Origin of the sequence: Vibrio sp. 16 (genome assembly GCF_963681195.1) — a bacterium.
GTDB lineage: Bacteria > Pseudomonadota > Gammaproteobacteria > Enterobacterales > Vibrionaceae > Vibrio > Vibrio sinaloensis_D.
Window position 1 is genome coordinate 403699 of sequence record NZ_OY808998.1, and the last position, 57671, is coordinate 461369.

Here is a 57671-nt window from a genome sequence, read left to right on the forward strand (position 1 = left end):
GGTTTGTGACTAACTTCATTCTACGTGAGGGGCAGCGCGTTTCCATGATGCCTCGCCTGCAAATGTACACCGAAGAAAAATACGTTCTGATGCGCGTTAACCATCAAGCGATTCGAAACGTGAAACCAGGCCAAGTCGCAGAATTTGCTTCTTCTGTTTACCCAGGAAAGATCTTTTCCGCAGAGGTTGAAGGCATTGTCGAAGGCACAGGGGAAGCCCAAAGCAACTTGCTAGGTCTAGATCAATCGGTGCGAAAAACAACCGGACAAAACCTCCAAAACAAGCACCATTTCGTGAGGCTTAAAATCGAAGAACCAGAGGGGTACGATATCCCCGTCGGGTCCGTCGGGCTCGCATGGGTAAGTGGAGAAAAACCCATTGGGTTTATGACTTTTCTTGATGCCATACGTGGAATCATCATCCGGATGAAATCGCAGCTGTACTTCTTCTATTCCATTTAAGGATCACCAAAACCGCGCAGAAATGAGCGGTTTCTCATTCTTATTGTGTCCAAATGCGTTTTTCTACCGTATAAACAAGGAGATTTAACCAACTAACTCAGCGGGAGAAGTTCATGTCGACTAAGGAACGCAGCCTTCCTACTCATCGCATCTCTAGGTTCAGTAAATTTGCCTCATTGGCAACACGGGTGACCGGAAACGTGATTGCCGAAGGCACCAAGCAAATCGCTCAAGGCAATAAACCGAATATGCGCGATCTCCTGCTCACGCCAAAAAACATTCACCGCCTAACTCAACAATTGGCGCATCTTCGTGGCGCTGCGATGAAAATGGGCCAAATGCTATCAATGGATGCGGGTGATATTCTTGAGCCAGAGCTCGCTGAAATCTTGGCTAAATTGCGTTCCGACGCCGACCCAATGCCTTCAAAGCAGCTGAGCCAAACGCTCGCGGACGCGCTAGGGACAGAGTGGAAATCTCAGTTCCTCGCCTTCAATTTTAAGCCCATCGCGAGTGCGTCGATTGGTCAGGTCCACCAAGCGTACAGTGATGATGGCGACAACATTGCGATAAAAGTTCAGTACCCTGGCGTGCGTAAAAGCATCGACAGCGATGTAGACAACGTCGGAACCCTGCTAAAAATGGTTGGACTGATCCCCGACTCTGTGGATTACAACGGATTGCTGGAAGAAGCGAAGTGGCAACTTCATGATGAAGCAAACTATGTCAGAGAGGCGGAGTTTGCCCATCGCTATCGGGAAGCATTGAAAGACTCCCCCCATTTTGTTGTGCCGAAAGTATATTCGCTGATAAGCTCAGAATCTGTCCTTGCAATGGAATACCTTGAAGGCGAGCCCATTGAGACTCTAGTCAACGAGCCTGAAGCAGTGCGAGACCGCGCCATGACAAACTTGCTCGATCTTCTGTTTAAAGAGCTGTTCGAGTTCAAAATGGTTCAAACCGATCCCAATTTTGCCAACTATCTCTTCATGCGAGACACAGAGCAAATCGGGCTTCTGGATTTTGGCGCAACGCGTGAATATAGCGAGCGGTTCAGTTCCGGCTATCGGCAAGCGTTTCGTGCAGCCCTTAATCAAGATGAAACTGGGTTAAACAGCGCACTCGAGCAAATCGGCTTTTTTAGCCAAGGCATTTTGCCCGAGCAACGCAGTGCGATTCTCAACTTGGTCAACATGGCGTGTGAACCTATGTTGGTTGACGAGGCGTACGACTTTAAACGCAGTGACTTAGCCACGCGATTGCGGCAAGCTGGCTCGGTGTTGAGTATGGAGCAAGACTACTGGCACACCCCTCCCGCAGATGCTCTGTTCCTACATCGAAAAATCGGTGGTTTGTACCTTCTTGCTGCAAGGATTGGCGCGAAAGTCAACATTCATCGACTTGTCACGCCCTATCTAGACACTTAGCCACGTTAGGGGATTGTTTTTCTTCCACTTTAGAGTACCTTGATCATCAGTTTCTATTACATTGATATTCGAGGTACTCAGTGAGCCAATTGCAAGACCTCTCCGTACTGATCGAACAAATTGTTCAAGCGGAAGACGGTGAACAAGTTGCTATTTTAAATGACTCTATCGAAGACGGATTAGAACCCGGTGCAGTCGCCCTCATTCTTGAAGCTTTTCCCATCGACGAGCGTGTCCGTCTTTGGCGAAGCCTGCCTTTAGAACTGCATATTGAGGTCCTTACTGAAGCGCGTGCGGAAGTACGCTACTCGATCATTGAAGAGCTGTCGGAAATCGAGCTAAAGCTAACGCTTGCAAAGCTAGATAACCTCTCCTTAATCGAGTGGGCGGATTCTCTCCCAGAAGAGATCATCAACGAAGCCTTATCTCTAATTGAAAAAGATGAGCTTGAGCTCTACGACCAAGCCAATGAGTACGAAGATGATGAACTCGGTCGATGGGCAGAGCGAAAAGTCGTCACCCTACCGTTCAATATATCGGTTGAGAAAGCCAACATCTTGATGGAGCGATACAGCTACGACGCGCCGCAACAGATCTATTTAATCAACAAACGTAAGCAGTTCCGTGGGGTTGTCAATTATATTGATCTACTTCGCGCCGAGCCGACCGAGCGCCTTAAAAACATCGCCATAGAAAACGCGGTTACACTGGATGCGAAACTCTCGCTAGCAGAAACCATTGAAGCGCTGGAGCACTCGTCGGTTTCCGCCATGCCCGTCACAGATGAGACTCAAATGCTGGTCGGCGAAATTGATTGGCAGTTTGCGTTAAGTACCCAAAGAGAAATCTACGAATCTCGATTGATGGCGGGTACCGGTATGGACGAAGGCGATGACCTGTTTGCGCCAGTGATGAAAAGCTCACAAAAACGTGGCGTGTGGTTGGGGATTAACCTGATGACCGCGATTTTGGCTTCTGTGACCATTGGATTGTTTGAAGATGTGATTGCCCAAGTGGTCGCGCTGGCCGTTTTGATGCCGATTGTCGCGTCTATGGGTGGCATTGCGGGTAGCCAAACGCTGACTCTGATGATTCGTGCGATGGCGTTAAACCAAATTACGCCAGGTAACCGCTGGGCGCTGCTTAAAAATGAGATTGGAATTGGTTCGATAAACGGCTTGCTGTGGGCGCTAATTATTGGTGCGATGGCTGGGCTTTGGTTTCAATCGACGATACTCGGCGCCACTATCGCACTGGCGATAATCGTCAATATCATTACCGCAGCGCTATTTGGCGTGTTAATCCCTATTGCGTTGGATAAGCTGAAACTCGATCCTGCCCTCGCAGGCTCGGTGGTATTGACGACGGTTACGGATGTTGTGGGCTTTTTCGCCTTCTTAGGCACCGCAAGTTTGGTCATGCTGTAATCATATAGCTATTAAATATATCATTAGCAAATGTATGGTTAGTTGCATTTTGCATTTTCATATTGCAAAGGAAAACGAAAAAAACGCCTATTTTGGCTAAAAATAGCGCAATTAAGCGCTATAAAAGTTGGCACATATACTGCAATAGTATTCATGACCCTTTTTAAGCCGAGGGTCACCTAGCCAACTGACGTTGTTAGTGAACTCAATTGTTCACACTTATATCAGCCAATCTCACTTATTGAGGTTGGCTTTTTTTTATCTTCAACAATGGTAGGCAAAGAATTGTTACGTGGGGTATCTCGATGGGAAGAGCAGAAAAAAGAAAACCCCACTAAGCTTTCGCCTAGTGGGGTCTAATCTTACTCGCAGCAATCCGGCTACTAATAGGTGCTCCCTGCATCTATTCCTTGATAGCACGCTGAATCCTTCAGCACTTTCCTTATCATCGCCATCCTAGCGGTGTCCTTGGCAATCCAGCCCGTTAACTTTCCTAGTTAACTCACATCACTTAATCCTTAAGCGGTGTCCCTGTTCTATCATCCTGATAGCATTGCCTTAGTCCGTTAAGCGTCCATTGTCTTTCCTTGTGTAACCATCCTAGTTACTAGCGTCCAGCCAATGTCCTTCGCTTTCCTTGCCGACCATTCATCCTGAATAATCGAATCTTCGTCCTGAAGATGACCTATCCTTGGGTCTTTCCTGTTCCGTGTCTGCTCCCTGCTGACAACTTAAGATTAAGCAATCGGCCAAATTAAACAATCAAATATTGGAGAAAATCACCCTATCAAAACTGAACAAAAAGCAAACAAAAACATATAAAACAAATATTTAAAGATTGTTTTAGAGATTTTCTCAGGCTAGCTTCCGCTTTACGCTCACGCCTTTGTAAGAGATCTCGCACAAGAAAGCGGGCAATACGTCATGTGCTGAAGTTTGAGCACACTTAGCTATGTGTGATCCAGATCGTCTAATATTGTTGCAAACACCCGCCGCCGAGAGAATCAACACTCATTTTCTGGACTAAAGCGGAATAAATTAGGATATTATTAGCCGATCTCTATCACATTAATCTTTTTCTTATTCAACCTCGATTGGATAAGAGGTCATCTCCAGAGGACAAACTTAATGATATCGAAATGGGCACAACGCTTTTACCAAATGGCGGAACTTGTTGGCTCTTGGAGTAAAGACCCCTCAACACAAGTTGGCGCGGTCATTACTAAACAAAATCGTATTGTTTCCGTTGGCTTTAATGGCTATCCACATGGCATTTCAGACAGTGCAATGACAGACGATAGAGAGATGAAATACCTCAAGACTCTCCATGCAGAAGAAAACGCCATTCTATTCGCAAAGCGCGATTTGGACGGCTGCGAGATTTGGGTTACCCATTTTCCCTGCCCAAACTGTGCGGCTAAGATTATTCAAACAGGCATCTCTGCGGTCCACTGCCCTGAGCAAACCCCAGATTTCCTCTCTCGATGGGGAGACAAGATCAAGGTTAGTCAAGAGATGTTTTTGCAAGCTGGGGTTAAAGTAAACTGGTTACCTTTAAGTGATCTAGAAGGTGACGCTTAGTTTCTCAAAGATGTCAAAAAGCTGCTTTGATTTATAGGGCTTAGGAAGATAAGCGTCCATACCCGCATCAAAGCAGCTCTGAATCTCCTCAGGCAATACGCTGGCGGTGAGTGCGATAATTGGCACCGGCGCTTTTTGATTTTCCCGTTCCCAATTACGAATTTCTTTCGTGGCCGTTAATCCATCCATAATCGGCATCATGCAGTCCATTAACACCGCGCAATACTCTTGGCCACTTTTGACGAGATTTAATGCCTCTAAACCGTTACTGGCTATTGCAAACTCAATCCCTACCTTACTAAGAAAAAAACTGGCTATTTTCTGGTTCATTAAGTTGTCTTCAACAATCAGTACCCGCTTAACATCCCCGGTGTCTGGCATGGGCGGCGGGACCTGCCGAGCAATGCGAAATCGAGAGTCGTTTTGACATTGACTCAGTACATTTTCAAACCTTTTACCCAAAATCGGTAGTGTCACTTGCGCGACAAGTAGCCCTTCGAGATCGGGCTCAATGTACAAATGATGCTGAAGGCCGATAATGTCCGCAGACGTAAACTGCGCTCTTAACTTAGCTAAGTCTTGTCGGGACTTTGAATGACGCGCTAAACAATACACCACAAGGTCAAAATCATCAGATAGATCCGTCACTTGCTGACAGTTTTCACTCTGCGTGACACTGCTACACAAGCGCACACATTCTTTATATGCAAGCTGCTGGTGAGTGGCTTGGTTGGAAATGAACAGGACTTTAAGATCGTAACAAACCGGAGCCGGTGACCGCTGTGGTTTGACTAACGGCAGAATAACGGTAAATCGACTGCCCTCGCCAACGTTAGATTCAACCACCAGCTCACCGCGCATCAATTCAACCAATTGACGACAAATCGCAAGCCCAAGCCCCGTACCACCAAAACGACGAGTAATGGTGCCATCTTCTTGCGTAAACGGCTTGAAGATGTCACTTAGTTTATCTGCGGCAATGCCAACACCGGTATCCAATACCTCGATGTTTAAGCGGTGCTGCGTATCAACCGAGTGTCGAACCAAAACAGAACCATTCGCACTGAATTTGATCGCATTGCTCAGCAAATTCATCAGAATCTGTTTGACGCGAAATTCATCCATTTCCGCATACACAGGCACATCATCAGCAAACTCCACTTCTAACGTGACTTCCTGCTTGAGCGCCTGAGCGTTAACCATATTCATGGTGTCAAAAATGATCTCACGTAAATTTGCAGTGTGTGGTGACAGCACCAAATTACCCGATTCAATTTTAGAGAGGTCAAGAATGTCGTTGATCAACACCAACAAGGCATGAGACGACGCATCAATATCATTAAGGATCTCTTTCTGACTGCCGTTTAATTGGCTATCTGAAAGGATTTCTGTCATGCCGATAATGCCGTTCAGTGGAGTTCGGATCTCATGGGACATGTTGGCCAAAAACACACTTTTTGCCTGATTAGCCGCTTCTGCGTGTTCCTTGGCTTCAACGAGTTTGGTTTGATACGCTTTTTGCCGCGCAATGGTGTCATTCAACTCATGGGCGAAACGAGTAAATTCATCATTCCCATCGATAGGAATTTGATCTACATGTCCGCTGTCTCGCATATTGCTCATCACCGTTAAAATGCGGGTGAGTTTAGAATTGATCCGATATAAGGTACTGGCTCCCCACGCAAACAGGAGAAAGAAAACCACTAATCCAGCACTTGCGATCCCCCACATGATATATTGATTGGTCTCTATTTCATCAATGAGCTCTTGCTGAAGTTGCCTAGAATAGGTGATGAGTTGTTTTTCAAGAAGTTGGTTTCGTTTCTCTACGATCAGAACAGCCTGCTGCACCTCTTGCTGTGAAAAGCGATTGTAGAGAAGCTGCTCTTTGACAAACGCACCTTGCTGAAAGTCTGGGCTCGTAAAGCTTTGTAGCAGCCTTTGGAACTGTTGAGTATTCTCGCCAAGGCTAATGAACTTATCTAAATAATACTGTTGGCGCTCGCTGATGCGAAAGTACTCCGGCGCAAAGTCGGCGTAAGGCCAGCCTTCTGTTTCGACTTCCTTAACCAACCACGCCTCTCTCTCCATCCAGAAGTGAAGCCAACTGAGGTCACTGAGAATGATATCAAGCCGGTGTACCCGGCTATTAAAATGAGCACCTTCAGTAAAAAGAATGCTGGAATAGAGGTCGTATAAGATGTCATAAATCAGGCGACCAAGTTCCACGGTTTGCTGTGGACTTGCTTGATTTAACTCTGTAATCAACTGATGCAGTTCCACCACATAGCTTGACGACACCTCCCGTTCCGCCTTATTCGACAGTATCTTGTTTTGTTTGGCGAGTAAGAGATCTAAAGAGCTCTGTGCGAGTGCAATCGACGTTTGCCCATCTTGGCCACTCAACTGCTTAGACAAGGCTGCATAGCTATGATGTGAATACTCCATCAAGAGATTAATGGATGCATTTTTTTCACTGATGACCTGATAGCTTTCAAGTCGCTCTTGTATCTGATGAACCTGATTAGCACCGAGTAAAACAATCACAATGGTTGGAAGTAAGCACAGGATCAGCAGTCGACTTTTTATAGACATTCTTGTCAAAAGCATTTTGATTTCAATCCTTGAATCAAATGAGCAATCTAGAAATTCAATTGTAGAAGGTTATTCAATGGTATTCACACTATTGTGAGAATTTGCTGACGAGATAGCGCTAAGTTTTCAATGTATTGAATGAAAACAAGCAACGAAACGGTTAAAACTTAGAGTCGACGATACGATTGCGAGCATACGCAGCGTAATAAACCAATGAAACAAGCGCACTATTATCGACTAACCTGAGTAGACGAATCATACAATCGCAAATCTCGGACATGAAAAGGTGATCTCTGCCAGCCTTGACGCGAGCCACTGATGCAAGGACACAGTACCGCGAAAGTCTAACCCTCAATTTGGCCTGTTTTGTTTACATTTAGCGTTGATAAGACACTTAAGATCGCAGAATTAAATAAACACAAGATTAAGCGTTACACTATTTATGTGCTACTGGTATTTTTCTTCACGAAATAACTATCAAGATTTGAAATTGTCAATAAGCATAACCACTGAGAAATCTTCTGTTAATTCACCAAAACACCCGTAAAAACAGTAATATCGCCTGCCATTAATTTTGCTAGCAGAATAAGATGTTAAGCATTACAATCCTGCCGCATAAAAATTACAAAATTCAAACACTGCAACCATCTCTACTCGCTCCCCTACAAGCTAAAGTAGAGTCAGCCCCCAAAACGTGAAAGGTCCAAACGAAACATGAGTCCAGAGAAACATCTTTTAGAGTGGCAAACAAGCCAAACGATTGCGGAATCAATTTCTCCCCTACTTGGTCAGCTTTACCGTCAAAAAGGCGTAGAAGTGTTACTTTTCGGTAAAACACTCGTCAACGCAGCGACCATTGATATTATTAAATCGCACCGCCTCGCACGCCGTTACACCGGCACGCCTCTCACCCCAGAACAGACTCTTCCTCTAATCAAAGCCTTGTCAGAAATGGAGTTGTCTCCATGTCGTATTGATGTAGGGCAGCTGGCTCACCAATTCTGGCAAGGCCGCGACGACGCTCATGGTGTGAAAGACTTTTTACACACCTCTTTGATGGGTGCAATGGACGGCAAAACCGTCTCAGAACCTCGTGATGTTGTGCTGTATGGCTTTGGTCGTATTGGCCGTCTTCTTACTCGCCTGTTGGTAGAGAAAAGTGGCCCAGGTTACCCACTTAGATTGCGCGCTGTTGTAGTACGTGGTGGTAAAAAAGGTGACCTAGAGAAACGTGCAAGTCTACTGCGCCGCGACTCAGTCCACGGACAGTTCAACGGTAGTATTGTTGTTGATGAAGAACGCAAAGCGATCATCGCTAATGGCAACTACATTCAGTTCATCTACGCGAACAAACCAGAAGACGTTGATTACACAACTTTTGGTATTAAAAATGCGCTTGTTGTCGACAATACGGGTGTATGGCGTGATGCTGAAGGCTTAAGCCAGCACCTAGCTTGTAACGGTGCAGAGAAAGTCCTTCTTACCGCGCCAGGCAAAGGTGACATCAAGAACGTTGTATTTGGTGTGAACGACAAGGTGATCCAAGCAGAAGATACCATCGTTTCTGCGGCGAGCTGCACCACAAACGCGATTACCCCAATCTTAAAAGCAGTCAATGATAAGTACGGCGTGCTTTCTGGCCATATCGAAACGGTACACTCGTTTACCAACGACCAAAACCTGATTGATAACTTCCACTCAGGCGAACGTCGCGGACGCAGTGCTTCACTGAACATGGTTCTTACAGAGACAGGTGCTGCTAAAGCCGTCGCAAAAGCACTCCCAGAGTTGGCAGGTAAGCTGACAGGTAACGCGATTCGCGTCCCGACGCCAAACGTGTCGATGGCAATTGCTAACCTAAACCTAGACAAAGGCACTGACAAAGAAGAGCTCAACGCTTACTTGCGTGAAATGGCATTAACATCTGAGCTATCAGCGCAAATCGACTACACAGAGTCTACCGAGATCGTTTCAACTGACCTTGTAGGTTCACGCTTTGCAGGCGTTGTCGACGGTGCGGCGACCATCGCTCAAGACAACCGCTGCGTGCTTTACATTTGGTATGACAATGAATTTGGCTACAGCTGCCAAGTTGTTCATTGTATGGAGCAGATGATGGGCGTTCGCTACAAAACGTTCCCAACAAAATAATCTGCCTATAAATGGATATCGCCCCGTGCATTGCTCGGGGCAAAACTCCACAACACTATAACGTATAATAATCCCCCGTATTTGCCACCTTCGTTTAACGATGGTGGCTTTTTTGCGCCTTGTTCATGTTTCATTCATTTACGCCGTCTTATTCTGGTTATCTAATTAGAAGAGGTAACTAATATGAATAGAATTCTCACCAATGTGTTCGCCTTGTTTATCGGCATATTTACCATTCTGTTTGGTCTAATCTTAGCAATCCCATTGACGATTGCCGCCCTTATTACGGGCAAAAAATTAGAGAAGTCGTTAAAAGCGAACCACTTTAATTTTAGAGACGTAAAACAGGACAAAGAACGCGTGCTTGAAGGCGAGTATGAAGAAGTCACAAAGTAAACAAGAACAAACCGAATACACAACGCGAAAGATGTCTGCTTTCGCATTTTACCTTGCCGCAACAATGACCGCATTGATTGTCGGCTGCAGTTCACCAGTCGAAGATCCTGCCTATGAAAAGGCTGCTGCGTTGCCAGACTATAGCCAAGAAAGCTTTACCCAATACGTTGCCGAAACAAAGAGTTGGCTAGAGCAACATCGCCTGTTCATCACCGAAGATAAACAAGCCGAGCTAGCAAGTGTATTGCCCCACGAATATCGCCCCGCTCAACCAAACGGTCAAGGTGTGCTTTTGGTGCACGGGCTGGGTGACTCTCCGTACTCTTTTCACGATATAGCCACACACCTTGCCGAGCAAGGGTACTTGGTCCGAACAATACTCCTCCCTGGGCACGCCAGTAAAGTGGGAGATTTACAACTTCCAACCTTGCAAGACTGGCAGGGAGTCGTCAATCATCACATTAAATTACTCAAGCAAGAAACGGCTCAACTGTGGCTAGGTGGTTACTCTACAGGGGCGAACCTGGCGACTTCTGCTGCTCTATCCGATGAATCTATCCAAGGGCTGTTGCTCTTTTCTCCGGCTCTGGAACCGGGTTCAGGGGTGGTGAAATTTGCAGAACTTGCTAGCCACTTTATTACGTGGGCAGACCAAGACCCAGAGGATAACCCGCTACGTTACAACTCTCTGCCGATGAACGCGGCTGCCATTTATTACCAGACTTCCGCCATCGTCAGAGAACAACTGGAAGCAGCAAATTACTCTCGCCCCGTCTTCATGTTACTCAGTGAGGGCGACAAAGTGATCGATACCGAATACGCGGTCTCAACCTTTAGTGAAAAGATGCCAAACGCAGCAAACCATATTGTGTGGCAAGGCGAGCACGATCTCAGTGAGCCCCGCTCGACTCGGTTCAGTATGAGGATACCCGAACAGCGCATCTCCAATGGCTCTCACATGGGGTTGCTCTTTTCACCCACAAACCCAAATTATGGCGTTGGTGGTAGCAACTTGATTTGCAGTAACGGTCAACCAGAAGAGACATCGAACTCATGCACACAAGGAGAAGACATTTGGTTTTCTGCTTGGGGATACGTTGAACCCGGGAAAACCCATGCTCGACTCACCTATAACCCCTATTTCGAGCAGAGTATGGCGATAATGGACAAGGTAATGTCTGGCCAACGTCAATCTTAGCGCTTTTCAGCCCAGCAAGATGCTGGGCTTTGTTTTACGCCGCGACACTCGCTTATCTACCGATACCCACACAAAACCTCAATAAATCCAAGCTACACTCGAATATAGGTTGCACGTAAGTAACAGCTTTGTTATTTAAGAACGACAGCCAATAACAATAACACTGAAAGCACGAAGGATTGACAGATGAGTACCGGTCAACGAGATATTACGCTACGTTTTTTAGCCGAACCTGGTGATGTAAACTTTGGTGGCAAAGTCCATGGTGGCGCCGTCATGAAATGGATCGATTTGGCTGCCTACGCCAATGCAGCAGCGTGGAGTGGCAAATACTGCATTACTGCCTATGCAGGGGGAATCCGCTTTGTTCAACCTATCCATGTTGGCAACTTGGTCGAGGTCAGCGCGAAGGTCATTTATACCGGACGAAGCTCAATGCATATTGCGATTGATGTGCAAGCCAGTGACCCTAAAGAATTGAAAAACCGCCTCACGACACACTGTATCGTGATCATGGTAGCGGTCGATGAACATGGAAAACCAACCGATGTACCAGAGTGGGTTCCACACACTGAAGAAGACATTGAGTTAAGAGACTCCGCCATTCGCCTAATGAATATGCGTAAGCAGATCGGTGAAGAGATGGAAGCGCATGTTAAGTATTTAAAATAAGCATCTAACGCAAAAGTGGGGCCAAGCGCGCCACTTTTTGCACTTCATCAAGCCACTATTACCACGTCCTTTATTCCCCCAACCTCTCACTGTCACGTAATTCATGCTCAGCTAATTCTCATTTTGTTCACTTTTATAGGTTCATTGGCTTGTTTTATGTCAGCAGTTTGTAAGGCAATGAAACTGTCATTTTTCTTTCATCTAACTTTGATTAAATCCGCTAACTATCTTTAAGTCGGAAGGAACATTCGTGAGCTTAACTGACATTACACTCAGTGAGACGACATTAGTAAACCCAAAGGCGGTTGAGTATCAATGGGTACGCACCATGTACGTTGAAGGGTATGCAGAACAAGAGATCAATCACTACATTCGCACCTGCTTCGGAGGGGATGACACCTTTGCCGACCTGTTTAGAAAAGTGGCGTTATCACAAGAGAGTGTCTACGTTTTGCTGCGCTATCTGGGTTGCGCCCCTTCAAGCCGAGAATTTTAGTTCGTTTTCAACTATTGAGCCCAACTTACCAATGTAACAAAGTGCTTTGTTGCATATTCATTTGAACACTGCGTCGCATCCAAGCCCCAATTGCATATCTTTCCGTGTCTTAATTCTTATACTTGCAACTGTCGATTAGGCATAAAAAAACCCGGGACAAACCGGGTTTTGGTTACAAAAACTGTTAGAAGTAAACAGTAAGGAATCTCACTAACAGCCAGCTATGCGTAACGCCAGAATTGCACTCTTCTTAACTGATCGGCGGCCAAACCAAAATTGTTAAGTCGAGATACAAAATGGGCGACCTCGCGGTCGCCCTTATCGTTCTTATTAACCTTTCACACCGCCGGCGGTTAATCCTCCGACCAACCAACGCTGCGCAAGTAAGAATACGATGGTAATTGGTAGTGCAGACAATACTGCTGCCGCTGCAAAATCACCCCACAGATAGTTCTGAGGATATAGATACTGCTGCATACCAACCGCTAATGTATATGAGTTTACATCAGAAAGTAGTAGAGATGCTACTGGAACTTCACCAACCACCCCGATGAACGACAGAATAAACACCACTGCAAGAATAGGCACTGAAAGTGGTAGCAGTACTAATCTAAAGGCTTGCCAAGGCGTTGCGCCATCTAGAGCAGCTGCTTCTTCTAGCGAGTTATCAATCGTTTCAAAGTAACCTTTGATTGTCCATACGTGTAGAGCAATACCACCTAGGTATGAGAAGATCAGACCGCCATGCGTGTTCAAACCTAGGAATGGAATGTACTGTCCAAGCTTATCAAATAGCGCATAGAGTGCTACCAAAGCCAGTACCGCAGGGAACATCTGGAAGATCATCATCGCCTTTAAGATCGTGTCTTTGCCTTTAAAACGCATACGAGCAAACGCGTAAGCAGACGTAGTTGACAGTGCCACAATCAGGATAGATGTAATCCCCGCCACTTTCACTGAGTTCCATAGCCATAACAGAACTGGGAATGGCGGTGGTGTTACAGAGCCATCTGCATTGGTCACAGAGAAGCCAAGTGCCAATTTCCAGTGCTCCAGCGATGGATTGTCTGGAATTAGGCTACCTGTTGCGAAGTTACCTTCACGGAATGAGATAGCCACAATCATTAACAGTGGGAAAATAATCGCTGACAGGAATATCCAAAGCGCAGCGTGTGTTGCCCATACACGGTATTTAAGAGATTTACCTTGTACCATTGCCATTGTCGGTACTCCTTAATCCTGAGACAGCTTAGTGAAACGTAGGTTGAGTAGTGCGAGACCACCGACCAATAGGAAGATAAGTGTCGCGATAGCACTTGCTAGACCGAAGTCTTGACCGCCGCCACCTTCAAATGCGATGCGGTAGGTGTAGCTAACGAGTAGGTCTGTGTAACCCGCAGGCTCTGAAGTTCCGATCATGTTCGGACCACCTTGAGTCAATAGCTGGATTAACACGAAGTTGTTGAAGTTAAATGCAAAGCTGGCAATCAGTAGCGGGGTAAGCGGCTTGATCATCAGTGGCATGGTAATACGACGGAAGTTATCAACAAAGTTAGCACCGTCAATGGCTGACGCCTCATACAGATCATCAGGAATCGCTTTCAGCAGACCCATACACAGAATCATCATGTAAGGGAAACCAAGCCAAGTGTTCACGAAGACAATCATCACTTTCGCCATCAATGGGTCAGAGAACCAAGATGGGCTTAAACCAAACAGCGCTTCTAACACCATGTTGATCTCACCAAAGCTTTGGTTAAAGAGACCTTTAAAAATCAGAATCGAGATGAAAGCAGGGACCGCATATGGAAGGATAAGCAGTACGCGGTAAATCGCACGGCCTTTGATTTCTTCCCACTGAACAACGCTCGCTAGGACCAAACCAATGATAACGGTAAGACCAACCGTCAGCGCAGAGAACACAACCGTCCAAATAAAGATGCTGACAAATGGTTCTTTGATGCCATCATCTTTCCAGACACGCTCAAAGTTTTTCGCGCCGATACCGACGACAAAACCTGGAGATACCGTTGAGCCTGTGAACTGGCCATTTTCATCAACCGGTTGATAGAAACCCACTTCCATATTTGGACGCAGTGTTTCACCCGTACGATTACTGTATAGCGATTCGCCATCATCTTGCAGCGTATACAAAGGAACAACCGCCGCAAACTTACGTAGACCGCTCATACGAATGTCTTCACCTGATGGCAGGTGCAAATCGACTTCGCCTAAGCTGGTTTTGTTCTTGATGATGGTTTTGATCTTTTCTTTTTCACCGCTCACAGACTCGACTGGAGCCAAATCCATATCGGCACTTGGTGCAGCAATATTAAATTCGTCAGTCGCTAACAGTTGATCACCTTTTTTTACCGCGATACGGTGACCGTTGTCTGTCTTGTAGAGGGTGAAAGGATAGCTGTCACCACTTTGGAACGTTCTATCGAGCAATACGGATTGTGCGCGGTCGAAGGAAAGCTGGTTTTTGGCACTGTAGTTGGTGAAGGCGAGGTTGACCGTGTACGCAAGAGGAAACAGGATAAACAGGATCATCCCTGCAATACCTGGATAGATGTAACGGTGCGCGTAAGTCTTTTTACTACCAAAGATATACAACGCCAGTGCGGTTAGAATGAGAGTAAGCAGCGCGAAGGCTGTCTCACCACGAGAATACATTAAGACAGTGGCGTAGCCATTAACGATACCGACAGAAGCCAGAATTGCCCATTTAATAAAGACGTTTTTACTTGATGGCAAGCTCGTTGTTGTAGATGTCATCGCATCTGTACCTTGAACTGACTGCATAAGAGAACCTGCTAGCGATAATAAAACTGAGAAAGGAGGAGAGGTTACCCTCTCCTCAAAAGGGTATTACTGAAATTATTTAGTCATTTGCTTTTCTGCATCTGCAAGGGCTGCATCTACAGTTTGACGACCGTCAACAACGTTAACGATAGCGTTCTTCGCTGCGCCCCAGAACGCACTCATTTGAGGGATGTTTGGCATGATTTCGCCGTTCATCGCGTTATCCATAGTAGCGGCAATGCGCTTGTCTGCATCTAGCTCACGTTGGAAAGAGTTAAGCGCTACCGCACCTAGTGGTTTGTCGTCGTTCACTTTACGCAGACCGTCGTTAGTCAGTAGGTAGTTCTCGATAAACTCAACCGCTAGGTCTTTGTTTGGAGAAGCAGTGCTGATACCCGCAGTCAGTACGCCAACAAATGGTTTAGAAGAGTGACCGTTGAACTTAGGCAGTGTCGTTACACCGTAGTTGATGCCTGACTTCTCGATGTTGCCCCACGCCCAAGGACCGTTAATGGTCATCGCGGTTGTGCCTTGGTTGAATGCTGACTCAGAAACAGAGTAGTCCATATCAGAAGAGATCACGCCTTTCTCAACCAAGCCTTTAACGAAGTTCATTGCGTCTTTCACGCCATCTTTCGCAATGCCCGCATCTTTAACGTTGTAACCCTCTGCGCCATATTTAAACGCGTAACCGCCATCAGCAGCCATCAGTGGCCACGTGAAGTACGGTTCTTTTAGGTTCCACATGATCGCAGACTTGCCTTCTTTCTTAAGTTTCGCGTCTAACGCTTCCACTTCTTCCCAGCTCTTAGGTGGGTTTGGCACTAGGTCTTTGTTGTAAATTAGAGACAGTGACTCTACCGCTACAGGGTAGCCGATCAGCTTGCCATCATATTTCACGGCATCCCATGCAAAATCAACGATGCCTTCTTTGATCTCTTTTGATGGTTTGATTTCAGCAAGAAGACCAGATTCTGCGTAACCACCAAAACGGTCGTGCGCCCAGAACACAATATCAGGACCGTCGCCTGTTGCTGCAGTTTGAGGGAACTTGTCTTGTAGACCATCTGGGTGAGCAACGGTCACTTTAATGCCAGTGTCTTCTTCGAACTGTTTACCTACTTCAGCAAGTCCGTTGTAACCTTTATCGCCATTAATCCAAATGGTTAATTGACCTTCTTCGATAGCAGCGTTTGCACCAAATGAGCCAAGAGCAACTAATGTTCCTAGTGCCACTGTGCTTAGGGCGTTTTTCATGTTCATATCCTTTTTAATTTTTGTGTTGTAGGGGTCAACCGAGAGGCTTCACCGTATTTCGACATATATTTTCAGCCAAACTGACTAACAGCTCATCCTCCTACTCCCTACGCCCTCAGTATTATGGACTATTTTCGTGATCCCCATCGTTTGAGGTTGGAGAGCAAAATCACAAAAACGACTCTTTATGTGACCAATTTCAATGTTACGACGAGAAATTATTTGAACTGGATCTAACTGCGCCTTTCTCCCCCTCCTACCCCTCCTCCTTATCTACTACCCCCATAAAAATTTCAGTCGGGAGGATGTACCCAGCGCTGAATCAACGCAGACTACAGACATCCAAGAGTGGATAGTAAGAGCCCTTAACAGTCAGTTCTTTTACAAGAGCGCGCTGATTTGCAACGCCGCAGGGGTTTGCTGTGATAACGTAAGCATTCGTAGGGTTGTAATCGCAAGATTTCACAAAAACGGGGGAGATGCTTATGCTATACGGGGGAAGCAAACTCTACATTGGCTTTGGTGGGTGATGAGAGAAATCCATCACCCAAATTTTCTTACTAACTGAAAGAATCCATTCCTTACCAAATTCCTACTGTTATTGCTCGCACGATAATTCATATAATGATGAGCAGTACAAAATAAAAATATTGATCGAGGGCGAGCTAGATGGCGAGTGTCACGTTAAAAAATGTATGTAAAGCTTACGGTGACGTACTAATTTCAAAGAATGTTGATTTGGAGATCAAAGAAGGCGAGTTTGTTGTCTTCGTTGGCCCATCGGGCTGTGGTAAATCAACACTACTGCGCTGCATTGCTGGTCTAGAAGACATCACTTCGGGTGATCTTTACATTGGCGACCAACACATGAACGATGTTGAGCCGTCAAAACGCGGCGTGGGCATGGTATTCCAATCATACGCACTGTATCCACACTTAAACCTTTACGACAACATGTCGTTTGGCCTAAAGCTTGCGAAGGCAGACAAAACAGAGATCGACAAACGTGTCGAGCATGCCGCTGAAATCCTGCAATTAAGCCACCTACTAGAGCGTCAACCTAAAGCCCTTTCTGGTGGTCAACGTCAACGCGTTGCGATCGGCCGTACCTTGGTGTCACAGCCTAATGTTTTCCTACTGGATGAGCCTCTCTCTAACCTAGACGCCGCGCTACGTGTTCAAATGCGCTCTGAAATCACCAAACTGCAGCGTAAACTGGGCTGCACCATGATTTACGTAACACACGACCAAGTGGAAGCGATGACCATGGCTGACAAGATCGTGGTTCTCGACGCGGGTTTTGTTTCTCAGGTGGGTAAGCCTCTTGAGCTATACCACTACCCACAAAACCGTTTTGTTGCTGGCTTTATTGGCTCTCCGAAAATGAACTTCATGAGCGTGTTCATTGAAGCGGTAGAAAAAGATCGCGTAATGGTTCAGCTAGCCAACGGTACGACCTTCTGGATTCCAGTTGATGGCACGACGGTGACCGCTGGTGAGCGTATGTCTCTTGGTGTTCGTCCAGAGCACTTGCTGCCTGCCAATCAAGGTGACGCAACCATTGAAGGTGAAGTGAATATCGTTGAAAAACTGGGCAATGAAACTCAGGCGTACCTACACATTGACGCCGCTGATGCAGATATGATCTATCGTCAACCAGACACACTGGATGTCGAGCCTGGTGATAAGCTATCGGTAGGTATTCCTGCACACCGCTGCCACTTATTCCACAGTGATGGCAAAGCATGCCGACGCCTACACCAAGAAGCTGGCGTGGATTTACCTGCTTAATCCAGACGAGTGAAATGACAACCCGAGCCTGACTGCTCGGGTTTTTTATACTCATTTAACACACGCTGTCATCTAAAACTCTATTCAAGTCACATCACGAGAAAAATAAGCAACAAGGCTCTTATGAAGATTCTACACTTACAGTGATTTTATCTGCATGAGAACTTACTTTGATCAAACAAGGCAACTACGTTAACAGGCCCTTACCGTGGGTTATCTGCGCGTCAGTGTTTCTGAACGTGCTATTTATCGTATACCTTGTGGTTCAAACCAACGCGATTAATCGCCTAGAATCGGTCGCTCTGGAACAATCACCGATTAGTGTTGAAATGACACAAAAGCTGACCGATATAGAGCGAGCCATCGGTTATGTGGGCTTCATCCACCATTTTAAAAACTATGTTATTCGACGAGATGAACGTTATTACCAACTGGCTCTGGCAAGCTACGCCGATGCTGTTAAAAAGGTCATCGAGTTCGAAGCCCTCACTACCAACAACGAATTGATTGTCGAACTAGAAATAATAAAACGTACTCTAGATGAATATCGACAAAACCTATTGGTCGCGAAATCACAACCCGCTGAAATGAGCGTCGAAGTCTTAGACCAAATCGTAAAAGTAGATGACGCCCCAGCGAGCGAAGCTCTGCGGACGTTACAATCCTCACTACTGCCTAAGTTTGAGTACATCCATGATCAAACAACACTTGAATTGAAAAACCTCAGTCATCTCACTCTGCTGTTTAACTTGATCGTTGCGCCTATCATCATTGTTGTTGGCTACTTTGTGCTCAGCGTGATACGAAAAGTCCATAAACTGGGCTGCCAGCTCACATCTATTCTCGACATGTCACCCGATGGCATCCTCTACATCTCTGAGCAGGGCTCTATTCTCCAAGCCAATAAAAAAGCATGTGCGTTGCTAGAGTACAGTGAAACAGAGCTAAAAAAACTCCCTTTGGAACAACTCGTTACCTCGGAGTATCAGGCCTTTTGTTCCCATTACCGAGAACATGTATTTAACAGTGACAAGCCCTATGCCGAATACAAACCACGTCGAGTTAAAGCACTCACTCAATCCCAGCGAGAAATTGAGCTGGAGATCGCCATAGCCTCTCAGCGTGTTGGTGATGAAAATCGTAGCGTATGCATCATTCGTGACATGACCTCTCACGACGAGCTCAAACTCAAAGCAGAAAAAGACAACTTAACTCAACTGTTAAACCGTTGGATGCTTGATGAGTTGTTGCAAAAAGAGCTGGACCGATGCAAAAGAAGCGATCATCCCCTCTCGTTGCTCCTGGTCGATATAGACAACTTTAAGAAAATTAACGACAAACTCGGTCATGACGTGGGTGACGTTATTTTGAGAGAAACGGCTAGATTCCTTCAGCAAAGCACCCGTTCATACGACCATATCGGTCGCTGGGGAGGTGACGAGTTTATTTTGGTGTGCCCCAATCTCAGTGTGAAAGACGCAGAAACCTACGCACATCGACTATTAAAGCAATATCGTAAACTCAAAGAAATATCTTCTCACAATATCTCCTTAAGTATTGGTATTGCGACTATGTCGTCAGAGGCTATCAATCAACAAACGCTCTTTAAAAAGGCCGATGTTGCGCTGTACCACGCCAAAAATGGGGGCAAAAACCGTTTTGCGCATAGCGACAAACTGCCCGCTCGCAATGCGCAAAAAACTCGATATAGCCGAGCGTAACTAACGCTTCACACAACTTTCGCGAAGGCCAAAAGAAAAGAGAGCAGCGATGCTCTCTTTCAATACTGTTATTTGATTGGCGTATAGCCATATTCTCCGATCAGCGCTTTTGCTTCGCTGCCAGTTAGGTAACGAATAAAGGCCAATGAATCCTTATCCACTTTTTCGGTTTTATACAGCACAAGGAAAGGACGAGACAACTCATAGCGCCCCGTTGCGATGTTTTTCTGGTTAGCCTCAACCCCCTCAAATTGAATCGCCTTGATTGAGCGATCAACCGAGCCAGTCGAAATAAAACCTATCGCTTGCTTGTTATGATTCACGATGGTTTTCACCATGCTGTTGCTGTTGACCACCAAGTTGTCTGGATTAATATCCGACACTAAACGCCCGTTGATGACTTTCGTTAGACCTAAAAGACTTTCAAAACTGTAACGTGAGCCTGACGATGCCTCGCGGGTAACAACGGCTATTTTTTGATCATGGCCACCGACTTGCTTCCAGTTGGTAATTTTTCCCTTGTAGATGTCATACAACTGCTCACGAGTCACATTTTGAACTGGGTTCGATTGGTTCACCACAACGGCTAACCCATCAAAAGCTATTGGTGTCACCGTCAGTGATTCATCTTGCTCGCTCTCTGTTAAGTAACGTGAGCTCATCCCGATGTCGGCGACGCCTTTCTTAATTAACGTGATACCAGCGGTTGAGCCAACACCTTGAACGGCAATGTAGCTGTCAGAATGAACCTGATTAAACTTTTCGGCTAGAACGTCCATAACACGAGCAACAGACGTAGACCCAGATACGTTGACTTCTTTAGCCGTCACAGAGGGGACTACAAGCGAGAAAGACACCAGTGCAGCAAGCACAACACGAACCATAATTTTCTCCCATTAAAACTTGGTAAGCTTCCAAACAGGCTGTCATCTTATTGCGGTTACATGACATTTTTGTGAAAAGCTATGCAGACAGCAAAATTCCGGTTACATAGTATAGAGAGTGCATCTGAACACTAACAAACTTGGTGGTGCTTTAACGGTAAACGTCAATCAGGTGCTAAACCAACTAAGGGAGCCACAATGAGCGTAGTGAGTTTGCTACAAAGGCAAGTGGAGAGTCGAGCGCAGCTCATTTGCCAACAACGTAACCAAAGCTTGCCTGCAGAGCTTGGTAAGGCGAGCTATGAAACGATCGAAAACGGCGTTGTGTTCATCAAACAACATTTTCTACTCGACTCAAGCCACTGTGATTACATGTTGCCTGTCGCAAAGGTCGCATGGTCGGAAGGAAAAAGCAGTTGGGAGCTTTACTTACCGGACCAATCAACCTTAGAAAGCTGGTTGCCCTATCCGTTTCTTGCTCAAAGTAGTGATCTGACAGCAATCATGCGAGAAATCGATAAAGACCCAAAATCGATGTTTTGGGAAGATTAAAAAAGGGTGCGACCAGCGCACCCTTTTTGCCTTTCGAATCGGTTATTCAGCGTCTGAAGTGACTTCCTCAACCGTTTTAACCTCTTCAAATACCTGAGTCGGCTTAGCAACAATGCTGCGGCTTTCTTGGTTTACGTCAGAAAGAACCACTTCCAGAACGTCACCCAAACGGTAAATCACTTCTTTATCGATGGCGATCGTACCCTCGTCAGCATTGCATTCTAAACGCTCTTTATTCGCCAGAATCAGAGAGCCAGGAATAAAGGCGGCAGCGCCATTCTCCACCAAACGAACGCGCATTCCTGCTCGGTTGATGTCAAAAATCTCACCGTGGAACTTCGTCTCTTTTGCTGGCTCATCGGCAAGCGTACGAGCGTACAACCAATCACCTACATTGCGTTCAGCAATCTTGTGATGCTTGCGATGAAGCGCTAGCTCCTCACCGACCGTTTCATCGGCTGTTTGCACTGGCTCTTTACCCAGGATATGGGCTTTAAGCATACGGTGGTTGATCATATCGCCGTATTTACGGATAGGCGACGTCCACGTTGCGTATAGCTCAAGTCCCATTGCGTAATGCGGCAGCGGCTTGTTGCCAATTTCACTGTACGCTTGTGACTTACGGATACGATTATCAAGGTACGAGGTTTCTTGCTCAGCTAACCAGCGACGTAGCGCAGCAAAACCTTCAAGAGTCGCAACAGACTCAGCGGTAAATGGCAATTCACCATCAGGGTTAACCAGTTTAACTACGTCTTCAATCTTTTCTGGCTTGAAGCCTGCGTGAGTGTTAAATACGCCAGAATCAAACGTCGCTTGAAGCGTTTTACCTGCACAGATGTTCGCGGTGATCATTGCTTCTTCTACAAGTCGATTGGCACTACGACGCATATCTGCGTGAATCGCCACAACATCGTTATCTTCACTCAACTCGAAGCGGTAGTCTGGGCGTTCTGGGAACACAACCGCGTTCTTTTCACGCCAATCCGCGCGCGCAAGTGAAAACTCATACAAGTCGCGAACCACTTGAGCTATCTCATCACTTGGTTGCCAAGCTTCAGACGCGCCATTCTCGATCCAATCAGAAACGTGGTCGTACACGAGACGAGCATGAGATTTAATGTTTGCCGCGAAGAAGGCAATGTCATCGCCAATCACACCCTCTTTGCTCACCGTCACGCGGCAACACAATGCAGGACGCTGCTGGTTTTCGATCAAAGAACACAACTCGTCAGCTAGATCACGAGGCAGCATTGGAATGTTGCGGCCAGGAAGATAGATGGTAAAGCCACGTTCACGAGCCACTTTGTCCATTTCGCTGTCTGGCGTGATGTATGCCGTTGGATCGGCAATCGCAATCGTCAGCTCAAAGTCACCTGCTTCGGTCTTTTTGGCGTAGAGCGCATCATCCATATCTTTGGTTGATTCACCATCGATGGTGACAAACGGGATATGGGTCATGTCGAGACGTTCAAGATCCTCGTCATCTATGATTTCCCAATTATCGATACCTGCTGGCTCGCTGTTTGGTAAATCGTTTTGCGCCAATGTCACCCACCAAGGCGCGATCTTGTCATCAGCATCAGTGATCTTCTCGGTAATCTCGACGAAAAAGCCGTTGTCACCTTTCAGAGGATGGCGAACAAGCTGCGCAACAACCCAGTCACCTTCTTTTAGATCGTCACTCTTAATGCCTTTGCGCGTCTTCGCTTTCAGTGACAACTTCTTTAGTTGAGGATGATCAGGAGCAACATTTAGCTTGCCCTTAAACAGCTTTACACGACCAATGAAGCGGTTGAGTCCTTGTTCCAATAACTCTTCTGGCTCAGCTTGTTCACGCTCTTTTTCGGTGCGAATGATCGCCTTAACCTTATCGCCATGCATACACTTTTTCATGTACGGAGGTGGGATGAAGTAGCTTGTCTTGCTATCCACTTCTAAAAAGCCGAAGCCTTTTTCCGTTGCTTTGATGGTGCCTTCTTTTTTTGGAAGGTTTTCTTGAATCTGCTGCTTCAATTGAGCCAGTAACGGGTTATCTTGGAACATCTCTACATTTCTTACTGAAAAAATTGCCCACACTATATCACTGGCACTATAGCCAAGCCACCTTGAGCTGATAACTAATCATTCAATTGTCAGTATCGAAAACCATTTTTGGCTAAGGTTTCAGCGCCGCAGCGCACATCTTAGCCAAGATTCTCTCCGCTGAGAAAAATTTGTGATGTAATTCAATTTTTTCTGGCTTTTTTTATGCTTTTAGGGAATAATCCGCCCCCTTATATCAATGCCCCTCTTGATGTACGACAACTTTGTGCATCCATTTATTAGCGGCATCGATGTGTTTTATGTCCCTAGTGGCTTGATGCGATTTACGACTTGTCCGCATCTGAATGGAATCAGCTCTTATCTGGATTGGTATTGGAATTGGTAGAGCTCGTGGGACCTTTTGTTGACATAAAAATAGTAGGATCCCAATGACAGATTCTGTAATTCAGTTTAGCGATCTAGCGCTTAACGACTCTATCCTTTCAGCTCTTGATGGTATGGGTTTTGTTTCACCAACTCCAATTCAGGCTGCTGCTATCCCGCACCTGTTGGCTGGTAAAGACGCGCTAGGTAAAGCTCAAACTGGTACTGGTAAAACGGCTGCTTTCTCTCTACCTCTTCTTAACAAACTAGACCTTGGTCAACGTAAGCCTCAAGCTATCGTTCTTGCACCAACTCGCGAGCTTGCAATTCAGGTTGCTGCGGAAGTTAAGAACCTAGGTAAGAACATTGCTGGCCTTAAAGTGCTAGAGATCTACGGTGGTGCATCTATCGTTGATCAAATGCGTGCTCTTAAAAACGGTGCTCACATCGTTGTAGGTACGCCAGGTCGTGTTCAAGACCTTATCAACCGTGACCGTCTACACTTAGACGAAGTACACACGTTCGTTCTAGACGAAGCTGATGAAATGCTAAACATGGGCTTTGTTGATGACGTAACTGAAATCATGGAGCACGCTCCTGAATCAGCGCAACGCGTTCTATTCTCTGCGACTATGCCTCCAATGCTTAAGAGCATTGTTGAGCGCTTCCTACGTGACCCAGAAACCATCGACGTTGCGGGTAAAAACCACACGGTAGACAAAGTAGAGCAGCAATTCTGGGTTGTTAAAGGCGTAGAAAAAGACGAAGCAATGTCTCGTCTTCTAGAAACAGAAGAGACTGACGCGTCAATCGTATTCGTACGTACTCGTCAAGATACTGAGCGTCTGGCTGACTGGCTATGTGCACGTGGCTTCAAAGCGTCTGCACTACACGGTGACATTCCTCAGTCTCTACGTGAGCGTACTGTTGATCACATCAAACAAGGTGTTATCGACATCCTAGTTGCAACTGACGTTGTAGCTCGTGGTCTTGATGTTCCACGTATCACGCACGTATTCAACTACGACATCCCATTCGATGTTGAATCTTACATCCACCGTATCGGTCGTACTGGCCGTGCTGGACGTAAAGGTAAAGCGATCCTTTTAGTTCGTACTAACCAGCTTCGTATGCTTCGCACTATCGAGCGTGTTACTAAGTCATCAATGGAAGAGATTCAACTTCCTCACCGTGACAAAGTTGCAGAATCTCGTCTAGCGAAGCTGGGCGCTGAGCTAGAAACTGAAAAAGAACACAAGGCACTAGAGAAGTTCTCTGAGTTGGTTGAAAAACTGCAAGAATCTCTAGAGCTAGATGCAGCGACACTAGCAGCCATCCTGCTTAAGCGTCAGCAAGGTAAGCGCCCACTGTTCTACATTGGTGAAGATCCAATGATTGAAGCGATTGAGCGTGATAAGCAACGTCGTAAAGAGCGTCGTGAAGGCGGTCGTGATGGTCGTCGTGAAGGTGGCCGCAGCTTCGACAACCAAGATTGGGATACTTACCAATTCCAAGTTGGTCGTGAGCAAGGCGTACAAGTTAAAGACATCGTTGGTGCACTAGCAAACGAACTTGGCCTAACAAAAGGCTCTATCGGTGCGATCAAACTAGCACAAGGCGAAACTTACGTTCAGCTACCAAAAGCAATGTCTTCAGATACAGCGGGCAAACTGCGTAAGCTACGTATCCGTCAGAAGCAAGTTGACGCGGTTGTGTGTGACTTCAACGATTTCCGTGAGCCTCGTCGTGGCGGTGGCCGTGATGGCGGTCGTGGTCGTCGCGATGGTGGCGGCTACCGTGGTAACCGTGACGGCAACCGTGAAGGTGGCTACCGTGGTAACCGTGAAGGCGGCCGTGATGGTGGTGGCTACCGCGGCAACCGTGATGGCAACCGCGAAGGTGGTCGTCGTGATGGCGAGCGTCGTTTTGACCGTAACCGTGGTGGCGACCATCGTGGTAACTACCGTGGCGAACGTGGCCATGGTCGTGACCGTCGCAGCGAAGGTTAATCAACCTCTGAACATGAAAAAAGGGTACGCATTGCGTACCCTTTTTGTTTATGTTGACTCGCCGCTTAGTCATAAAGCGGCAAGTAGCAGTAGTCTTAGTTACTCTTTCCGAAAATATACTTGTCCATCATCGCGACCATACGGCCAATCTCTGGTTTCGTGATAGTGTCATTCGCTCCCAAAGCCAGTGCTTTCGCTCTGTTGTCCTCACTCATTAAAGACGAGAACATCACAATCGGCATACTTGCGTACGCTTCGCTGTCACGTAAACGCTTCACAAGGTGCATGCCATCCATTCTTGGCATTTCAACGTCCGTCACGACACCATCGATCAGCTCACTAACAGGCAAGTTTTCCTCTTTCGCCACTTCAATAAGATTCATCAACTTATCGTGCGCTTCCCCACCATCTTTACAAGCGATAATGTTGTAGCCTGCTGACGTGAGTGTGTCTTGAATCATCGAGCGAATAAACGCCGAATCGTCTACCACCATAACGGTTTTTGCGTTTCGCTTGGTCACCATACGCTGGTTTAAGTCGACACTCTTGTCCAACTTCACATCGTACTTTTCCATGCTGAGTTCAGGGTTGATGTCGGCAATGATCTTCTCAAAGTCTAAGATCATGATCAGGTTGCCATCTTTACGAACCACTGCCACCACGCAATCTTGCTCCCCCGCTTCTAAGAATTGGCTTGGTGACTCTACGTCATTCCAAGAGATACGGTGGATGCGACTGATTGAATCGATCAGGAAACCATTGGTCATATTGTTGAAGTCTGTGACGATTACAAACTTGCGACTCAGATCCTTATCGGTAGGCACCCCCAACCAACCCGCTAAGTCGACGAGCGGAGTAAGAATATCACGCGACGAAAACACCCCGACCATATGTGGCTGAGCATTGGGGTAATCGGTGGTTTCCGGTACTTGAATTACCTCACGGACTTTCGCAACGTTAATACCGTAATAACAGGTCTTCTTGCTGCCATCAGGCATCTGCTTGACCAGATGAAACTCGATAATTTCTAACTCGTTAGTACCACTTTCCGTGAGTATCGTACTACTTGATACACTCATATTTTCTTTTTGCCTACGCTAAACTTTCGGGGTATACACCTTTGTAACTGCTATTAAGTCATTTGTAAATTTCATTTGCAACGGTTACCCATTGTTGTGATTGACTCAACACCGAATTACTCTAATCAATCGCTTGCCAATGACTTGGAGGCGTCAACCCCCACTTTGCCATCGCCGCCTTCGAATAGATTGCGTTTCCCTGATTTCCGATTTGAATCGGTATACTGCGAGCCGATTCGCCATTTACTATTTTATTCACCAATTGCCCTGCCGTCACGCCCTGACTTTTACCAAACAGCACCACGCCACCCGCCGCTTTGTCGCTCGCGACAGCAAAATCCCAAAAGCCAAATACTGGTATCGTAGAGTTCTGGTTCGTCCAGACGATGATCTCGTCTGCAGGTACGTTTTCACCCGCGCTATCAACCAGAGTTTGATAGAGGCCGACAATCACCACAGAGACCCCATCATCGGGCGCACTTAAAATGGACTCCTGCCACTCATTTTGTGTCCTTGCGCTGACAATCTCGACATCCACGCCGAGGTTAGAGTGAATCAAGGAATACTGGCGCTCGATGTGCTGCCGAGCAATGTGTGACGTCACCCCTGAGTCAAACATGATTCGTACATTCATTTGCTCAACGGGTATGAGCCGCTTTAGTTCACCAATCGTTTTAACAAACAATGGTCGCTCCAATACACCTGTAATTTGTGCTTGCCCTCGATAATTCTTTAATACCTCTCGAGGGTTAGAGTTGATACCTAAAAATACTACCGAGATCGGCTCATCATAGAGTTTTGGCCACAAATACTTTAGCGCATTGTCATCACCCAAAATCACGATATCCGGTTTGTACTCAATGTATTTGACAAAAGCGAGCTCCGCCATTTTTTCATATTCAGTTGGCGGCACTCTTTTGGTATCCATTTGAAACGAGTCAAACTCAATACCCGCTTGCAACGTTTGCTTAATGCCCTCGACATAGCTTTTATCCCAAGCGAACCCAGAATGGTAACTTTCAATCAGCAGTACCTTATTCGCAAGCGCTGGGAAGGACAACAAAAAGAGTAGACATAACCATGGTCGCATAAGCGATCTCCACTGAATACTTCATTTCAGTTTAGTCAGCATACGCGTATTTACCTAACCAAAACGCGCGTTGATTAAAAAGACCTAGCTATACTGGTACTTATAGTCCTTTTGCAGCAGATCATTATGAGCCGAACCAAACAGTTTGAAGAGAGTATAGATAACCCATTTTACAGTCGAATTGGTCGACGTATTATTCTCATTATGATTCTGCTCAGTGGTGCCATCACGTTGCTAACGACGCTGGTGCAACTCTCATGGGAGTATTCAGAGCAATTTGATTCTATCGATCAACGTCAGCTTGAAGTGCGTGACATTCATGCTCCCCTTCTCGCTTCGTCACTTTGGTCGTTTGACCTTGTTGGGTTGCAACAACGCCTTGATGGCTTGGTGAACTTGCCGCGAGTCGCTTACTTGAAAGTCGTCGCGGATGGATACGTGTTTGAGGCGGGCACAAGCATACAAGAGAATTCAATACAGTCGCAGTACCCTTTATTCCATAAAAACCCTGACTCTTCAGTTCTTGAGCGAATTGGGCAAGTCTACGTCGAGTCCGATGCCAACGAGGTCTACGACTACCTAATTCGCGAGTTTATCTACACACTTTTACTCAATATGTTCAGAACACTCGTCGTCTGCGCCATCTTGCTGATCGTCTTTCATCGCAGCATCAACCAAAGAATCTTTGCCATAGCGCAGTACCTTCGCACCTACAATCCGCGTCATCCAGCAGAGCCACTTGAACTGCCCGCTTCATTTTGGGTATCTAGTCATGGTGATGAGTTGAGTTGGCTAGGCGAAGAAACCAATAAAATCACCACCAATGTATCACTCCTCTACCAAAACATTCGCCAAGAGCAAATTAGGCTCAATGATTTTGCGATGGTCTCTTCCGATTGGCTGTGGGAAACCGACGAGACAGGGCGAATGATCTATTGCTCTGAGCAAATGCAAGTGGCACTCCAAATCGACATTGAACAAAAGCCTACTATCACAAACATAGAAGCATTGAAAACGTGTCATGAACTGCATCGCCACCTGCTCAGGCATTCTGATTTTTCTAAATGCGAACAACAAATTACCCTCAATTGCATCACCCACTACTTCATGTTTCAAGGACGAGCAAACTTTGATGGCGATAAGTTTCTGGGCTTTCGGGTGTCGACCATCAACATTACGGACCTCAAGTTAGCCCAACTCAATTTGCAAGAGTTAAATCGAAACCTTGAATATACCGTTGCCGAACGTACGGTCGATTTGAAGCAAAGCATGGAGCAGTTGCACCGAGCACAAGACCAACTCGTTGAAAGAGAGAAACTTGCCGCGCTTGGTGGTTTAGTCGCGGGCGTCGCACACGAAGTCAACACACCACTCGGGATTGCCGTGACCGCAACGTCGGTCATTCGAGATGCCGCCAACGAACTCAATACCGCATTCAGCAACCAAACTCTCACCAGCACCCAATTTGAGCAAGTCATGACGCGCCTAACCGATGGCGGCTCCATGCTTGAAACCAATTTAGACCGAGCGGCGAAACTGATTCGCGACTTCAAACAAACCGCAGTGGATCAAGTCTCCGAAAGCCGTAGCCAGTTCCGTATTCACCATGTACTAGACGCTCTGATCGCTAGCTTGCACCCAGAAACGCGTAAAGTTCCCGTGGACCCAATTCTAAGTGGTGACCAGCAACTACAAATGAACAGCCTTCCCGGCGTGTTGACGCAGGTGATTTCAAACCTCATCCTCAACAGCGTCAACCATGCGTTTGAGCAGCAAGAGGCCGCTCAAATTGACATCCACTATTACCAACAGGGCGATGACATCATCTTTGAATACAAAGATAACGGGTGCGGTGTAGACAAGTCACTGCATCAAAAAATATTTGAACCATTCTACACCAGTAAGCGGGGAACCGGTGGTTCAGGGCTAGGCTTGAACTTAGTCTTCAACCTTATTTCGCAAAAACTTAAAGGTGAACTTAGTTTCGATTCTGAAGTGGGCAAAGGGGTTCAAATGATCATTACTCTGCCCAAAGATTTACCTTACGAACCCGACGAAAATGAATGAACCTCGCCTACCCAGGACACAGAGCCCGCGATATTAATCGGGCAGAGAATTGCGTATATCGATGAAGTCTTGCCAATTGTCCAGCATCAACTCAACGAGTTTAGGTTCGAAATGGAGGCCACTCTGGGAAATGATTTCCTCACGGATTTTTTCTTCACTCCAAGGCTCTTTGTAACTGCGCTTTGATCCCAAAGCGTCAACCACATCCGCTAATGCAGCAATTCGACCACTTACAGGAATCGCCTCACCCGCAAGACCATTTGGGTAGCCGCTGCCATCCCATTTTTCGTGATGATGACCCGCGATTTCTTTGGCTACGGCAATCAATCGACGCTTCGATTTACTCAATATATCGACCCCATAATCGACATGCTTTTTCATCACTTCCCACTCTTCAGGCGTGAGTTTACCGGGTTTGTGTAAAATCGAATCCGGGACGGCGACTTTACCCACATCATGTAAAGGTGCGGCGAGTTTAAGCATCGTCACCTGATCGTCATCGAGGCCATACAACTGGCCGAGTCGCTCACAGATAAGAGCAACCCTTTGAACATGCGCGCCCGTTTCTTTACTACGCGCTTCTACTGCGTTGGCCAAATTGTACACTAGCTCTTTTGATGTTTCTTTGATGTCAAGAAGTAGGCTGAGGTTTTCAAAGGTTAGGCCAATGTTGTGCATGTAGATCTCCAATAACTGGACATCTAACTCGTCGAGGTTTCGGTTGTAGTTCACATAGAGAATGCTGTCGACACCTTGATGATCATTGGCATACAAAACAAAGGCATCACCAAAGTTTTTAGAGCGTCGTTCATCTAGCGCTTCTTTGCATCGGTCAGCGACCTCCTGAGGCAACTTTTCGAACATACATTCGCTGTAACAGTCCACGTAGTCGCCCGAGGCAGCTAGCGTCATGGAACGTGATTCTTCGCCGTGAGCACGGGGCTTCACCACGCAATAAAATGCAGATTCTTCGAGCTGCAGTAAGGACGTTAACTGCTCTAAAACAGAACTGGCATACGCTTGAAGCGTAGTGGTATTTTGCACTTTAGCGGATGATTCAATCACTTTGCGTAAGCCATTTTTTTGCGCCTCAATGAGTTTGAGGTCGCGATAGGCGCGCAACATAGAATACAGGACGGTTTTTAGTTTTTGGGTTGTCAGTTCGGTTTTTTCTTTGTAGTCGTCAATTTCATATTCGCGAATGACGGTATCTTCCGGAGCTTGCCCTGCTTGCCCAGTGCGAAGCACTAATCGAATGACTCGATTTTGTAGCTCATCTCGAATGTAACGGACCAGCTCTAGCCCTGCATGCTCCGTCTCCATAACAACATCGACCAGAGCAAGAGCTAGATCCGTTTCCTCACGGCATATCTGTTGCGCTTGGTGACCAGAATAGGCAGAGATCAACTCCAGTTGCTTGCCATCAAACTCAAAACAGGAAAGTGCTAAACGCGTGACCTGATGCATTTGTTCATCATCATCCACCAGCAGCACTTTCCATTTTTCTCGCTCCGATTGTGACTGAGCTGATTTTTGCTCACTCGGCGCGGCTTTTTCTCGGTGATCGACAAACAGATCCATTGCGTTACCCACTTATCCTTCATACTAAGTTAGGTTTAGCACATGCTCATAGAAGTTGCTCACTCTTTATAACCAATATGTTAACTCACATTGCAACGTGACCTATGGCAAGAATCCAACCACAATCACGAGGATTGTTTTGGTGCAGAGACCGATTGCCGCTCCACTAAACTCGGCTCAAGTTGTACGACCTGAGGATCCAAATAGCTGTTGTTTAAACGCTGCAATAACGCCTCAACCGCCGCTTTGCCGAGACGGTATTTGGGTTGATGAATGGTCGTGAGTGCTGGAGTCATAAATTTCGAGATTTGAATATCATCATACCCAATGATCGACAAGTCCTCTGGGATTCGAATGCCTTTCTCGTGGGCGGCATTGATCACGCCCATCGCCATCATGTCATTCGACACGAATATCGCGCTAGGCAGTTCCCCTTTGGCAAACATTTGGTTGAATGCCTCATAGCCACCTTCACATTCAAAGTCAGATTCCACAATCCAGTTGGGGTTAAAATCCAACTCAGCTTCATTTAGCGCGCGTTTGTATCCTTCATAACGCATTTGAGCCTGATGTTTGATTAGAGGTCCCGTAATACAACCAATCGATTTGTGTCCGACATCAATCAGGTGTTTCGCCGCAATGTAGCCGCCGCGGAGGGAGTTATCTTGAATTTTATCGCTGGTAAACAACATCGGCCCCCAGTCCATGACCACCACAGGGATATCTGAGTACTTCTCGAACACATCAATGCGCTCCCCTTCTAATGAGGAACACATCAAAATCAGCCCATCGACCCGCTTTTGCAGTAGCGTGTTGATCGATTCACGCATACGCGCATTGTCACCTTCGGTATTACACAGTATTAGGTTGTAGCCTTGTTGATAGCAGCTTCGCTCTACCCCTTTTACGACTTCACCAAAAAACGGATTGGTTGAGGTGGTCACCAACATGCCAATGGTTTTCGTTCGGTTGACTTTCAGGCTTCGAGCCAGTGCCGAGGGAGTATAGTTGAGCTCAGTCGCCGCCTTGTTGACGCGTTCTGAGATTTCTTCACTGACGAATCGCGATTTGTTGATTACATGACTCACCGTAGACGTAGAAACACCAGCAAGTTTGGCAATATCTTTCATTGTAGCCATGTAATCCTCTCCGTCGATTGGCTTGGGCAATTGCCCCTAATTAATTGCGCTCAGCGAGAAAAGCATCGACTTCGCCACGTGTTGGAATTGAAGTCTGAGCGCCAAATCTTGTTACAGAGATTGCGGCCGCCGCATGAGCAAACTTGATGGCTGATTCTAGAGGTAAATCTTCCAATAGACCAGTGACCAATGCCCCATTAAACGTATCGCCAGCAGCCGTGGTATCGGTAGCCTCTACTTTAAAGCCCGGAATCAACTTACCGCGACCATTTTGGCTCAACCACACGCCTTTCGCACCAAGAGTAATCATCACGAGCTCGATGCCCTTACCGTGAAGTGCATTCGCCGCCTCTTGCGCGGTTTCGTTATCGTTAACCGTGATACCTGTTAGCACCTCCGCTTCGGTTTCATTTGGGGTGATCACATCGACGCAAGCCAGCAGTTCATCAGACAACTCACGAGCCGGAGCAGGATTCAAGATCACGTTGGTCTTCGCTTCTTTGGCTACTCGCGCCGCCTTTTCAATGCCGCACATTGGCGTTTCAAGTTGCATCAGTAAGTACTTAGCTTGGCGAATTCGCTCCAAATCAGGTTCAATCGATTCTGCTGTCAGCTTGGCATTCGCCTCCGCGGAAATACAAATACTGTTTTCACCACTGTCCGCAACTTGGATCATTGCGATCCCCGTTGGGCAATTGGGCTGCATTTTGACGCCATTAATATTGATGTTGTCCATTTTGAAGTTTTCGCGAATGTTGATGCCGAACGCATCATCACCCACGCAAGCGATAAACCCAGTGTCAGCATTCAATCGCGCTGCCGCGACCGCTTGATTCGCCCCTTTACCGCCTGGAATCACTTGATAGTTGCGGCCGTGAAGCGTCTCGCCAGGACGTGGAAAAGAAGGCACTTGAAGAACATGGTCAACGTTAACACTACCTAAAACCACTAACTTATTCATACGGTTTTCCTCGACTCGAATGAGCCCTTATCTATTTGAACAGGAATAATAAGTTTGTACTCTCGCAAGAACACAAACTTAAGTGCCCTCCTCTCCCCTACGACAGATAAAAGAGAAGAGGAAGGCGAACAGATTACTTAGCGATCACTTTAAGTGGTACTGGAATGTAAGCGTCTACAGAGCCACCTTTAAGCACTTTGTCTGCCGTTTCAATACCCAGTGAACCAATCAGATCTGGCTGCTGAGCAACTGTAGCTGCCAATTTGCCACGGTTGACCGCTGCGATGCCGTCATCGGTGCCGTCAAAGCCTACGATCATTACATCTTTGCCTGACGCCTGTACCGCACGAAGTGCCCCTAACGCCATCTCATCATTCTGCGCAAATACCGCTTGCACGTCTGGGTTGGCTGCAAGCAAGTTTTCCATTACGTTTAGACCTTTAGTACGGTCAAAATCCGCAGGCTGGCTAGCAAGCAGTTCCATCTCACTGCCTTTTACGGCGTTCATGAAGCCTTCACCACGCTCACGTGCGGCAGACGTCCCTGCAATACCTTCGAGCTGAATCACTTTCGCTTTTTCACCTACTTTTTCCATGATGTAGTGACCCGCCATTTCACCACCTACCACGTTGTCAGAGGCAATGTGGCTGACAACCTCACCACGACTTGCGCCACGGTCTAGCGTCAATACTGGAATGTTTGAGCGGTTAGCCATACGAATCGCATTCGATACTGCATCTGAATCTGTCGGGTTGATCAGAATCGCTTTTACGCCGCGAATAGTAAGATCTTCCACGTTAGAAAGTTCTTTGCTCGGGTCATTTTGCGAATCAAGCACGATCAGGTCATATCCCAACTCTTTCGCCTTTGCTTCTGCGCCATCTTTCATCGTAACGAAGAAAGGGTTGTTTAGCGTAGACAGTACGATCGCCATGGTATCTTGCGCCTGCGCTGAAACAGAAACGGTGGAAGAAAGAAGTGCAGCAGAGATAAGCGTTGCTAATTTTTTCATTGTGTTAGTCCTTGTGTAGGGTGGTGGTTCGGAGTCCTTTCCTCCGAACCTGTTATGAATACGTCTGTTGTGTTACTTGTTTTTGTTGTCAACCAATACCGCAAGAAGGATGACTACTGCTTTTGCGATCATTTGGTAATAAGAGGAAACGTCCAGTAGGTTTAACGCGTTGTTGAGGAAACCGATGATGAGCGCACCAATGAGCGTACCCATGATGCGACCTTTACCGCCCATCAAGCTTGTGCCACCAAGTACTACCGCCGCGATAGCATCCAACTCATACCCCATACCAGCGGTCGGCTGAGCAGAAGAAAGACGAGAGGTAATGATGATGCCAGCCAGCGCTGCAAGCAGACCGCAGATGGCGTACACGCCGATTTTTACTCGGTCAACATTGATGCCAGATAAGCGTGTTGCAGACTCATTGCCACCTAAAGCGTAAACGTAACGACCAAAGCGAGTGTGGTTAAGCAGGAACCAAGCCGCGGCAAATACGATCACCATTAGCCAGACCGGAACAGGAATGCCTAACGCGTAGCCCGTACCAAACCAAGCGAATGCATCCGCTGTGTCGGTAAAACCGGTAGAAATTGGTCGACCGTCTGTGTACACCATGGTCACACCACGAAGCAATGTCATGGTCACCAGCGTTGCAATAAACGCTTGCACCTTGCCTTTAGCGATGATGATGCCACTGATCGCCCCAAGCGCCGCACCCGCGACAAGCGCAGTAGGAACCGCGATGAGCACTGGCACTTCCATAGCGATTAAGCTGGCGGCAAAGGCTCCACAGAGGGCAAGCACCGAGCCGACGCTCAAATCGATACCCGCCGTTAAGATAACCAACGTCATCCCCACGGCGATAATCGCGTTTACTGACGTTTGACGCAGTATGTTAAGAATGTTGTCTACGGTAAAAAAGTTAGGGTTAAGGAACGAGACGACAACAATTAAAAAGAGTAGAGCGATCAGAGATTTCTGTTCAATCAGCCACTCTTTGCTCAATAGCTTTTTGCCGCCTGTTTCATTTGGTTTGCTCATGGTATTGGTACTCATGCTGCTTCCTCGTTAATCTTTTTGCCAACGGCACACGCTAATAGTTTTTCTTGGTCAGCCTCTTTGGCGTCAAACTCACCGCTGATACGACCTTCATGCATCACCATGATGCGGTCACTCATTCCCAGAACCTCTGGCATTTCTGAAGAGACAAGAATGATGCTCATGCCATCTGCTTTGAATTTGTTGATCAGCTGGTAGATCTCTTTTTTGGCACCGACATCGACACCGCGAGTTGGCTCATCAAGAATCAGTACCTTAGGTTTGGTCATCAACCCTTTCGCAATCGCCACTTTCTGTTGATTACCACCAGATAGGTTGCCAATGATTTGGTCACGAGTTGGAGTTTTGATATTGAACAGCTTGATGAAGTCTTCCACCGCGATCACTTCTTCGCTGTGTTGGATTCGACCTCCCTGCGTTAACTTGTCCAATGAACACAAAGACATGTTCTCTTTCACAGATAAACCCAGCACCAAACCATCGCCTTTACGGTCTTCAGAGATGTAGGCAATGCCATTCGCAAGACCATCTTGGGGGCTCACAGGGTTAATGGTTTTGTTGTTCAAGTTGATCACACCGCGCTCACTGGGCAAGGCTCCGTAGATCACTTTCATCAGCTCAGTACGACCCGCGCCCATTAAGCCCGACACGCCAAGAATTTCTCCTCGTTTAAGCGTGAAACTGACATCGTGAACGCCCGAGCCAGTCAGACCGATCACTTCCAAACAGGTCTCGCCGTGCTGAACATCAATGCGTGGGTATTGCTCGTCTAGCTTTCGCCCGACCATCATTTCAATCAAGCCGTCTTCGTCCGTCTCTGCGACTTGGCACTCACCGATGAATTTACCGTCACGGAGTACCGTAATGTCATCACATATTTCGAAGATTTCTTTTAGGCGATGGGAAATGTAAACAATGCCGCAATCTTGTTCACGCAACTCGTTAATCACTTTGAAAAGCGACTCGGTCTCGGTATCGGTCAACGCATCTGTTGGCTCATCCATAATGATGACTTTCGACTTAAACGAAAGTGCTTTGGCAATCTCTACCATTTGCTGCTCACCGAGACTTAAATCGCCAAGCAAGGTTTTCGAGCTGTGCTTAACATTCAAGCGCGCAAGTAACTTATCGGCTTCCGCGTACATGGTTTCCCACTGGATGCGACCCAACGCGCCTGTAAATTCGCGACCTAAGAAAATATTTTCCGCAATTGTCAGCTCTGGAATCAGGTTTAGCTCCTGGTGAATGATACTGATCCCCGCTTCTTGAGAGTCTCTTGGTCCATGAAAGGCGGCTGCTTGTCCCTGATAGTGAATCGTACCCGCGTCTTTACTGTAAATGCCGGTCAACACTTTCATCAGAGTGGATTTACCAGCGCCATTTTCTCCCATCAACGCCATGACGCGTCCCGGGTAAACATTTAAGCTGGCTTTATCAAGCGCCTTTACTCCCGGAAAAGCTTTCTCAATATCACTCAGTTGTAAGATGGCTTGAGTCATACTCTGTCCTCAATCATTAGCGGGCTTTAAAAAACCACACCAGCTTGGAAAACCACGTTTGCATACGGCGTGCACTCGCCAGTACGTACAACCGCGCGGCTTGACGAAGTACGCGCTTTAAAGGCCTCGTGAGAAAGGTAAGTAACCGAAATGGCTTTTCCGCTTGCCTCTTGCTCCGCTAAAATCTCAGCAATCAATGCGTCATGATGGGTTGGGCTAACCTCTTTAAACTCTTCGGCAAGAATGATGCCCTCTACCTGAGATTCGCTGAGCATCACTTTGACCGTTTCAAGAAAGCTCGGGACGCCGTGAGTAAGAGCAAGATCAATGCGCTGAACGTCGTCAGGAATTGGTAAGCCAGCATCACAAATCGTGATTTCATCGGTATGACCTAGTGTAGCCACTAGGTAAGAAAGCTCAGCGTTGATTAGGGTACTTTTTTTCATCTCATTGACCTATCGAATACACGATCAAACCAAATAAAGTCTGTCGGCTTCTATGCAAATTATTATTGATACAAATCTCATCGAAACGTTTCGATTGCATCATAGCCCTTCAGCATAGAATTACGATAGCCCACTTTTCAGAGTGTGAGGTGGATCTTTACCTCAACCGGTTAAACGCGACAAAGAGTGATCGAACTCACCCATCGAAACGTTTCGATATACCAAATTTTGCCATAATTAACCGAAATCGCACACACTTTCTCACGGTTTTTAGGTATAGTTGCGCCAGATAAATTTAGGACACGATTATGAAGAAATTACCCCTTGTTTTGTTTGCCCTAGTTGCTCTGTCTGCGTGTAAAGATGAGGTAGGTACCCAAAATTGGTGTGATAACAAAGCACAAGGTCCCAAGAGTGAATGGAGCGCTCAAGACGCCCTCGATTATGCAAAACACTGCGTGCTGCAAGATGCTGTCGGCAGTGAATCATGGTGTGAGTCAATGAGTGACAAACCCAAAGGTGACTGGAGCGCGAACGAAGCTAAAAACTTCGCAACACACTGTATTCTCTAAAGTCACTTATTGACTGAGTCAGCAACAAGCCGATAACCTAGCGACACTGTAAACCATCAACAAGGACGTAATGATGAAAAAACTGACTGCCCTTCTATTTTTGGCAATGTCACTTACCGCTTGCACGGAAGTTGGAAGCGAAGCCTGGTGTAACGACTTAAAAGAGAAACCGAAAGGCGACTGGAGTGCTAACGAAGCAAAAGATTTCGCTAAGCACTGCATTCTTTAGCAATAAAAAGAGCAGCTCACTAGCTGCTCTTTTTAGATTTCAATTTTTGCTAAGTCTCTAGGCTCGCTCTTCCAAAGCAATGTTATTGTTGGCCCAGAGCAATGCTTGAAGACGATTCTTAGCGTTAATTTTCTTGAAGATGTTATGTAAATGCGTTTTGACCGTATTTTCACTCACAAACAGTTCGTCGGCGATTTGTAAGTTGGAAGCACCATGCCCCAATAAACGCATGATCTCTTTTTCGCGTTTCGTCAGATTTGCGTACGCTTGCGATGTTGTCACGGTATTTGCACAGCGGAAATATTCAATATAGTCTTGAGCCACTTTGCGCGACAGCCACATTTCGTCGTTCATGATCTTTTCCATTCCCTTGATCAGCAAGGAAATATCATCTTCGATGTAGAACACACCCACAAGATTACGCCACTTGAACAACTGAGTTGATGTCACATCTTTAGGGCAGTTGATGACGATTTCTTTGATCGCGGTTTCACTCGCCGCTTTAATTTGGCTGTACTCGTTGAAACGGTCATCATCTAGGTATTGAAAATCGAACAACACAAAATCACCCAGTAGGCGAGACGAGCCATCATGTGTACGAAGATCATCGACAGAAACCATGTTGACGGTAAGCTGAAGCCCTCTCTCTAGCGAATCTTTAAATAGATTCGATTGCATGCTCACATCCGACAAAAGTGTGATTTGATAGTTTTTACTTTCTGTCATTGAGGAATTCTCCAGCTCCACCCTATAGATAAGTTAAAACTATCGTTTAGATAAGATTAGTCAATATAGCAGGTCTTACAATCGCGACACCTGCCTGAGTAAAACCCTTATATATCATAGAGGTATGATTAAATCTCACTTTTGAGAATGGTACTTTTTACTTTGAAAATGCGTAAAACTACCATTTTATACTTCGTTTGAAAGCAATGAGAAGTAGAACCAAGAGACCGTAACCCCCCCCTCCTCCTCCACTGCTGCTTGTGGTTAACTGATCCGGAGTCACTTCCGCTTGGCTGCTGCCATGTTCGTTATTGATCAGTCTTCTTACGCCATCTTCAACCAAGACAAATGCCTTTGGTTCCACTTCACCTGCAAGCACTTGATCTATCCAACCTTGGTAATCATAAAGGTCGGTAAACACAGAGGTCACACTGTAGCGGTTGTCTCCACACAATGCAGGGCCAAAGCTCGTCAACCCAACTTGGATATAATCGAGGCCGTTGTAATAATAGACTGGCCCTCCAGAATCTCCCGAACAAGTCGAATTTTGATAACCGCTCTTTTCAGGCCCACCAAAACACAAATGTTTATCGGTGATCGCACTGCCAAATTCCGCTTGGCAAGCGGATGTCGAAATATATTCCAACTCAGTTTCGAGCAATTGCCCCCCTCCGGGTTGGTTGCCTTCTATATAGCCATGGCCAACCGCAATAAACTCGCCGTTCGAGGGAAAACTGTTATTGATCGTGGTGTTGAGCAAGTATTTAAAGTCACCAACACCCAAAGCCGTTTCGAGCTTTAATATGGCAATATCGTCGCGCCATAAATCAACCGACGAGTCGGAATAGGTATCTGGGTAGTAAAACTCGACAACTCGGGCTTGAGGACTCGATAAAAACTGGCTTTCATCTTCGAGTTGCGGCGCAACCACGGTATAGAGCATGGTTTCGTTTTGACCGTAAATACAATGCGCTGCGGTAAGTACATACTCACTATTAATAAGCGTCGCACCACAGAAGCTGCTGGTGCTATAAAGCGTGTTACTACGGTAAAACAGACTGGCAAATGTAGGATAATTAGAAATGTTGGCAGTAGTGCCATTGACGATATAAGGAGTAGCTTCAAAGCTATAGGCGAACGAACTCCAAGCTGTTATCACGCTCGCCAGTAGAAATCGAACCATGATCACTTCCTCCGTTCGTAAGCATCACTCTTAAGTTTAGTTTACGAACGGGGAGAGCAAAGGTTTAATCGTGTTAGCGGCGGATTTTCTTTCTAAGAGACAATGCGCCTAGCAGCAACACAGAAAATAAGCCCAGTGAGCCGCCGCTAGAGCCAGAGGAACCGATTGAGCTCGTTGAGCTAATTTTTGGCATCGAGGTTTCATCCGATAGCGCTGAAGATGATCTCATCACCCAACCTGTCGAAAAGTTGAACAACGAACGAACGCCTGATGATTTTCTAACTTCAAAAGTAGGATCGACTGCACCATTAACCACATTGTTGATCCAGTTTGCGTAGTCGTATACCTCCGTAAAGACCGAAGTATACGGACGGTCTTGATCCCCACAGGTCCCCGGGCCGTAGCTTGTAATACCTATCTGCTGGTATTTAAAACCGTCATACCAATAAACTGGTCCACCCGAGTCACCATTACAGGTTGAGTTCTTGTAGCTACCCGATAGCGGGCCATCGAAACACAATTGTTTACTAGTAGAACTACAGATTCCGCTAGAGGCAAAGGTTAAACTGGTCTGCATAACAACATTCGTCGTCGTCCTTGTAACAGTTTGACCTTTATCGTTAGCAACATGGTTGGTGTAGCCTCGACCTATCGCTTTAAACGTATCGGCTCCTCGCGTGTTAGCGTAAACATCATTCGTAGTTGTGTTTAGATAGCTACTGTAGTTGCCAATAGATAGTGGTCTTTCTAGTTTAAGAATAGCGATATCATCAGGAAGGACAGGCCCCTTCGAAGGATCCAAATTGGGGCTGTAAGAGCTTTGATAGTAAATTTTCTCAACTCGTGCAGATTGGTAACCGCCATTATTGTACTTGGTTTGGTCCGCAAGACCGGGAACAACCCAAGTGTGGAGCATGGCTTCATAATCTCGATAGATACAGTGAGCCGCAGTTAACACGTGTTGAGCATCAATGATGGTACCGCCACAGTAGTTACCAAACTTCGACCCATCATGAAAATACAGACTGGTAAACGTAGGGTAATTGCCACTCAGTTCACTGTCGGTCGTCGGGCTACCATTAATAATGTACGGGTTTACATCCCCCGCATGCACTCCAGCTGAGAGCATCACGGCAAGAACTGCAGTAAGCCTTTTCATAAAAATATCCTTTGTAAAACTACTACCGACATCATACATATAAAAAAACCTCTCAGTCGAGAGGTTTGATACACAATTCAAATGATGCTTACAAATGCTTAACCGCGATAGTAACGCTGCGGCACAAATGGCATTTTCTCAACAGTCATTGGCAGTTTTTTACCACGAACTTCGGCAAACAACTCAGTACCTACAGCCATAAGATCGGCACGAACATAAGCCATTGAAACTGGTTTACCTGCGTTAGGGCCTGCTGTACCACTGGTTACAACACCAACTTTGTTGTCATCAGCGTCGAACAGTTCAGTGCCTTCACGAACTGGGGCTTTGGTTTGGCCAACTAAACCAACACGCTTACGCGTCACGTCTTTAGTCTCAATTTGCTTAAGGATGATGTCCGCACCTGGGAACCCACCTTCGCGTTCACCGCCAGTGCGACGCACTTTTTGAATGCCCCACAGAAGGCTTGCTTCAACAGGTGTTGTCGTTGTGTCGAGATCATGACCATACAAACACAATCCACACTCAAGACGCAGAGAGTCACGAGCGCCAAGACCGATCCACTCGACTTCCTCTTCAGCTGTTAGCTTTTGTGCTAGCTCTTGTGCGTGCGTGTTTGGTACAGATATTTCGTAGCCATCTTCACCCGTGTAGCCACTGCGGCTCACAATGCACTCAACACCTAAAATCTCAAGCTTCTTCACGTCCATAAATAGCATGTCTGCGACCTCAGCATTGAATCGCTTAAGGACATCTACGGCTTTAGGGCCTTGCAATGCCAGTAGTGCTCGGTCATCAATCACTTCTAGCTCTACGCCGGACGGAAGGTGGGCTTCAAGATGGTTAATATCTTGCTCTTTACACGCCGCATTGACGACAACAAACAGATGATCCCCAAGGTTTGCCACCATAAGGTCATCCATAATGCCACCTTGTTCATTGGTGAAAAACGCATAGCGCTGGTTGCCAGCTGGTAGGTCGATAATGTCCACTGGGACCAAAGACTCAAGAAACGCCGCAGCCCCTTCACCGTGCAGACGTAATTGCCCCATATGCGATACGTCGAACAGACCCGCCGCATCACGGGTGTGTAGGTGCTCTTTTTTCACGCCGAGTTTGTATTGCACTGGCATATCGTAGCCTGCGAAAGGAACCATTTTCGCACCAGCTTCAACATGTAAAGAGTGAAGTGGTGTTTTTAGTAGATCTTGAGTCATTGTTGTCTCCGTTTAATCAGGTTCGTTTTCCACTCTAGGAAACTTTGTTTCCAATAATAAACACGAGTGGAGAATTTTTGCACCATTAACAAGTCGAGAACAGTTCAAAATGTGACATTTAACATTAAATTCACATCAACAGAAAGGAAAGAGAAGCGTCATCTTGAACCTATGTCGCTCAAGATGGCGCTATTGTACTCAGAAAAAACACAAAAGCAATCGTTTGCTTTTATTATAGGAAAACTAAGAGCGCGTTACGTTATTTAGCGGTCACCCACAAAATATGTGCATCTTCTTCACTGGTAGAAATCAGCATATGGCCCATATTGGCATCATAATAGACACTGTCCCCTTCACTCATTTCCACTGGCTCATAGAACTCAGAATAAAACCGAACCGTTCCTGAAAGAATAAGCAGAAACTCTTCGCCATCATGACGCACCCAATCTCCGTACTCGTCAAAGCTCCGTGCATGCACTTGGCTTTTGAACGGCATCATCTTTTTGTTAGACAGTTGAGTGGCGAGCAGTTCATGCTCATAAGTAGGCGTTGGGTGCGGCTTTCCTTGACCGGATTTAGTAATATCCCTGCGCCCTGTTGCAACTTTTTTCCTTGGTGGTTCAAAGAGTTGCGGCATATCTATCTGCAACCCCATAGCCAACTTCTGCATCGCTTGGAAGGTAGGCGAAATCTGTTCGTTTTCAATCTTACTTAATGTTGAACGCGCTAATCCTGTGCGTTGGCTTGCCTCTTCAAGGGTAATCCCTAACTTGCCACGTATGTCTTTGATTTTCTCGCCAAGCTTCAATGGTTCGATATTTTGATCGCTCGATTCCTTGGCTAACGTCAATGATGGGTATTCATCATAGATATCTTCGGGCATGCTTCCCTCTTCTTATATTCTGCTACTTCCTGTTTCATTTTCATTGTGCCCGAAGGCGATCAGAGAAAAAAGATTAGAACAAGAAATAAACCGTGCTCTCGATAACAAAATTAGAAACCTTGTTTCCAATAGGAAATTTTTGGTTGATTGTTGTTACGACAACCGCTATGTTACCAACTTGTTAGTTGTAGAGATGCTATTTCCGAATCGGTTGCTTGATAGATTTAACAATTGTTTTCGGTTTTGCCCCACGGATTGAATACTGAGTTTTGGGGCGTTAAATGTCGCTTTGCTCTTACATAGAGAAGAGCAGTACTAGAAAAAGACTGATGAGAACTACAAACCTAAATAACTATCTCATCGGCATCAATGGAAGGTCATCTACCATGAACAAAACGTACCAAAATCACAGCCTAGAGAACTTTTTCTCGACTAATCTTGCTGCTACTGACGACGCTGTGTTCGCTGGGATTCAAGCGGAAAACACACGTCAAAACGAACAAATTGAGCTGATTGCTTCTGAGAACATTGTATCTAAAGCAGTCATGCAAGCCCAAGGCACCTGCCTAACCAATAAATATGCAGAAGGTTACCCTGGCCGTCGTTACTACGGTGGCTGTGAACACGTTGATACAGTAGAGGCGATCGCTATCGAACGCGCGAAGCAACTTTTCAAGTGTGGCTACGCAAACGTTCAACCTCACTCTGGTGCGCAAGCAAATGGCGCAGTGAAGCTGGCACTTCTTCAACCAGGCGACACTATTCTTGGCATGTCTCTAGATGCGGGTGGTCACCTTACCCACGGCGCTCGCCCAGCGCTTTCTGGTAAATGGTTCAACGCCGTTCAGTATGGCGTGGATCGCGACACACTAGAAATTGATTACGACGCGGTTCGAGAACTGGCTCTTGAGCACAAGCCAAAAATGATCATCGCAGGTGGTAGCGCAATTCCTCGTACCATCGACTTTGCTAAGTTCCGCGAAATCGCAGACGAAGTTGATGCAATCCTAATGGTCGATATGGCGCACATTGCCGGTCTGATTGCGACAGGCGCGCACCCTAGTCCGCTTCCACATGCACACGTTGTTACAACCACAACACATAAGACATTGCGCGGCCCACGTGGCGGTATGATTCTGACTAACCATGAAGACATCATCAAGAAAATCAACTCTGCAGTCTTCCCTGGCCTACAAGGCGGCCCATTAATGCACGTTATCGCGGCTAAAGCCGTCGCGTTTGGCGAGGCGCTCGGTCCAGAATTTTCAACTTATATTGATTCAGTGATCAACAACGCAAAAGTTCTTGCTGAAGTATTGCAAACTCGCGGGTGCGACATTGTGACCGGCGGTACAGATACTCATCTGATGTTGGTCGACCTTCGCCCTAAGGGCTTGAAAGGTAACGTGACAGAAGAAGCACTAGAACGTGCGGGGATCACATGTAATAAAAATGGCATCCCATTCGATTCAGAGAAGCCTATGATTACATCGGGCATTCGATTAGGGACGCCTGCGGGCACAAGCCGCGGCTTTGGCGCTGAAGAATTCAAACTCATCGGTAATTGGATTGGCGACGTTCTTGACGGGTTGGTAGAAAACCCAGAAGGCAACCCAGAAGTTGAACAACGCGTTCGCAAAGAAGTGAAAGCACTGTGCAATCGCTTCCCACTTTACCAATAAACAATTTAATCAAAGTTATTTTTGGAGATTAAGCAATGGACAAAACACTGAAGTTTGCAGATAGCCACGAGTGGGTACGCGATAACGGTGACGGCACAGTAACGATCGGTATTTCTGAGCATGCACAAGAAATGCTGGGTGACGTTGTATTCGTTGACCTACCAGAGGTTGAAGACGAAGTTGAAGCAGGTGAAAGCTTCTCACTGGTTGAATCTGTAAAAGCAGCGTCTGACATCTATGCACCAATCACCGGTGAAATCGTAGAAATCAACGAAGAACTAGAAGACAGCCCAGAGCTAATCAACGAAGAACCGTATGAAGGCGGTTGGATCGTGAAAGTGAAGATGTCTGATGCATCTGAACTCGACAACCTAAAAGACGCAGAAGAGTACCTAAACTCAATCGAAGACGAGTAATTAGGAAAATTAGCAAGGCTGCCCCTGTTCTCAGAGGCAGCTTTTTTTCAAAGTTCGGACGTATAAGCAATATTGTCAGTAGTGACAACCGATAACCGAACGATGGAGTAGGTAAAGGACAATGACTGAATTACTTCAAAGCCTCAGCACACAAAATGAGTTCGTTGCTCGCCACAACGGTCCAAACAAATCTGACCAACAAAAAATGTTGGAAGCGATCAACGTTGCAAATCTAGACGCGTTGATTGATGAAACAGTTCCAGCGCAAATCCGCCTAGAAAAACCAATGACACTGGCCGAAGCAAAAAGCGAAGCTGACATGTTGGTTGCCATGCGCGAATTTGCCGACCAAAACCAAATCAAGCGTACGTTCATCGGCCAAGGTTACTACAACACTTTCACGCCAAACGTAATCCTGCGTAATGTGCTGGAAAATCCAGGTTGGTACACAGCATATACCCCTTATCAGCCAGAGATTTCGCAAGGCCGCCTAGAAGCACTGCTTAACTTCCAGCAAATGGTGATGGACCTAACCGCAATGGACATTGCTAACGCCTCACTACTTGACGAAGCAACAGCAGCAGGCGAAGCAATGACGCTATGTAAGCGCGCTGGTAAGAGCAAGAGCAACGTCTTCTTTGTTGCAGATGATGTTCACTCTCAAACGCTAGAAGTTGTTAAAACTCGCGCTAAGTACATCGGCTTTGACGTACAAGTCGGTTCATTAGAGTCACTACCAGAGCAAGACGTGTTCGGCGCGCTGGTTCAATACCCTGGTACAACCGGTGAAGTTCGCGACCTAACGGACATCATCGCTAAAGCGCAGGCCAACAAAACACTAGTCACGGTTGCTACAGACCTACTCGCTTCAGCTCTACTTAAGCCTGCAGGTGAAATGGGCGCAGATGTCGTGATCGGCTCAGCACAACGCTTTGGCGTACCTATGGGTTACGGTGGTCCACACGCTGCATTCATGGCAACACGTGACAAGCACAAACGTACGATGCCTGGTCGCGTTATCGGTGTTTCTATCGATTCTAACGGTAACCAAGCACTACGTATGGCGATGCAAACTCGAGAGCAGCATATCCGCCGTGAGAAAGCGACATCAAACATCTGTACTGCTCAGGCACTACTAGCAAACATGGCATCTTTCTACGCGGTTTACCACGGTGCAGAAGGCTTGCGTACTATTGCTCGCCGTACTCACCACATGACAGCTATTTTGGCTGCTGGTCTAACTAAAGCTGGCTTCGAACTCGCGCACAACAGTTTCTTCGATACCATCACCATCAATTCAGGTGAACAGACTCAAGCGCTGTACGCAAAAGCTCAAGCAGCTGACATCAACCTGCGCAAACTGCCAACTCAACTCGGTGTGAGCTTAGATGAAACAACAACCGTTGCTGACGTTGAAGCGCTATTTGCCGTATTTGGCGTAGAACAAGACGTAAACGCACTGTCATCAGAAATTGCGAGCAACGAATTTGCAGCGATTCCTGAAGCGCTTCGTCGTACTTCAAAATACCTTACGCACCCAGTATTCAACACGCACCACAGCGAAACGCAGATGATGCGTTACCTAAAACAGCTTGAGAACAAAGACTTCTCACTGACTCACGGTATGATTCCGCTAGGCAGCTGTACAATGAAGCTGAACGCCGCCGCGGAGATGATCCCAGTAACATGGCCAGAGTTTGGTTCGATTCACCCATTCGCACCAATCGAGCAAGCGGCGGGCTACTCTGCGCTAGCGAAAGATCTAAAAGAGAAGCTGTGTGAAATCACAGGCTACGATGACTTCTCACTACAGCCTAACTCAGGCGCATCAGGTGAGTACGCAGGTCTAATCGCGATTCAACGCTACCACGAGAGCCGCGGCGAAGGGCACCGTAACGTATGTTTGATCCCAAGCTCAGCGCACGGTACAAACCCTGCTACCGCTTCAATGGTGTCAATGAAAGTGGTTGTGGTTAAGTGTGATGACGATGGCAACATCGACATGACAGACCTAGCAGCGAAAATCGAAAAGCACGCGGATAACCTATCAAGCATCATGATCACTTACCCTTCTACGCACGGCGTTTACGAAGAGCAAGTGAAAGAAGTGTGTGAAATGGTTCATGCCGCTGGCGGTCAAGTTTACCTAGATGGCGCGAACATGAACGCTCAGGTTGGTCTAACGTCTCCTGGTCTTATCGGCTCTGACGTTTCTCACCTTAACCTGCACAAAACCTTCTGTATTCCACACGGTGGTGGTGGTCCGGGTATGGGTCCTATCGGTGTGAAATCGCACCTAGCACCTTTCCTACCGGGTCACATCGAAAACGGTGTTGAAGGTGAAGAGTTCGCAGTATCAGCAGCAGATCTAGGCAGTGCATCTATTCTACCTATTTCTTGGGCTTACATCGCAATGATGGGTGAAGAAGGTCTAACAGAGGCGACTAAGGTAGCGATTCTAAACGCCAACTACATGATGGAGCGCCTGCGCCCTCACTACCCTGTTCTTTACCGTGGTACTAATGGCCGCGTCGCGCACGAGTGCATCATCGACATTCGTCCGCTTAAAGAAGAAACAGGTATTAGTGAAGAAGACATTGCTAAGCGTCTAATGGACTACGGTTTCCACGCACCAACCATGTCTTTCCCTGTAGCAGGCACGCTAATGGTTGAGCCAACAGAGTCTGAAGATCTAGAAGAGATCGACCGTTTCTGTGATGCAATGATCGCGATTCGTGAAGAGATCACAGCGGTTCACGAAGGTGCATGGCCATTAGACAACAACCCACTAGTGAACGCACCTCACACGCAAGTTGACCTTGCAAGTGAAGAGTGGGATCGCCCATACCCTCGTGAGATGGGTTGCTTCCCTTCTCCTGCAACTAAGCAGTGGAAATACTGGCCTACCGTGAACCGCGTAGACAACGTTTATGGTGACCGCAACTTGATCTGTTCATGTCCAAGCATCGACAACTACGAAGAGTAATTTTTCTGGTTGAACACAGACAACCAAGTTGGAAACTCACTTAAATAGCCAAAGGCGAACCACAAGGTTCGCCTTTTTGTAATCGATGCCGCGTCAATCTTTCCGAAGTGGCACTGTGAATTTGGTTCTTCTAAACTCAAGGCTGAGTGGGTTGTTTAACAAGCCAATCTAAGGAACTATCTGTCTATCCTAACAATAGGAGGGGCAACCCTGATTGTCATCGTTTCAAAGCGAGAATCAGTAGACAGTAACAAACTAAGATTATCGATAAAATCAAATAACCGACACTTTGCACCAACAAATTGATGTGGGAAAAGTGATAATTATAACTCTACGGAAAGAATTGAATGCGCTCTCTATTAGTCGTACTTGTGATGTATATGTCCGCTTTTAATGCTTATGCCTCATCGCCTAAAACCATCAGACTTGCCTACTCAGACGTTGAATCATTTCCGTTCCAAATGGGCAACGGTAATGCAGTCGCCAAGCCGCCTGGGCTATCCATCGATATCATAGAGCAGGCCGCTGACACCTTGGGTGTAGAAATCGAATACGTTCGAATGCCGGGCAAAAGAGTCCTTCAGCAAATCAAAACGAATCAAGTCGATGGCGGTTTTATTTTCTCTTATAGCCCAGAACGAGCCCGATACGCGGCTTATCCCACCAAAGATAACCAAGCTGACAGCGCATTGCGTATCGCGACACTCGATTACTTTTTTTATCGTCTTCGTGATCAATCGCTGGAGTGGGACGGGATAAACCTATCGGCAAGTATCAGAAGTCCAATCGGTGTGCACAACGGATTTTCTATTCAGAAGGTGTTATCTGATAAAGGTATAGAGACATTGGAGATGCCGAGTACCGCTCAACTGTTCGAATTGTTGAAGAAGCGGCGTGTATCGGCAGTGGCGATCCAAAGCAACATCGCCGACAGTTACATTGAAAAGAATCAATTACCCAATATCGTGAAGGTCAACCCACCAATACTCAGAAAGTACTACTATCTGATTTTCAGCCAGCGCTTCGCGTCAGAGAACCCAGAGCTAGTGAGTCAGATGTGGTCAACCATTGGTAGTGTTCGCGATGAGAGCATTGCAAATCATATGAACAAGTATTTGTTACGTTAAAGTCCGACGTAAACGCAAAGATAAGACAAACGTCCGAGCAAACAAATCGCGCACGCAGAGAGGCGGCCTACTTCAATGGATCATTGTCTGGCAGCGCGCTGTGTATCCAAAGTGCCAGTCTGTGTTTGATGTTTGCGCCATCCAATTTACTTTCTGGCAATGGCGTAATTTGTTTGGCATCAACTAAGAACAAGTAGATGGCTTTGACTCGGACAGGCTGAGGGGACTGCGGTAAATCAAACCCTTGCATCTTGGCCATCTTGCCACCAATTTCGAGTGCTTTTTTTACCAATTTGTCTTCATGTTGTAGTTTTGTGCTTTTCGACATCGATGGTGTCCTCTCTCTATCACTAGTCCACTTTAGAGTACCTTAAACTCTGGTTTTGTCGTGTTAATCCAATCGCAGATTAGTGACGCACCACACAACATCACCTCTCATCACCTAACCCCATGCTGACGGTTTTGCGTTTTCTGCACCCATCTGAGCAATAGATCACATTGGCCCAGTTATTTCGCCACTTTTTGCGCCAACTGAATGGACGCAGGCAAACAGGGCACACCTTGGTGTCGAGGTGCGCTTTGAATCCTTTGGCAGTGGTTGATTTTCTCATCTCATGGTTGCGTTAAGATTGTTTTAATCTGTTACCGATAAGGTCAGCAATGAGATCAAAAAAGCGAACCCGAAGGCTCGCTTGTGTTTGTTACTCGTCGTCGGCCACCAGCAAGACACCGAGTTTTGATTGAGACATGCCGTAGCTAAAGACCTGCGCGTTACGCGTGTCAAATGTCATGATTCTTTGCGTGTCTGGAAGGTGGTGGTTACTCCACAAGTAAGACGTCAGATCGGCATCATCTGTACGTGTGTCGAAGGCGCCACGGAAAGCTTTGGTATTTAGCGCTGGCGTACGACAGGAAAATTCAGCCAAGCTCACCAACTCTTTGATATTCGGCATGCGCCATTTTTGCTTACCACCAAATTGGTGCAATTTGTGGCTCTCACTTTGGTTGATCGACACCACTTCATTTAATGCAGCCTGCCAAAACATACCTGTTGCGTTTCCCGTACAAGTCGCTTGCTCTGCATTCCATTCTTGCCCCACAGCACAGCGCATCCAAGTTAACCCTGTGACTTTGTCTTTTATGGTGCCATTGTCATTAAATTCGTAACGAATGTTCGGTGCACTTTTACTAAAATCAACATGGCACTCTTGAGCGGCCATAGAAAAAGTGGATACCAAACTTAACGCGATACCGATTGTCAGTTTTTTCATTATTTGTTCTCCGGGTATGCCACTAAACGAACCGCAAATTGATAAGAGTCGGAGTTATCCGTTGGCGTCTCGCTGGTGTATATTTCTTGCGGTGAAATCGAACCACGAGATTCACCTCGAGTCTCAATCGCATTAAAGAAGTGTCCATTCGCTGCGGCTTGATCCGAGTACTCAGAGAACGATGCGAACTTGGTCCAAATCACGCCCGTTTCGTAGTAACTCGCTTTGCTTTGCAGCGGGAAAAACTGCTTGGTAAAACCGTAGACTTGGTTGTCCGCGTCCGTTTCTGTCTCACCGAAATCAATCAAGTTATATACTTCATGGGAGGTCGGTAAACGCCAGTTGGTGATGCCACACACCGCCTCTTTGTTTAGGTAATTCACGTACTCTTCTGTGGTACAGATGTTGTCCGTACTGCGACAACCTAAGATGTTAATGTCTTCGATGTAAGGTTCAATCACTCCACTTTCTTGGTAAGCAAACAGACGATCAAAATGGCGTGGAGAGCCTGCGTTATCTAGCTTCGATTCCCAAATCAAACCACTGCGTTGATCCTGTACACACGACCACTCGGCAGCGTCTTCAGAGAGTGCTTTGCCTGACGCATCCAGCTTCACAAATTTAAAGCCGCCATCGTTTTTATCATGACCAAAGTCGGCATCTTGACCCGGGTAATCGGCTGGTGATTGATCCACATAACCACCATCAGTCACATAAGATGTAATCCCGGTATCATTGTGATCACGGTATGCAATTTGAGATAACGTAATCTGAGAAGCGAGTTTGACCATCATCGCTTTCGCGCTTTGATCCGTTAACAACTCTTTGCCTAACGTGGTGGTCTGGTCATCAAGTTGAACCGCCAACGCAAACACTTGATCGTTTCGCTTAGACTCTTCCATCGCACTGGTTAGCGTAAGAATGTTTTTTTCCAGAGTCTGAAACGCTGCGTCGTCAACTTGCTGCATGATGTCGTCTGAAGGTAAACCCAGTGCTTTAAAGTGTGATTCTACGCGAGCCACTGACGTTGCTAAGCTCTCACCAGAAGCTACGTACCCAGCCACTAGGGTCGACACCGCACTGATATCGTTGCCCGCTAATTTGTTCTGCGCCGGCGCAACCAAGATCGCGGTTTGGTTAGCAGCATCCGCGCGCGTGTTCAGCGCCGTCGAACCTGTGTCAATTTCAACCACGATTGGGTTTTCCAAAATGGCCTTGCTCGTACTGGTAATGGAGTACTGACCATTGCTGGCTGTCGTGCTTGGCTCACCTGAACCGCACACAAAGTCTTGGTTCAGGTCAGCACATACTTTTTCATTGCCTTGAATAGACTGTGCTTTCACTGTTCCGGAAAGAGTATAGGTTGGAGCACTCTCATCAGAGCCTCCTGAGCCACCACAACCTGCTAACATCACAGCTGCGGCAAGCAAAGTAAGTTGAGTTTTCATATTGCTGCTTTCTAAATTAATGAGTGTGTTTTTGCTCACGACGCCAGAGTAATAGTCCTCCAAGAAGCCAAAGCCCCCATGAGAACGCGCCTCCCCCTGTGCCGGATTTATTGTTGGTTTTGTTGTTTTCTGTACTGTCGGTCGTCTGCTCACAGCTATAACGCTCGACTGAACCGATTGCCCATTCGACCAATATCCCGGTATCGCCTATACCGACATCGGAAACTTCCAGTCGCCAAGTGCCATTAAGCGGCTCCCCAACAAAGGATTGAAGCTGAGGATCATGTTTCGCCACCCAATAGAAACGCTTTTCACTCAGTGAATAACGGGGATTGGCGATCAATGTTTGCCTAACTCCCGATGGCGAGACGAGCTCCGCCTGCAAATCGCTCATTTGTTGGTGCTGGAACTTGAGATAGACACCGAAATCTTCAGTGACCGTTTGTTTGTCATTGATGATGAAGTTAAAGCTCTTGAATCCAGCGTTGAAGGTACCGTTGCTTGCCAACGAAGCGTCTGGCAACGCGGAATTTTGAACCTTTAATGGCTGGCTAAGCTGTGGAATGCCCATAATCAGTGTGCGATTGTCGGTCCAATTGAGCATGCGTAAATCAGGGCCGTACTGGTAACCAATATTCGCATCCAGTTCAAACGGCTTGGCGCACAACGCCTTACCATCAAGCTGAATCCTTTGGTTTGCGACAGAAAACTTGTCTTGCTTAATGACTGCTTGATGGCCGCTCGAGGTCATCACCGTTCCATCAACCGAGGCTTGGCGCCCATTGGCAATCAAACGAACCGCCATCGGCTGAGCGGGATCAACGTAACGGCTATCGACTTCAAGCACAAACGGCGCTTTCTCTAGACCATGAGTGGCGAAGTTGCGCTTGAGAATGTCGTAATACTCTTTCTCCGGATAAAGCGTCTTGGCGGTGTACAAGATGCTCTCAACTAGATCGTGCATCTTCATCCCACGACCAAGGCCAAACATCGACTCCAAGACTAGGGTATCTATTTCGGTGAACGCCTCTTCTCCGTATTTTTCGACGCCCTGTTTTAAGGTTTGGAATAAAGGGGTCGACCATAGCTCGTCCCCGAGCTCACCACCGACACTTTCGTGAGCGCGATATTCACTGGTCTCAAAATACTTCGCGCGTTGGTTCCAAAGACTGCGTGTGGAAATGCGATTGCCGAAATAGCCATCCCAGTTAAATACGGTGTCAATTTCAAATTCTGAGCCTTGCTGGTGAAGCTTTCTGTAACTTGCCGAGCCTGCCCAGTAGTCAGCAAACCCTTCCGCCATAGCACCGGTGTGGCCATATGCCCAGTCAGGGACAATTTGATAATGGATGCCATGGGCAAGTTCGTGAATGACGATATCCGCATCAATCGCATCAGGTGAGCCACCAATACCAAACATTGCCGCCTTTGGGCCAAGGAAGTAGCTTGAGTTGTTGTTGGATAGCCCTCGACCATCAAACACCACGGGCTCTGTAAATAGCGAATAGCCCAGAGATTCAACATATCGCAACGATTCATCGATATGGTAAAACGCCATCACTTGAGTAAAGTCATTGCTGGCAAAGGTGAGCGTGTTTAACTCGCTGAGTTGGCTAAACTGCACAATACCTTCCGGTGCCAAAAATGACGCGCTGCCACTCTTTACCCAGGTTTTGCTATCTGGTTGATACTCTTCCAAATACTCCGCATCCACTTGCGTCACACGCGAATTCGACAAGTAGTAATGCTCACCACTTTTTAAGACTTCAACGTTGCGTTCAACAAACCTTGGGGTATTTGGGTAGTCCGCCACATCGAGCCAAGGCAGTTCTGGCGCAACATGTCTGTCCATGGTTCTCAGGTCTGGATCCACTACATTCACTGTCGCAGTGACCATCTCCCCTGAAGCCAAAGAGGGTGGATACTGGGCTTTTAAGCGGCGTGGTGATTCTAACTCAGACGCTTTTGTCGCCTCGCCGTTGCGAATAATGGTGTCGTGCAAACTCTTGAAGACACGTCGCACGATGCCATCTTTGTCGGTATGGACCACTAAGGCGCGCTGCGGTTGGTATTCGCCGTCCACTGCAATATTGAAATTGTACTGGTGACCGAGTTTGCTCTGCGTTTGATAGCGTAATGACACCGTCCCTGCCTCAGGGTAGTGGCGTTGCAAATAGTCTTGCGCCGCAACTGCGTCGCTCACCACTTGGTTGCCTGCAGGATAGTCCCACTCTCCTGCGCCAACGCCTGTAGAAATCAGCGCTGCGGCGATCAGTGAATAACGTCTCTTCATGTTCAATCCTTAGAACGCGTAACGTGCGTTGACGGTGAAGTAACGGCCGGACTCTGTTTGGAATGCCTCGTGTAGGCTTTCGAGACCCGCGATATCTTGGTAGCGAATGTACTCGCGATCGAATAGGTTGATGACATTGACACTAATATTGGTATTGTTGCCAAAGTCATAGCCTAGACCGATGTCAACGGCACCCCAGCCCGCGGTGGTCGCACAGTCAACCGCGATTTTTTGCTGGTTAACACATACGCTGGTGCGATTCATTTGGTCAGCCCAGTTAAGCTGCACGTAACCGTTAAGCGCTCCATTGTCGTAGTTAAGCGCCACATTACCTTCTAGTGGCGTGATGGCACGGACGTAATCGCCTTCTTTGTCTTTTCCATCAACGATACCGATGTTAGTGCTGGCGATAATCGTATTGGTGAGGGAGTATTCCACCGACGCTTCAGCACCGTAGGTTCGAACACCATCTAGGTTGTCAAAGGTCACCTCGGTGATATTGGTTCCTGCGCGTTTACCAACCGTCTTTTGCTCAATGAAGTTTCTGAATACGTTGTAGAAAACCGCCCCATACACGCGCATAGCGCCATCATCGTACTTGGCACCAATTTCAAAACTGTCACTGGTTTCTTCCTCTAGCTCGAAGTTAGGCATAATGATGAATGCGCTACCTTGCACGAAATCATGATTCACTAAGCCATAGGTTTTTGAGTATTCTGGCGCGCGATAGCCATGCTTGTAGCTAAAGTAGCTGTTAAATGCTGGGGTAAATTGATAGGCAATCGACGCACTTGGCGACACCTCACTGCTGTTGTTATCGGGCAGGTCTTCCATCCCAATTGAACGGCCGCTGTCAGAGCTCAGGCGGTAGGAGTCATAGCGAAGCCCCAACATTGCACGCCAGTTGCCTACTTCAATAGAGTCTTGAATAAAGGCGCCCACTGAATAGCTGGTTGCCGGAGCAAATGGGTTAGTTTGGGTCACTTTCACGCCATGCCAGTCCGTAAGTCTTTCATCGACTGGGCGCTCATGATAGGTCGTTTCAAACTTACCGCCATAAACCAGCGTATGCTTCAGCTCGCCTTGATACAGTTCTTTCATCATATCTGCAGACCAACCAACCAGCTGATCTTGGAACTGACGATTTTCTATCTCACGACGCAACAGGCGTACGCCATTAGAATCACGATACATGAGCTTATTGGAGTCTTCGTTGAACAAGGTGTGTCGGTAGTACACTTTCGTCTCTAGCGTATCGAGGAGCAAGGTTTCTGACTCGTATTCAGCACCCAACCAAAATAGGTAATTAGATAGCGTTTCGTCTTCGTAAAACGTCTCGATATCCATTTTTGCGTCACGTTGAGGAGGTGCGATCCCCTCTTCACGGATCATTTGTTCACGATAGAAATCCGCTTTGGCTTTCAGCATCCATTCATCGTTTAGGTAGTGCTGGATGGTGTAAGCGGCGCTAAGGCCTTCGATTTCACGGTTCCACAAGTTTTCGTCGTACGATTTGCTCTCTTCACCACTCCAATACGCGGCTTGAACCAAGGAGCTAGTGTCGCCAAGTGCGAATGCTAAGTTGGATGAGAGCCTATAGCGACTACTGTTGTCGGAATAGTTCGCGGCACCGTCCACATAGAAATCCTCACCGTCGAGTAAATCTTCCGGCGAGAGCGATTTAACAATGATCACACCGCCAAGCGCGCCAGAACCAAAACTTGTTGAACTTGCGCCCTTCACGACTTGAATCTCTTTTGCAGATGAAACATCAAAGGAGTTATGACCCATCACATCGTTCAAGTCATTGGCACCGTAGCCATCTGATGTTGAAATGCCATCTTTCACTACAGAAACGCGGTTCCCCGACATACCACGAATCGTGATATTCTGTGCGGTACCCGCCGAGCCAGTCACACTCACACCCGGCTCGTTTTTAAGCACTTCGTACAGTTCGGTCGCGCCCTTTTTACGCATCTCTTCACCGTCAATGACCGAGACAGAGCCTGCGGTTTTTGACAATGATTCTTCGTATTTATTGGCAGTGACGACCACCTCTTCAAAGGTGCTGACGTTAGATTCCGCGTGTACAAGGCCTGCCGCCAGTGCAGTCAGCACAGCAACATTGACTCGTGAAAGTTTCATGATGGCTCCGGTTCGTTATTCCGATTTTTGTAATTGTTTAATAAGAAATGCGTATTCCATCGCTTGGCGTTGTGAAGACTTGCGCTGATCCGTAGCGTGTCCACTTTCAAAATCTGTCTCTAGAAGATAGGGACCAGTGCCTGAGCTGGTCGCTTCTAGTTGTGAGAGGTATTTGGCGCCCTCCCAATAAGGCACTCGGCGATCATGCCAACCAACGCGAACAAGCGTTGCAGGATAGTTAGCAGAGGTAAGATTTAAGATGGGATCGTACTGCGCCATTTTCGCCCGCTCTTCAGGAATCGATGGGGTTCCCCACTCCTGAAACTGTTGCGCTGTCAAAGGTAGCGTCGAATCTGACATACTCGCGACAACATCGACAAATGGGACCGTCAGGCTCGCCGCGCTGAATAGCTGTGGAGCTTGGTTGAGCGCACCAGCGACTAAGGTTCCCCCTGCGCTCGAGCCGATTGCCGCCACTTTTCGCTGACCCTTTTTGTAAGTCGACATCGCTTTTGACACAGCAACAAAGTCTTTGATGCCGTTGATTTTATTGACCCCGCGCCCCGACT

General features: G+C 46.8%; 47 protein-coding genes (2 of these 47 only partly in view). 20 read left to right on the plus strand and 27 right to left on the minus strand.

Annotation, left to right across the window (positions count from 1 at the left end; all coding sequences use genetic code 11):
• The 4 genes from U9J37_RS16145 to U9J37_RS16160 form a co-directional block, all read left to right on the plus strand.
• Nucleotides 1–461, plus strand: the 3' end of a protein-coding gene (locus U9J37_RS16145; RefSeq protein WP_005469708.1) for an HlyD family secretion protein. 763 nt of this gene lie to the left of the window's left edge; 461 of the gene's 1224 nt are visible here — the last part of the coding sequence; its start codon lies off the left edge, out of view; its stop codon occupies nt 459–461.
• 113 nt (nt 462–574) lie between these two features.
• On the plus strand, nt 575–1888 hold the full coding sequence (locus U9J37_RS16150) for an ABC1 kinase family protein (protein ID WP_043886492.1): 1314 nt from the start codon (nt 575–577) through the stop codon (nt 1886–1888).
• A gap of 80 nt (nt 1889–1968) precedes the next feature.
• Nucleotides 1969–3315, plus strand: coding sequence for a magnesium transporter (locus U9J37_RS16155; RefSeq protein ID WP_005469595.1), 1347 nt, complete (start codon nt 1969–1971; stop codon nt 3313–3315).
• A 1128-nt stretch (nt 3316–4443) separates the two neighbouring features.
• The gene (locus U9J37_RS16160; RefSeq protein WP_038134952.1) at nt 4444–4896 is read left to right on the plus strand and encodes a dCMP deaminase family protein; all 453 of its coding nucleotides are present in this window, start codon (nt 4444–4446) and stop codon (nt 4894–4896) included.
• On the opposite strand, the gene U9J37_RS16165 is transcribed toward U9J37_RS16160, so the two are convergent.
• Nucleotides 4879–7506, minus strand: coding sequence for a hybrid sensor histidine kinase/response regulator (locus U9J37_RS16165; protein ID WP_043886493.1), 2628 nt, complete (start codon nt 7504–7506; stop codon nt 4879–4881). The two genes, U9J37_RS16160 and U9J37_RS16165, sit on opposite strands and share 18 nt — an antisense overlap.
• A 699-nt stretch (nt 7507–8205) precedes the next feature.
• Between U9J37_RS16165 and U9J37_RS16170 the strand changes: the two genes are divergently transcribed.
• The 5 genes from U9J37_RS16170 (at nt 8206) to U9J37_RS16190 (ending at nt 12404) form a co-directional block, all read left to right on the plus strand.
• Nucleotides 8206–9642 carry a glyceraldehyde-3-phosphate dehydrogenase gene (locus U9J37_RS16170; protein WP_005469781.1) on the plus strand — a complete coding sequence of 479 codons (1437 nt, stop codon included), beginning with the start codon at nt 8206–8208 and terminating at the stop codon, nt 9640–9642.
• A 183-nt stretch (nt 9643–9825) separates the two neighbouring features.
• The gene (locus tag U9J37_RS16175; RefSeq protein WP_005469857.1) at nt 9826–10038 is read left to right on the plus strand and encodes a hypothetical protein; all 213 of its coding nucleotides are present in this window, start codon (nt 9826–9828) and stop codon (nt 10036–10038) included.
• Nucleotides 10019–11236 (plus strand): alpha/beta hydrolase, encoded by a 1218-nt coding sequence (locus U9J37_RS16180; RefSeq protein ID WP_005469476.1) that lies wholly within the window; start codon nt 10019–10021, stop codon nt 11234–11236. The genes U9J37_RS16175 and U9J37_RS16180 overlap by 20 nt, the downstream gene beginning before the upstream one ends.
• 186 nt (nt 11237–11422) lie before the next feature.
• Nucleotides 11423–11908 (plus strand): acyl-CoA thioesterase, encoded by a 486-nt coding sequence (locus tag U9J37_RS16185; protein WP_005469896.1) that lies wholly within the window; start codon nt 11423–11425, stop codon nt 11906–11908.
• A 250-nt stretch (nt 11909–12158) separates the two neighbouring features.
• Nucleotides 12159–12404, plus strand: coding sequence for a hypothetical protein (locus tag U9J37_RS16190; RefSeq protein WP_005469500.1), 246 nt, complete (start codon nt 12159–12161; stop codon nt 12402–12404).
• 330 nt (nt 12405–12734) lie between these two features.
• On the opposite strand, the gene malG is transcribed toward U9J37_RS16190, so the two are convergent.
• From malG to malE, 3 genes are all read right to left on the minus strand, one after another.
• The gene (malG, locus tag U9J37_RS16195; RefSeq protein WP_005469620.1) at nt 12735–13625 is read right to left on the minus strand and encodes a maltose ABC transporter permease MalG; all 891 of its coding nucleotides are present in this window, start codon (nt 13623–13625) and stop codon (nt 12735–12737) included.
• 12 nt (nt 13626–13637) lie between these two features.
• Nucleotides 13638–15209 (minus strand): maltose ABC transporter permease MalF, encoded by a 1572-nt coding sequence (gene malF, locus U9J37_RS16200; RefSeq protein WP_005469628.1) that lies wholly within the window; start codon nt 15207–15209, stop codon nt 13638–13640.
• Between the two features lie 75 nt (nt 15210–15284).
• Nucleotides 15285–16466: a maltose/maltodextrin ABC transporter substrate-binding protein MalE gene (malE, locus tag U9J37_RS16205; RefSeq protein WP_038134944.1), complete on the minus strand. Its 1182-nt coding sequence runs from the start codon at nt 16464–16466 to the stop codon at nt 15285–15287.
• 669 nt (nt 16467–17135) lie between these two features.
• Between malE and malK the strand changes: the two genes are divergently transcribed.
• Entirely contained in the window at nt 17136–18257 is a 1122-nt protein-coding gene (gene malK / locus U9J37_RS16210; RefSeq protein WP_005469719.1) for a maltose/maltodextrin ABC transporter ATP-binding protein MalK, read from the plus strand.
• 239 nt (nt 18258–18496) lie between these two features.
• Nucleotides 18497–19978: a sensor domain-containing diguanylate cyclase gene (locus tag U9J37_RS16215; RefSeq protein ID WP_005469894.1), complete on the plus strand. Its 1482-nt coding sequence runs from the start codon at nt 18497–18499 to the stop codon at nt 19976–19978.
• 68 nt (nt 19979–20046) lie between these two features.
• Here U9J37_RS16215 and U9J37_RS16220 read toward each other — a convergent pair whose 3' ends face one another.
• The gene (locus U9J37_RS16220; RefSeq protein WP_322414265.1) at nt 20047–20862 is read right to left on the minus strand and encodes a phosphate ABC transporter substrate-binding protein; all 816 of its coding nucleotides are present in this window, start codon (nt 20860–20862) and stop codon (nt 20047–20049) included.
• 198 nt (nt 20863–21060) lie between these two features.
• Here U9J37_RS16220 and U9J37_RS16225 point away from each other — a divergent pair, with 198 nt between their 5' ends.
• Nucleotides 21061–21414 (plus strand): DUF3024 domain-containing protein, encoded by a 354-nt coding sequence (locus U9J37_RS16225; protein ID WP_005469533.1) that lies wholly within the window; start codon nt 21061–21063, stop codon nt 21412–21414.
• 42 nt (nt 21415–21456) lie between these two features.
• Here the strand turns inward: U9J37_RS16225 and rnb are convergent, their stop codons facing one another.
• Entirely contained in the window at nt 21457–23460 is a 2004-nt protein-coding gene (gene rnb / locus U9J37_RS16230) for an exoribonuclease II (RefSeq protein WP_322414266.1), read from the minus strand.
• A 428-nt stretch (nt 23461–23888) separates the two neighbouring features.
• On the opposite strand from rnb, the gene U9J37_RS16235 reads away from it, so the two are divergent.
• Nucleotides 23889–25832 carry a DEAD/DEAH box helicase gene (locus U9J37_RS16235; RefSeq protein WP_005469478.1) on the plus strand — a complete coding sequence of 648 codons (1944 nt, stop codon included), beginning with the start codon at nt 23889–23891 and terminating at the stop codon, nt 25830–25832.
• 95 nt (nt 25833–25927) lie between these two features.
• Here the strand turns inward: U9J37_RS16235 and U9J37_RS16240 are convergent, their stop codons facing one another.
• Entirely contained in the window at nt 25928–26911 is a 984-nt protein-coding gene (locus tag U9J37_RS16240) for a chemotaxis protein (protein WP_005469807.1), read from the minus strand.
• 121 nt (nt 26912–27032) lie between these two features.
• The gene (locus tag U9J37_RS16245; RefSeq protein WP_005469606.1) at nt 27033–28001 is read right to left on the minus strand and encodes an ABC transporter substrate-binding protein; all 969 of its coding nucleotides are present in this window, start codon (nt 27999–28001) and stop codon (nt 27033–27035) included.
• 126 nt (nt 28002–28127) lie between these two features.
• On the opposite strand from U9J37_RS16245, the gene U9J37_RS16250 reads away from it, so the two are divergent.
• Nucleotides 28128–30068: a sensor histidine kinase gene (locus tag U9J37_RS16250; RefSeq protein ID WP_005469881.1), complete on the plus strand. Its 1941-nt coding sequence runs from the start codon at nt 28128–28130 to the stop codon at nt 30066–30068.
• 33 nt (nt 30069–30101) lie between these two features.
• Here the strand turns inward: U9J37_RS16250 and U9J37_RS16255 are convergent, their stop codons facing one another.
• The 7 genes from U9J37_RS16255 to rbsD all read right to left on the minus strand — a co-directional run bounded on the left by U9J37_RS16255 (nt 30102) and on the right by rbsD (nt 37765).
• Entirely contained in the window at nt 30102–31649 is a 1548-nt protein-coding gene (locus U9J37_RS16255) for a response regulator (RefSeq protein WP_043886496.1), read from the minus strand.
• A 125-nt stretch (nt 31650–31774) separates the two neighbouring features.
• A complete protein-coding gene (locus U9J37_RS16260; RefSeq protein WP_038212631.1) occupies nt 31775–32788 on the minus strand; it encodes a substrate-binding domain-containing protein in 1014 nt (337 codons plus the stop codon).
• 40 nt (nt 32789–32828) lie between these two features.
• Complete coding sequence (rbsK, locus tag U9J37_RS16265; protein WP_005469626.1) at nt 32829–33749, minus strand: ribokinase; 921 nt, start codon at nt 33747–33749, stop codon at nt 32829–32831.
• Nucleotides 33750–33882: 133 nt separating this feature from the next.
• On the minus strand, nt 33883–34761 hold the full coding sequence (gene rbsB / locus U9J37_RS16270; RefSeq protein WP_005469673.1) for a ribose ABC transporter substrate-binding protein RbsB: 879 nt from the start codon (nt 34759–34761) through the stop codon (nt 33883–33885).
• A gap of 72 nt (nt 34762–34833) precedes the next feature.
• Nucleotides 34834–35817, minus strand: coding sequence for a ribose ABC transporter permease (rbsC, locus tag U9J37_RS16275; RefSeq protein WP_005469899.1), 984 nt, complete (start codon nt 35815–35817; stop codon nt 34834–34836).
• Nucleotides 35814–37319: a ribose ABC transporter ATP-binding protein RbsA gene (gene rbsA, locus U9J37_RS16280; protein WP_005469734.1), complete on the minus strand. Its 1506-nt coding sequence runs from the start codon at nt 37317–37319 to the stop codon at nt 35814–35816. The genes rbsC and rbsA overlap by 4 nt, the downstream gene beginning before the upstream one ends.
• A gap of 26 nt (nt 37320–37345) precedes the next feature.
• Nucleotides 37346–37765, minus strand: coding sequence for a D-ribose pyranase (gene rbsD / locus U9J37_RS16285; RefSeq protein ID WP_322414267.1), 420 nt, complete (start codon nt 37763–37765; stop codon nt 37346–37348).
• A 308-nt stretch (nt 37766–38073) separates the two neighbouring features.
• Between rbsD and U9J37_RS16290 the strand changes: the two genes are divergently transcribed.
• Together U9J37_RS16290 and U9J37_RS16295 are read left to right on the plus strand one after the other, a co-directional pair.
• Nucleotides 38074–38337: a DUF3012 domain-containing protein gene (locus U9J37_RS16290; protein ID WP_005469599.1), complete on the plus strand. Its 264-nt coding sequence runs from the start codon at nt 38074–38076 to the stop codon at nt 38335–38337.
• Between the two features lie 73 nt (nt 38338–38410).
• Nucleotides 38411–38566, plus strand: coding sequence for a DUF3012 domain-containing protein (locus U9J37_RS16295; protein WP_072016674.1), 156 nt, complete (start codon nt 38411–38413; stop codon nt 38564–38566).
• 57 nt (nt 38567–38623) lie between these two features.
• Here U9J37_RS16295 and U9J37_RS16300 read toward each other — a convergent pair whose 3' ends face one another.
• From U9J37_RS16300 to U9J37_RS16320, 5 genes are all read right to left on the minus strand, one after another.
• Nucleotides 38624–39292 carry a LuxR C-terminal-related transcriptional regulator gene (locus U9J37_RS16300; protein WP_005469623.1) on the minus strand — a complete coding sequence of 223 codons (669 nt, stop codon included), beginning with the start codon at nt 39290–39292 and terminating at the stop codon, nt 38624–38626.
• Between the two features lie 178 nt (nt 39293–39470).
• Nucleotides 39471–40475, minus strand: a complete 1005-nt coding sequence (locus U9J37_RS16305; RefSeq protein ID WP_005469510.1) for a S1 family peptidase — start codon at nt 40473–40475, stop codon at nt 39471–39473.
• A 73-nt stretch (nt 40476–40548) separates the two neighbouring features.
• Entirely contained in the window at nt 40549–41634 is a 1086-nt protein-coding gene (locus tag U9J37_RS16310) for a S1 family peptidase (RefSeq protein ID WP_005469773.1), read from the minus strand.
• Nucleotides 41635–41732: 98 nt separating this feature from the next.
• Nucleotides 41733–42851 (minus strand): glycine cleavage system aminomethyltransferase GcvT, encoded by a 1119-nt coding sequence (gene gcvT, locus U9J37_RS16315; protein WP_005469608.1) that lies wholly within the window; start codon nt 42849–42851, stop codon nt 41733–41735.
• A gap of 259 nt (nt 42852–43110) precedes the next feature.
• A complete protein-coding gene (locus U9J37_RS16320) occupies nt 43111–43734 on the minus strand; it encodes a helix-turn-helix domain-containing protein (protein ID WP_005469700.1) in 624 nt (207 codons plus the stop codon).
• Nucleotides 43735–44120: 386 nt separating this feature from the next.
• Here U9J37_RS16320 and U9J37_RS16325 point away from each other — a divergent pair, with 386 nt between their 5' ends.
• From U9J37_RS16325 to U9J37_RS16340, 4 genes are all read left to right on the plus strand, one after another.
• Complete coding sequence (locus tag U9J37_RS16325) at nt 44121–45416, plus strand: serine hydroxymethyltransferase (RefSeq protein ID WP_005469736.1); 1296 nt, start codon at nt 44121–44123, stop codon at nt 45414–45416.
• A gap of 35 nt (nt 45417–45451) precedes the next feature.
• Nucleotides 45452–45832, plus strand: a complete 381-nt coding sequence (gene gcvH, locus U9J37_RS16330) for a glycine cleavage system protein GcvH (protein ID WP_005469554.1) — start codon at nt 45452–45454, stop codon at nt 45830–45832.
• Nucleotides 45833–45953: 121 nt separating this feature from the next.
• Nucleotides 45954–48818, plus strand: a complete 2865-nt coding sequence (gcvP, locus tag U9J37_RS16335; protein ID WP_005469763.1) for an aminomethyl-transferring glycine dehydrogenase — start codon at nt 45954–45956, stop codon at nt 48816–48818.
• 347 nt (nt 48819–49165) lie between these two features.
• On the plus strand, nt 49166–49945 hold the full coding sequence (locus tag U9J37_RS16340) for a substrate-binding periplasmic protein (protein WP_005469654.1): 780 nt from the start codon (nt 49166–49168) through the stop codon (nt 49943–49945).
• Nucleotides 49946–50012: 67 nt separating this feature from the next.
• On the opposite strand, the gene U9J37_RS16345 is transcribed toward U9J37_RS16340, so the two are convergent.
• The 7 genes from U9J37_RS16345 to U9J37_RS16375 form a co-directional block, all read right to left on the minus strand.
• On the minus strand, nt 50013–50273 hold the full coding sequence (locus U9J37_RS16345; RefSeq protein ID WP_005469730.1) for a DUF5062 family protein: 261 nt from the start codon (nt 50271–50273) through the stop codon (nt 50013–50015).
• A gap of 100 nt (nt 50274–50373) precedes the next feature.
• A complete protein-coding gene (locus U9J37_RS16350; RefSeq protein WP_072036437.1) occupies nt 50374–50556 on the minus strand; it encodes a DUF2256 domain-containing protein in 183 nt (60 codons plus the stop codon).
• 90 nt (nt 50557–50646) lie between these two features.
• Nucleotides 50647–51216 carry an Lcl C-terminal domain-containing protein gene (locus U9J37_RS16355; protein ID WP_005469660.1) on the minus strand — a complete coding sequence of 190 codons (570 nt, stop codon included), beginning with the start codon at nt 51214–51216 and terminating at the stop codon, nt 50647–50649.
• A complete protein-coding gene (locus tag U9J37_RS16360) occupies nt 51216–52664 on the minus strand; it encodes an Lcl domain-containing protein (protein ID WP_043886531.1) in 1449 nt (482 codons plus the stop codon). The genes U9J37_RS16355 and U9J37_RS16360 overlap by 1 nt, the downstream gene beginning before the upstream one ends.
• A 16-nt stretch (nt 52665–52680) precedes the next feature.
• Entirely contained in the window at nt 52681–54957 is a 2277-nt protein-coding gene (locus U9J37_RS16365; RefSeq protein ID WP_005469528.1) for a proprotein convertase P-domain-containing protein, read from the minus strand.
• 9 nt (nt 54958–54966) lie between these two features.
• Entirely contained in the window at nt 54967–57102 is a 2136-nt protein-coding gene (locus U9J37_RS16370) for a TonB-dependent hemoglobin/transferrin/lactoferrin family receptor (RefSeq protein WP_005469832.1), read from the minus strand.
• Nucleotides 57103–57117: 15 nt separating this feature from the next.
• Nucleotides 57118–57671: the 3' portion of a prolyl oligopeptidase family serine peptidase gene (locus tag U9J37_RS16375; RefSeq protein ID WP_005469640.1), read on the minus strand. 1456 nt of this gene lie beyond the right edge of the window; 554 of the gene's 2010 nt are visible here — the last part of the coding sequence; the start codon falls outside the window, past its right edge; its stop codon occupies nt 57118–57120.

Excerpts from the sequence above, each read along its gene's own strand:
- U9J37_RS16150 (WP_043886492.1), top strand. The coding sequence starts at position 575 with ATGTCGACTAAGGAACGCAGCCTTCCTACTCATCGCATCTCTAGGTTC.
- U9J37_RS16160 (WP_038134952.1), top strand. The coding sequence starts at position 4,444 with ATGATATCGAAATGGGCACAACGCTTTTACCAAATGGCGGAACTTGTT.
- U9J37_RS16165 (WP_043886493.1), bottom strand. The coding sequence starts at position 7,506 with ATGCTTTTGACAAGAATGTCTATAAAAAGTCGACTGCTGATCCTGTGC.
- U9J37_RS16170 (WP_005469781.1), top strand. The coding sequence starts at position 8,206 with ATGAGTCCAGAGAAACATCTTTTAGAGTGGCAAACAAGCCAAACGATT.
- U9J37_RS16175 (WP_005469857.1), top strand. The coding sequence starts at position 9,826 with ATGAATAGAATTCTCACCAATGTGTTCGCCTTGTTTATCGGCATATTT.
- U9J37_RS16180 (WP_005469476.1), top strand. The coding sequence starts at position 10,019 with ATGAAGAAGTCACAAAGTAAACAAGAACAAACCGAATACACAACGCGA.
- U9J37_RS16185 (WP_005469896.1), top strand. The coding sequence starts at position 11,423 with ATGAGTACCGGTCAACGAGATATTACGCTACGTTTTTTAGCCGAACCT.
- malG (WP_005469620.1), bottom strand. The coding sequence starts at position 13,625 with ATGGCAATGGTACAAGGTAAATCTCTTAAATACCGTGTATGGGCAACA.
- malF (WP_005469628.1), bottom strand. The coding sequence starts at position 15,209 with ATGCAGTCAGTTCAAGGTACAGATGCGATGACATCTACAACAACGAGC.
- malE (WP_038134944.1), bottom strand. The coding sequence starts at position 16,466 with ATGAAAAACGCCCTAAGCACAGTGGCACTAGGAACATTAGTTGCTCTT.
- malK (WP_005469719.1), top strand. The coding sequence starts at position 17,136 with ATGGCGAGTGTCACGTTAAAAAATGTATGTAAAGCTTACGGTGACGTA.
- U9J37_RS16220 (WP_322414265.1), bottom strand. The coding sequence starts at position 20,862 with ATGGTTCGTGTTGTGCTTGCTGCACTGGTGTCTTTCTCGCTTGTAGTC.
- U9J37_RS16225 (WP_005469533.1), top strand. The coding sequence starts at position 21,061 with ATGAGCGTAGTGAGTTTGCTACAAAGGCAAGTGGAGAGTCGAGCGCAG.
- rnb (WP_322414266.1), bottom strand. The coding sequence starts at position 23,460 with ATGTTCCAAGATAACCCGTTACTGGCTCAATTGAAGCAGCAGATTCAA.
- U9J37_RS16235 (WP_005469478.1), top strand. The coding sequence starts at position 23,889 with ATGACAGATTCTGTAATTCAGTTTAGCGATCTAGCGCTTAACGACTCT.
- U9J37_RS16240 (WP_005469807.1), bottom strand. The coding sequence starts at position 26,911 with ATGAGTGTATCAAGTAGTACGATACTCACGGAAAGTGGTACTAACGAG.
- U9J37_RS16245 (WP_005469606.1), bottom strand. The coding sequence starts at position 28,001 with ATGCGACCATGGTTATGTCTACTCTTTTTGTTGTCCTTCCCAGCGCTT.
- U9J37_RS16250 (WP_005469881.1), top strand. The coding sequence starts at position 28,128 with ATGAGCCGAACCAAACAGTTTGAAGAGAGTATAGATAACCCATTTTAC.
- U9J37_RS16255 (WP_043886496.1), bottom strand. The coding sequence starts at position 31,649 with ATGGATCTGTTTGTCGATCACCGAGAAAAAGCCGCGCCGAGTGAGCAA.
- U9J37_RS16260 (WP_038212631.1), bottom strand. The coding sequence starts at position 32,788 with ATGGCTACAATGAAAGATATTGCCAAACTTGCTGGTGTTTCTACGTCT.
- rbsK (WP_005469626.1), bottom strand. The coding sequence starts at position 33,749 with ATGAATAAGTTAGTGGTTTTAGGTAGTGTTAACGTTGACCATGTTCTT.
- rbsB (WP_005469673.1), bottom strand. The coding sequence starts at position 34,761 with ATGAAAAAATTAGCAACGCTTATCTCTGCTGCACTTCTTTCTTCCACC.
- rbsC (WP_005469899.1), bottom strand. The coding sequence starts at position 35,817 with ATGAGTACCAATACCATGAGCAAACCAAATGAAACAGGCGGCAAAAAG.
- rbsA (WP_005469734.1), bottom strand. The coding sequence starts at position 37,319 with ATGACTCAAGCCATCTTACAACTGAGTGATATTGAGAAAGCTTTTCCG.
- rbsD (WP_322414267.1), bottom strand. The coding sequence starts at position 37,765 with ATGAAAAAAAGTACCCTAATCAACGCTGAGCTTTCTTACCTAGTGGCT.
- U9J37_RS16290 (WP_005469599.1), top strand. The coding sequence starts at position 38,074 with ATGAAGAAATTACCCCTTGTTTTGTTTGCCCTAGTTGCTCTGTCTGCG.
- U9J37_RS16295 (WP_072016674.1), top strand. The coding sequence starts at position 38,411 with ATGAAAAAACTGACTGCCCTTCTATTTTTGGCAATGTCACTTACCGCT.
- U9J37_RS16300 (WP_005469623.1), bottom strand. The coding sequence starts at position 39,292 with ATGACAGAAAGTAAAAACTATCAAATCACACTTTTGTCGGATGTGAGC.
- U9J37_RS16305 (WP_005469510.1), bottom strand. The coding sequence starts at position 40,475 with ATGGTTCGATTTCTACTGGCGAGCGTGATAACAGCTTGGAGTTCGTTC.
- U9J37_RS16310 (WP_005469773.1), bottom strand. The coding sequence starts at position 41,634 with ATGAAAAGGCTTACTGCAGTTCTTGCCGTGATGCTCTCAGCTGGAGTG.
- gcvT (WP_005469608.1), bottom strand. The coding sequence starts at position 42,851 with ATGACTCAAGATCTACTAAAAACACCACTTCACTCTTTACATGTTGAA.
- U9J37_RS16320 (WP_005469700.1), bottom strand. The coding sequence starts at position 43,734 with ATGCCCGAAGATATCTATGATGAATACCCATCATTGACGTTAGCCAAG.
- U9J37_RS16325 (WP_005469736.1), top strand. The coding sequence starts at position 44,121 with ATGAACAAAACGTACCAAAATCACAGCCTAGAGAACTTTTTCTCGACT.
- gcvH (WP_005469554.1), top strand. The coding sequence starts at position 45,452 with ATGGACAAAACACTGAAGTTTGCAGATAGCCACGAGTGGGTACGCGAT.
- gcvP (WP_005469763.1), top strand. The coding sequence starts at position 45,954 with ATGACTGAATTACTTCAAAGCCTCAGCACACAAAATGAGTTCGTTGCT.
- U9J37_RS16340 (WP_005469654.1), top strand. The coding sequence starts at position 49,166 with ATGCGCTCTCTATTAGTCGTACTTGTGATGTATATGTCCGCTTTTAAT.
- U9J37_RS16345 (WP_005469730.1), bottom strand. The coding sequence starts at position 50,273 with ATGTCGAAAAGCACAAAACTACAACATGAAGACAAATTGGTAAAAAAA.
- U9J37_RS16350 (WP_072036437.1), bottom strand. The coding sequence starts at position 50,556 with ATGAGAAAATCAACCACTGCCAAAGGATTCAAAGCGCACCTCGACACC.
- U9J37_RS16355 (WP_005469660.1), bottom strand. The coding sequence starts at position 51,216 with ATGAAAAAACTGACAATCGGTATCGCGTTAAGTTTGGTATCCACTTTT.
- U9J37_RS16360 (WP_043886531.1), bottom strand. The coding sequence starts at position 52,664 with ATGAAAACTCAACTTACTTTGCTTGCCGCAGCTGTGATGTTAGCAGGT.
- U9J37_RS16365 (WP_005469528.1), bottom strand. The coding sequence starts at position 54,957 with ATGAAGAGACGTTATTCACTGATCGCCGCAGCGCTGATTTCTACAGGC.
- U9J37_RS16370 (WP_005469832.1), bottom strand. The coding sequence starts at position 57,102 with ATGAAACTTTCACGAGTCAATGTTGCTGTGCTGACTGCACTGGCGGCA.